Annotated in this window: 49 protein-coding genes, 1 tRNA gene and 1 pseudogene (1 of these 51 running past the window's edge); 22 read left to right on the forward strand and 29 right to left on the reverse strand. The window is 67.2% G+C overall.

Translation table 11 applies throughout. The features are described from left to right. Positions 1–591: 591 nt before the first annotated feature. From ACIHAO_RS32565 to ACIHAO_RS32580, 4 genes are all read right to left on the reverse strand, one after another. Positions 592–1,509, reverse strand: a complete 918-nt coding sequence (locus ACIHAO_RS32565; protein ID WP_396564342.1) for a helix-turn-helix domain-containing protein — start codon at positions 1,507–1,509, stop codon at positions 592–594. A gap of 218 nt (positions 1,510–1,727) precedes the next feature. Next, positions 1,728–3,497 (reverse strand): alpha/beta hydrolase, encoded by a 1,770-nt coding sequence (locus ACIHAO_RS32570; protein WP_396564344.1) that lies wholly within the window; start codon positions 3,495–3,497, stop codon positions 1,728–1,730. A 181-nt stretch (positions 3,498–3,678) separates the two neighbouring features. Next, positions 3,679–4,584, reverse strand: coding sequence for a serine hydrolase (locus tag ACIHAO_RS32575; RefSeq protein WP_396564346.1), 906 nt, complete (start codon positions 4,582–4,584; stop codon positions 3,679–3,681). Beyond that, on the reverse strand, positions 4,581–5,462 hold the full coding sequence (locus tag ACIHAO_RS32580) for a LysR family transcriptional regulator (protein WP_396564348.1): 882 nt from the start codon (positions 5,460–5,462) through the stop codon (positions 4,581–4,583). Before ACIHAO_RS32580 ends, ACIHAO_RS32575 begins: the two co-directional genes overlap by 4 nt. Positions 5,463–5,563: 101 nt before the next feature. Between ACIHAO_RS32580 and bla the strand changes: the two genes are divergently transcribed. Then, positions 5,564–6,454 (forward strand): class A beta-lactamase, encoded by an 891-nt coding sequence (bla, locus tag ACIHAO_RS32585; protein ID WP_396564350.1) that lies wholly within the window; start codon positions 5,564–5,566, stop codon positions 6,452–6,454. A 53-nt stretch (positions 6,455–6,507) separates the two neighbouring features. On the opposite strand, the gene ACIHAO_RS32590 is transcribed toward bla, so the two are convergent. The 3 genes from ACIHAO_RS32590 to ACIHAO_RS32600 form a co-directional block, all read right to left on the reverse strand. Further along, positions 6,508–8,382 (reverse strand): Calx-beta domain-containing protein, encoded by a 1,875-nt coding sequence (locus tag ACIHAO_RS32590; protein WP_396564352.1) that lies wholly within the window; start codon positions 8,380–8,382, stop codon positions 6,508–6,510. 360 nt (positions 8,383–8,742) lie between these two features. After that, positions 8,743–9,285, reverse strand: a complete 543-nt coding sequence (locus ACIHAO_RS32595) for a hypothetical protein (RefSeq protein ID WP_396564354.1) — start codon at positions 9,283–9,285, stop codon at positions 8,743–8,745. 107 nt (positions 9,286–9,392) lie between these two features. Then, positions 9,393–9,869, reverse strand: a complete 477-nt coding sequence (locus tag ACIHAO_RS32600) for a MarR family winged helix-turn-helix transcriptional regulator (RefSeq protein ID WP_396564356.1) — start codon at positions 9,867–9,869, stop codon at positions 9,393–9,395. A gap of 92 nt (positions 9,870–9,961) precedes the next feature. Between ACIHAO_RS32600 and ACIHAO_RS32605 the strand changes: the two genes are divergently transcribed. Both ACIHAO_RS32605 and ACIHAO_RS32610 read left to right on the forward strand, forming a co-directional pair. After that, positions 9,962–10,387: a RidA family protein gene (locus tag ACIHAO_RS32605; protein ID WP_396564358.1), complete on the forward strand. Its 426-nt coding sequence runs from the start codon at positions 9,962–9,964 to the stop codon at positions 10,385–10,387. A gap of 77 nt (positions 10,388–10,464) precedes the next feature. After that, entirely contained in the window at positions 10,465–10,860 is a 396-nt protein-coding gene (locus ACIHAO_RS32610; RefSeq protein WP_396564360.1) for an ATP-binding protein, read from the forward strand. 19 nt (positions 10,861–10,879) lie between these two features. On the opposite strand, the gene ACIHAO_RS32615 is transcribed toward ACIHAO_RS32610, so the two are convergent. Both ACIHAO_RS32615 and ACIHAO_RS32620 read right to left on the reverse strand, forming a co-directional pair. Then, positions 10,880–11,830, reverse strand: coding sequence for an alpha/beta hydrolase family protein (locus tag ACIHAO_RS32615; protein WP_396564362.1), 951 nt, complete (start codon positions 11,828–11,830; stop codon positions 10,880–10,882). A gap of 69 nt (positions 11,831–11,899) precedes the next feature. Then, positions 11,900–12,802 (reverse strand): NmrA family NAD(P)-binding protein, encoded by a 903-nt coding sequence (locus tag ACIHAO_RS32620; RefSeq protein ID WP_396564364.1) that lies wholly within the window; start codon positions 12,800–12,802, stop codon positions 11,900–11,902. Between the two features lie 97 nt (positions 12,803–12,899). On the opposite strand from ACIHAO_RS32620, the gene ACIHAO_RS32625 reads away from it, so the two are divergent. Continuing rightward, entirely contained in the window at positions 12,900–13,454 is a 555-nt protein-coding gene (locus tag ACIHAO_RS32625; RefSeq protein WP_396564366.1) for a TetR/AcrR family transcriptional regulator, read from the forward strand. A gap of 44 nt (positions 13,455–13,498) precedes the next feature. Here the strand turns inward: ACIHAO_RS32625 and ACIHAO_RS32630 are convergent, their stop codons facing one another. Further along, positions 13,499–17,194: a CARDB domain-containing protein gene (locus ACIHAO_RS32630; protein WP_396564368.1), complete on the reverse strand. Its 3,696-nt coding sequence runs from the start codon at positions 17,192–17,194 to the stop codon at positions 13,499–13,501. A 283-nt stretch (positions 17,195–17,477) separates the two neighbouring features. Here ACIHAO_RS32630 and ACIHAO_RS32635 point away from each other — a divergent pair, with 283 nt between their 5' ends. The 4 genes from ACIHAO_RS32635 (at position 17,478) to ACIHAO_RS32650 (ending at position 19,984) form a co-directional block, all read left to right on the forward strand. Next, a complete protein-coding gene (locus tag ACIHAO_RS32635; protein WP_396564370.1) occupies positions 17,478–17,822 on the forward strand; it encodes a hypothetical protein in 345 nt (114 codons plus the stop codon). Between the two features lie 289 nt (positions 17,823–18,111). Continuing rightward, a complete protein-coding gene (locus ACIHAO_RS32640) occupies positions 18,112–18,765 on the forward strand; it encodes a S1 family peptidase (protein ID WP_396564372.1) in 654 nt (217 codons plus the stop codon). Between the two features lie 2 nt (positions 18,766–18,767). After that, positions 18,768–19,742, forward strand: a complete 975-nt coding sequence (locus ACIHAO_RS32645) for a helix-turn-helix domain-containing protein (RefSeq protein WP_396564374.1) — start codon at positions 18,768–18,770, stop codon at positions 19,740–19,742. A gap of 98 nt (positions 19,743–19,840) precedes the next feature. Further along, a complete protein-coding gene (locus tag ACIHAO_RS32650; RefSeq protein WP_199749009.1) occupies positions 19,841–19,984 on the forward strand; it encodes a hypothetical protein in 144 nt (47 codons plus the stop codon). Here ACIHAO_RS32650 and ACIHAO_RS32655 read toward each other — a convergent pair. From ACIHAO_RS32655 to ACIHAO_RS32665, 3 genes are all read right to left on the reverse strand, one after another. Beyond that, on the reverse strand, positions 19,974–20,204 hold the full coding sequence (locus tag ACIHAO_RS32655) for a hypothetical protein (RefSeq protein WP_396564376.1): 231 nt from the start codon (positions 20,202–20,204) through the stop codon (positions 19,974–19,976). The two genes, ACIHAO_RS32650 and ACIHAO_RS32655, sit on opposite strands and share 11 nt — an antisense overlap. A 55-nt stretch (positions 20,205–20,259) precedes the next feature. Then, a complete protein-coding gene (locus tag ACIHAO_RS32660) occupies positions 20,260–21,012 on the reverse strand; it encodes a S1 family peptidase (RefSeq protein WP_396564378.1) in 753 nt (250 codons plus the stop codon). A 75-nt stretch (positions 21,013–21,087) separates the two neighbouring features. Beyond that, the gene (locus ACIHAO_RS32665; protein ID WP_396564380.1) at positions 21,088–22,059 is read right to left on the reverse strand and encodes a LysR substrate-binding domain-containing protein; all 972 of its coding nucleotides are present in this window, start codon (positions 22,057–22,059) and stop codon (positions 21,088–21,090) included. A 94-nt stretch (positions 22,060–22,153) separates the two neighbouring features. Here ACIHAO_RS32665 and ACIHAO_RS32670 point away from each other — a divergent pair, with 94 nt between their 5' ends. Next, complete coding sequence (locus ACIHAO_RS32670) at positions 22,154–23,116, forward strand: M64 family metallopeptidase (RefSeq protein ID WP_396564382.1); 963 nt, start codon at positions 22,154–22,156, stop codon at positions 23,114–23,116. Between the two features lie 7 nt (positions 23,117–23,123). Here ACIHAO_RS32670 and ACIHAO_RS32675 read toward each other — a convergent pair whose 3' ends face one another. The 3 genes from ACIHAO_RS32675 to ACIHAO_RS32685 all read right to left on the reverse strand — a co-directional run bounded on the left by ACIHAO_RS32675 (position 23,124) and on the right by ACIHAO_RS32685 (position 25,365). After that, positions 23,124–23,510: a hypothetical protein gene (locus tag ACIHAO_RS32675; RefSeq protein ID WP_396564384.1), complete on the reverse strand. Its 387-nt coding sequence runs from the start codon at positions 23,508–23,510 to the stop codon at positions 23,124–23,126. Positions 23,511–23,614: 104 nt separating this feature from the next. Next, positions 23,615–24,670 carry an LLM class flavin-dependent oxidoreductase gene (locus ACIHAO_RS32680; protein ID WP_396564386.1) on the reverse strand — a complete coding sequence of 352 codons (1,056 nt, stop codon included), beginning with the start codon at positions 24,668–24,670 and terminating at the stop codon, positions 23,615–23,617. A gap of 83 nt (positions 24,671–24,753) precedes the next feature. After that, positions 24,754–25,365, reverse strand: coding sequence for a SecDF P1 head subdomain-containing protein (locus ACIHAO_RS32685; RefSeq protein ID WP_396564388.1), 612 nt, complete (start codon positions 25,363–25,365; stop codon positions 24,754–24,756). Positions 25,366–25,588: 223 nt separating this feature from the next. On the opposite strand from ACIHAO_RS32685, the gene ACIHAO_RS32690 reads away from it, so the two are divergent. Continuing rightward, positions 25,589–28,258, forward strand: coding sequence for a beta-N-acetylglucosaminidase domain-containing protein (locus tag ACIHAO_RS32690; protein ID WP_396564390.1), 2,670 nt, complete (start codon positions 25,589–25,591; stop codon positions 28,256–28,258). A 487-nt stretch (positions 28,259–28,745) separates the two neighbouring features. Here ACIHAO_RS32690 and ACIHAO_RS32695 read toward each other — a convergent pair whose 3' ends face one another. From ACIHAO_RS32695 to ACIHAO_RS32705, 3 genes are all read right to left on the reverse strand, one after another. Continuing rightward, a complete protein-coding gene (locus tag ACIHAO_RS32695; RefSeq protein ID WP_396564540.1) occupies positions 28,746–29,114 on the reverse strand; it encodes an epoxide hydrolase in 369 nt (122 codons plus the stop codon). A 312-nt stretch (positions 29,115–29,426) separates the two neighbouring features. Beyond that, complete coding sequence (locus ACIHAO_RS32700) at positions 29,427–30,680, reverse strand: DUF222 domain-containing protein (protein WP_396564392.1); 1,254 nt, start codon at positions 30,678–30,680, stop codon at positions 29,427–29,429. A gap of 324 nt (positions 30,681–31,004) precedes the next feature. Further along, positions 31,005–31,613 (reverse strand): TetR/AcrR family transcriptional regulator, encoded by a 609-nt coding sequence (locus tag ACIHAO_RS32705; RefSeq protein WP_396564394.1) that lies wholly within the window; start codon positions 31,611–31,613, stop codon positions 31,005–31,007. Positions 31,614–31,732: 119 nt separating this feature from the next. Here ACIHAO_RS32705 and ACIHAO_RS32710 point away from each other — a divergent pair, with 119 nt between their 5' ends. Genes ACIHAO_RS32710 through ACIHAO_RS32720 form a run of 3 tightly spaced genes read left to right on the forward strand, consistent with a single transcriptional unit; the run spans position 31,733 to position 35,281 of the window. Next, positions 31,733–32,581 carry an SDR family NAD(P)-dependent oxidoreductase gene (locus ACIHAO_RS32710; RefSeq protein WP_396564396.1) on the forward strand — a complete coding sequence of 283 codons (849 nt, stop codon included), beginning with the start codon at positions 31,733–31,735 and terminating at the stop codon, positions 32,579–32,581. A 26-nt stretch (positions 32,582–32,607) separates the two neighbouring features. Continuing rightward, on the forward strand, positions 32,608–33,735 hold the full coding sequence (locus tag ACIHAO_RS32715; RefSeq protein WP_396564398.1) for a DUF5938 domain-containing protein: 1,128 nt from the start codon (positions 32,608–32,610) through the stop codon (positions 33,733–33,735). Between the two features lie 16 nt (positions 33,736–33,751). Further along, positions 33,752–35,281 carry an AMP-binding protein gene (locus ACIHAO_RS32720; protein ID WP_396564400.1) on the forward strand — a complete coding sequence of 510 codons (1,530 nt, stop codon included), beginning with the start codon at positions 33,752–33,754 and terminating at the stop codon, positions 35,279–35,281. On the opposite strand, the gene ACIHAO_RS32725 is transcribed toward ACIHAO_RS32720, so the two are convergent. Next, positions 35,278–36,183: an Lrp/AsnC family transcriptional regulator gene (locus ACIHAO_RS32725; RefSeq protein ID WP_396564402.1), complete on the reverse strand. Its 906-nt coding sequence runs from the start codon at positions 36,181–36,183 to the stop codon at positions 35,278–35,280. The genes ACIHAO_RS32720 and ACIHAO_RS32725 overlap by 4 nt on opposite strands. A gap of 209 nt (positions 36,184–36,392) precedes the next feature. Between ACIHAO_RS32725 and ACIHAO_RS32730 the strand changes: the two genes are divergently transcribed. Together ACIHAO_RS32730 and ACIHAO_RS32735 are read left to right on the forward strand one after the other, a co-directional pair. Continuing rightward, positions 36,393–38,054 carry an amidohydrolase gene (locus ACIHAO_RS32730; protein WP_396564404.1) on the forward strand — a complete coding sequence of 554 codons (1,662 nt, stop codon included), beginning with the start codon at positions 36,393–36,395 and terminating at the stop codon, positions 38,052–38,054. Further along, positions 38,051–39,334: an MFS transporter gene (locus ACIHAO_RS32735; protein WP_396564406.1), complete on the forward strand. Its 1,284-nt coding sequence runs from the start codon at positions 38,051–38,053 to the stop codon at positions 39,332–39,334. Before ACIHAO_RS32730 ends, ACIHAO_RS32735 begins: the two co-directional genes overlap by 4 nt. On the opposite strand, the gene ACIHAO_RS32740 is transcribed toward ACIHAO_RS32735, so the two are convergent. The 5 genes from ACIHAO_RS32740 to ACIHAO_RS32760 all read right to left on the reverse strand — a co-directional run bounded on the left by ACIHAO_RS32740 (position 39,331) and on the right by ACIHAO_RS32760 (position 45,885). Beyond that, entirely contained in the window at positions 39,331–40,905 is a 1,575-nt protein-coding gene (locus tag ACIHAO_RS32740; protein ID WP_396564408.1) for a succinic semialdehyde dehydrogenase, read from the reverse strand. The genes ACIHAO_RS32735 and ACIHAO_RS32740 overlap by 4 nt on opposite strands. Positions 40,906–40,930: 25 nt before the next feature. Further along, positions 40,931–42,559: a GMC family oxidoreductase gene (locus tag ACIHAO_RS32745; protein ID WP_396564410.1), complete on the reverse strand. Its 1,629-nt coding sequence runs from the start codon at positions 42,557–42,559 to the stop codon at positions 40,931–40,933. Between the two features lie 118 nt (positions 42,560–42,677). Continuing rightward, positions 42,678–43,517, reverse strand: coding sequence for an LLM class F420-dependent oxidoreductase (locus ACIHAO_RS32750; protein WP_396564412.1), 840 nt, complete (start codon positions 43,515–43,517; stop codon positions 42,678–42,680). A gap of 47 nt (positions 43,518–43,564) precedes the next feature. Next, a complete protein-coding gene (locus ACIHAO_RS32755; RefSeq protein WP_396564414.1) occupies positions 43,565–44,731 on the reverse strand; it encodes a CaiB/BaiF CoA transferase family protein in 1,167 nt (388 codons plus the stop codon). After that, positions 44,728–45,885: an acyl-CoA dehydrogenase family protein gene (locus ACIHAO_RS32760; protein ID WP_396564416.1), complete on the reverse strand. Its 1,158-nt coding sequence runs from the start codon at positions 45,883–45,885 to the stop codon at positions 44,728–44,730. Before ACIHAO_RS32760 ends, ACIHAO_RS32755 begins: the two co-directional genes overlap by 4 nt. Positions 45,886–45,986: 101 nt before the next feature. Here ACIHAO_RS32760 and ACIHAO_RS32765 point away from each other — a divergent pair, with 101 nt between their 5' ends. Next, positions 45,987–46,331 carry a hypothetical protein gene (locus tag ACIHAO_RS32765; protein WP_396564418.1) on the forward strand — a complete coding sequence of 115 codons (345 nt, stop codon included), beginning with the start codon at positions 45,987–45,989 and terminating at the stop codon, positions 46,329–46,331. Positions 46,332–46,390: 59 nt separating this feature from the next. Continuing rightward, the gene (locus ACIHAO_RS32770) at positions 46,391–47,773 is read left to right on the forward strand and encodes an alpha/beta hydrolase family protein (RefSeq protein WP_396564420.1); all 1,383 of its coding nucleotides are present in this window, start codon (positions 46,391–46,393) and stop codon (positions 47,771–47,773) included. Here ACIHAO_RS32770 and ACIHAO_RS32775 read toward each other — a convergent pair. From ACIHAO_RS32775 to ACIHAO_RS32785, 3 genes are all read right to left on the reverse strand, one after another. Further along, positions 47,770–48,429, reverse strand: a complete 660-nt coding sequence (locus ACIHAO_RS32775; RefSeq protein WP_396564422.1) for a S1 family peptidase — start codon at positions 48,427–48,429, stop codon at positions 47,770–47,772. The genes ACIHAO_RS32770 and ACIHAO_RS32775 overlap by 4 nt on opposite strands. A gap of 76 nt (positions 48,430–48,505) precedes the next feature. Further along, complete coding sequence (locus tag ACIHAO_RS32780) at positions 48,506–49,528, reverse strand: LLM class flavin-dependent oxidoreductase (RefSeq protein WP_396564424.1); 1,023 nt, start codon at positions 49,526–49,528, stop codon at positions 48,506–48,508. 123 nt (positions 49,529–49,651) lie between these two features. Next, positions 49,652–49,735, reverse strand: a tRNA-Leu gene (locus ACIHAO_RS32785). Positions 49,736–50,135: 400 nt separating this feature from the next. Here ACIHAO_RS32785 and ACIHAO_RS32790 point away from each other — a divergent pair. The 3 genes and pseudogenes from ACIHAO_RS32790 to ACIHAO_RS32800 all read left to right on the forward strand — a co-directional run bounded on the left by ACIHAO_RS32790 (position 50,136) and on the right by ACIHAO_RS32800 (position 54,165). Further along, positions 50,136–50,710, forward strand: a pseudogene (locus tag ACIHAO_RS32790) (Scr1 family TA system antitoxin-like transcriptional regulator). Between the two features lie 242 nt (positions 50,711–50,952). Further along, the gene (locus ACIHAO_RS32795; protein ID WP_396564426.1) at positions 50,953–52,791 is read left to right on the forward strand and encodes a pentapeptide repeat-containing protein; all 1,839 of its coding nucleotides are present in this window, start codon (positions 50,953–50,955) and stop codon (positions 52,789–52,791) included. 306 nt (positions 52,792–53,097) lie between these two features. Beyond that, complete coding sequence (locus tag ACIHAO_RS32800; RefSeq protein ID WP_396564428.1) at positions 53,098–54,165, forward strand: DUF3644 domain-containing protein; 1,068 nt, start codon at positions 53,098–53,100, stop codon at positions 54,163–54,165. A 999-nt stretch (positions 54,166–55,164) separates the two neighbouring features. On the opposite strand, the gene ACIHAO_RS32805 is transcribed toward ACIHAO_RS32800, so the two are convergent. Then, the gene (locus ACIHAO_RS32805; RefSeq protein WP_396564430.1) at positions 55,165–55,914 is read right to left on the reverse strand and encodes an IclR family transcriptional regulator; all 750 of its coding nucleotides are present in this window, start codon (positions 55,912–55,914) and stop codon (positions 55,165–55,167) included. A 115-nt stretch (positions 55,915–56,029) separates the two neighbouring features. Here ACIHAO_RS32805 and ACIHAO_RS32810 point away from each other — a divergent pair, with 115 nt between their 5' ends. Continuing rightward, a complete protein-coding gene (locus tag ACIHAO_RS32810) occupies positions 56,030–57,313 on the forward strand; it encodes an SLC13 family permease (protein WP_396564432.1) in 1,284 nt (427 codons plus the stop codon). A 30-nt stretch (positions 57,314–57,343) separates the two neighbouring features. Further along, positions 57,344–57,539: the beginning of an acyl-CoA synthetase gene (locus ACIHAO_RS32815; protein ID WP_396564434.1), read on the forward strand. 1,214 nt of this gene lie beyond the right edge of the window; 196 of the gene's 1,410 nt are visible here — the first part of the coding sequence; the start codon lies at positions 57,344–57,346; its stop codon lies beyond the right edge, outside the window.

Genomic DNA, 57,539 nt, shown 5'->3' on the forward strand with positions numbered 1-57,539 from the left:
TTGGAGGGCTCCCCGGGTGCGCGGGCGCCTGTGGTGGGTTTGGGGTTGGGGTTGTGTTTTATGTTTGTTACTAACCAAATTAACCCCCCACGACCCCCATCGAAAACCGCACATTTACCCACAAACCGGACATATCGCCGCCCGAAAGCGTCCCTTATGGACACTCAAGTCGGGGCCGGCCTCCCGTGACCGGTCCGGAACGTCGCCATGAAGGCCTCCTGGCTCCCTTGAAGTCAGCGAAATGCTCACAGCCTCAGCCGACAGCATCTTCACCGCACGAAACAAGAAACAAGATCCTTCGGCACCACACCGAATTACCACCCGAACTTCCGACTCGTGACACTAGGTACAGGAAGGGGTCCTTCATGTACTCCGAAGCGCCCACCCCCAGCCAGGAGTCCGTGAGGGCCTCCTTCCCTACCCTCAAGGTAGCGAAGGAGGCCCTCACTACCCGTCGATGTGGTCCCTGACTTTCAGCTCAATGGACGGCACGGTCGGCTCTAAGGACACTTACCACCCGCGAGACGCGACCCCATTCTCACGTGACAATTCCCGCCGCCGGCCTTGGTGCCCACGCCACAGAAACGCGATTCAGAGCCAGCCTTGGCGCGAAGCCTGTACTCCCAGCTGGAATCGCGTCTGCGCGCCCAGCAATTGCTGCAACCGGCTGATCCGCCGGAGCACCGTGCGTTCGCTGATGCCGAGCTCGCGTGCGATCGCCTCGTCCGTCAGGCCTCCGCTCAACAGCGCGAGCAGACGGCGAGTGGCGACCGTCGGTTCCTGGGTGGCTTCGGCGTCGTCCGGACCACCCGCCCGCACCGGCACACCCATCCGCCAGAACGATGCGAACAGCTCGATCAGCGCGCTCAGCATCATCGACGGATGGATCAGCAGGGCCAGCACGTCACCGGCGTCGGAGTTCGGGACGGCGATCAGCGCCCGCTTGCTGTCGGCGATCACCAGCTTCAAGGGCAGCCTAGGGAACACCCTGGCCTGCTCCCCCAGTGCGATACTCGACTGCACCTGGGCGAATCCGTCATCGTCCTGCAGCACGGACGAGTCGTAGACGACGCGGTACGCGATGCCCCGCGCCATCGAACCCGGCTGCACCGTGCTCACCTCGGCTTTCGGGCTCATGTACGACCCTGGGTCCAGGGCGACGACGTCCACGCTCGCCTGCGTCTGCATGGCCTCGAAGGTGGCGATCACCTCGTCGCGACTGCGCAGCACCTCGACGAAATCCGCGTCCCGGCCGGTGCGCAGGGAGTAGGCGGCGCCGAGTACTTCGGCCACTTCCCGCGCGCGGACGGCCGCGGCCTCGTGCTGCGCCGCGAACGCGGACAGTGCCGCACGCGGCGGACGCACCTCGACCCCGGACGCGCCCGCCCGGACCAGACCGAACCGCTCCAGCTCGGCCAGCTCGGCTCCGGGAGTGATCGGACGCCCGTCCAGCAGGGCCCGGTACAGCTGCTCGGCCTCCATCGACAGGCCCCGCGACTCGGCGAGCATGACGCCTCTCCTCCCCCACCCCAGGAACGACCGGCGTGACATCGATGTCACGCCGCGCGGTATCGCTGCTTTCGCTCACTTCTCTTGAGGGGGAAAGCGCCGGGATCGTGCGGCTGAACCGATAACGAAAGGATCACAGATCCCGCTGGAGGCACGCCGAAGAGGCTCCCGCGAACCGGATCGGGCTCGCGGAAGCCTCTGTTCAGCGCCTTCGGGGACTAGGCGTTGGCGGGCATCCCCTTCTCGTCGGCCGCCGGGGTCGCGGCGCCTTCGAGCAGCTCACGGACGATCTCGTTCGCCTTGCGCACCTGGGGCGTGATCATCTTGATCTTGATCTTCCCGTCGTGCCCGAGGTGACCGCCGACCTCGGCCGTCTTGTCCTCACCCGGCAGGGGCAGCCCCTGGCAGCCGGTGAACTTCTTCTTCGGCGTGAGGCCGGTCTGGAAGTAGGCGACGATCGGGTCGTCGACGCAGTCGGTGTTGTACGGGAAGATCCCGTGGCTGCCTTCGTTGTCGACGCTGATCATCTTGGCGCCCGGCAGGCCGTTCGCGGTGGCGAGCGCGCCTTCGTACGGCGTGGCCGCGTCGAGTTCGGTCTGCGCGATCAGCAGCTTCGGGAACGTCTTCGCCTCCGGCGCCGGCTTGGCGTTGGTGGTCGGCCAGAACGCGCACAGCGGCGCACCCGAGAGGGCCATGATCGGCGCGATGAACGGCGCGTTCACGGTCAGGTCGGCCTGCCAGTAGTTCCAGTAGTGCAGGTTCTGGTTCCACTGACCGTCCTGGCACCGGATCGCCTCGAACGCCGCGTCCCAGGTCTCGACCTCGGCCCCACCCTGGTAGGAAGCCTTGCGCTCCACTGAGTCCTTCTTCGCGATGGCCTCCAGAGCGTTGCCCTTCGCCTTGCTCAGGAACGCCTTGTTCGCGTCGGTCAGACCGGGCGTGGTCAGTGCCTTCGCGACGACCTGCTCCAGCTTCTCCGCGTCGGTCCCGGTGGGGGCCGGTCCCTTCGCGAGCGCGGCCACCATCGAGGCCGCGGACGGGTACTGGGAGGTGTCGTACATCGCCGGGATGATGAACCACGCGGCGTAGAGCATGCCCGCGAACTCCCGGGTGCCGCCCGCCTTCTCCCAGTCGCGGCGGATCTCGAGCGGGTCGGTGCCCGTCTTGTACTTGGCGTCGTTGCGCGCCATGTAGGGCAGCAGTGCTTCCTGGAACTGGCGGTCACGGCTGCGCGGCTGGAGGTCCCACGTCTTCTCCAGCGTCGAACGGCTCGCGTCGGTCGAGGAGTCGAGCAGGAACCGGTGCGCCTTGCTCGGGAACGTCGTGGCGTACCAAGTGCCCAGCCACGTGCCGTACGAGTAACCGATGTAGCTGGTCTTCTTCTCCCCGAGCAGCACCCGGACGAAGTCCATGTCGTACGCGGTCTGCTCGGTGGTGATGAACTTCGTCAGCGGGTTCTTCAGGCAGCCTTCGACCTTCGCCCGGCTGATCACGTTCTGATCCGTGCTGTCCGGGACGGTGTAGCTACAGGTCAGCGGAGTGCTCTGGCCGACACCGCGGGGATCGAAACCGACGAAGTCGTACTGCGAGGCCAGCACGGGACTGCGCATCGCCATCGCGGCGCCCCACGGCAGGCCCTCGCCACCGGGGCCGCCGGGGTTGACCAGCGCGATGCCCTGCCTGCCGGTGCCGGGGTAGGCGGTCGCGGTCTTGGAGACGCGGACGCCGATCGTGTTGCCGTCCTGCGGGTTGCGCCAGTCGCGGGGCACCTGGATGGTGGCGCAGGCGAGGCCCTTGACCTTCTTGAGTTCCGCTTCCGTAGCCGGCGCGACAGAGGGGAACGAGCACTCGCCCCAGGCCACGGTCTGCTTGGCCAGCGCGCCGGCGAGCGCCGCGGTGTCCGGGTCGGCCTTGGCCGCGGGAGCCGCACCCGCGGCGGGAGCCAGCACCAGGCCCGAGGCCAGGAACGCGCCGGCGACCACGGCCACCGTGCCTCTCCGCGTCTTTCTCGTACTACCGATCACCATGATCCCTTTCGACAGGAGCCCCCGACGTCCGTACGTGAAGTAAAGACGGGTGATCAGGTTTCCCACACGGCCGGGAGCTGGCGGATACCCGACATGGCAGGATCTCGACACCGCGCGGCTCCGGCGTAACTCGCGGCGTAACTCACGTGATTGAAGGGCGCTCACGGCGCAGGTGGTCCCGCAACGCCCGCGCCACCCGGGCCATCAGGACTTCGGCCTCCGGCTGGATCGCCGCGGGCACCCGGGACGCGGTCAGCGCGGCGATCGCGTACATCCCGCCGTCGGCGTGTTCGACCACCCCGACCTCGTGCCGCAGGTTCAGCACGGTGCCCGTCTTCGACGACCATTTCGTGGCGTCGGAGACGAAATCGGGGCTCAGCCGCTGACGCAGCAGGTTGAGTCCCATGAGCTCGCGCACCCGCGCCGCCACTTCTTCGTCCACTTTGGACGGTTTCCACAGCGCTTCGAGCAGGTTCACGAACGCGCGGGCCGAACCGGAGCTCGCGCGCGTGACGTCGAGCTGCGGAACGGGATGGCCTTGCCCGGCGGTGCCCGCGTTGATCGCGAGCGCGTGCGCGAGGTGGACGTCCGTGGGGTCGAACCGTTCGGCGGGGGTGTCGCTGAGGTCCGCGGCCGGATGCCGCGCGGTGATCCCGGAAACGCCCCATTCGCGCGTCATCCTGGTGACCTCGGCCGGCGGTGTCAGCGCGAAGAGCGTGTCCGCCGCGGTCTCGTCGCTGATGGCCATGCTCAGGTAGAGCAGGTCGTCGATCGCCACCCTTGCCGGATGCCGGAACCGGGTCAGCCCGGTCGGTCCCGGCGCGGTGGCCCGCCCCGGCTGGACGTCGATCCGCGCCGAACCGTCCAGTTCGCCCCGGCGGATCCGCTCCAGGGTCGCCGCGGCGAGCGGGATCTTCACCAGCGACGCGCTCGGGAACTCCAGGTCGGGGTCGATGCCGATCTCGTATCCGGTCCGCAAATCCCGCACCAGGAACGAACCGCGCAGGCCGCCGTCGGCCAGTTCGGCGCGCAGCGTTTCGATGTTCATGCCGTCTCCTCCGCGCCGAGACATCGGGCGATGTCCGGCCACAATCGTGCCCGGAGCCGCTGCGCGTCCTCGCCGAGCCCCGCCGTGATCTCGAATCCGCGCGCGAGCCGGATCTCACCGAGGGGCCGCCAGGCCAAGCCGAGTTCGGCAGCCTGGGAGGGCGAGCACAACAACAGATCGTCCGAACCGAACACGGCCGCCGCGGCCGCGGTGAGCGAATCGGCGACGGACACCTGCGCGGGCCGCAGCCCCACCGAGTCGCGGATCCGGAACAGGCGGTCGCGGATATGCGGCACGTCGTCCTCGGGCTGGATCCAGACCCGGCGTGGCGTACGGCCGGACCGGCCGACCCGCAGCGTTTCCAGATGCAGGGCGCCTGCCCGCGGCTTCCCTCCGCTCGCCAGGCCGAGCGGCACCTTCCACAAGCCCTCTTCGGCGGGGACGACCGTGAGCGCCGCGCGGACCTCTTGCGTACGCACGAGTTCCGCCCGCTCCCTCGGCGGGGCCTGCCGGAACTCCAGGAAGACGTCGAGCGCTCGCGCCGCCGCGTCGAGTTCGGCGAGCTCGCGGACGGTGCAGGTCTCCGGCATCGCCAGCCGCAGCGGCCGCAGTTTGGCGCGCTGCGCGTCGTACTCCATGGCGTCGGCCAGCGTGACCAGCCGTTTCGCCGACGGCAGCATGTCCCGGCCGAACGGGGTGAGCCGGGCGCGCCGGGTGGAGCGGTCGAACAGCCGCTCGCCGAAATGCCGCTCCAGCGCGGCGATCCGGCGGCTCGCCACCGGTTGGGGAATGCGGGCGATCGCGGCTCCCGCGGTGAAGGTTCCGGCCTCACTCACGCTCACGAACGCCCGGCAACTGCCGATCAGGTCCACGACCACATACTATGCGGATTACGCATGGAAGCGGTCATTAGTGTCTTGGACAGCATGACCGGCGCTGGACAGACTGCGGACATCGAACGATCTTGAAAGGAATCGCCGTGTCCGTCACTTCTCGCCGCTGGGCCGCCCTGCTGGCGCTCTCGGTCGTGTCACTCGCCTCGTGCTCCACTCCCGCTCCCGCGCAGCCGCCCGCCGCCACTCCGGCCGCTTCGGCCGACCGAGCCGGCTTCGAACAGCTCGAACGTGCTTTCGGCGCCCGTCTCGGGGTGTACGCGGTGGACACCGCGAACGGCCGCGAAGTCGCCTTCCGCGCCGACGAACGGTTCGCCTACGCCTCGACGCACAAGGTGTTCAGCGCCGGCGGTGTTCTGCGGCGGACGTCGATCGCCGACCTGGACCGCACGGTGACCTACGGCCAAAAGGACGTGGTCGTCAATTCGCCGGTCACGGAAAAGCACGCCGGCACGGGCTTGCCGCTGCGCGCCGTCATGGACGCGACCCTCCGGTACAGCGACAACACCGGCGGCAACCTGCTCTTCCGTGAACTCGGCGGCCCCGAAGGTCTCAACGCGGTGCTGCGCGGTATCGGCGACACCACGAGCCACGCCGACCGGATCGAACCCGAACTCAACGACACCGCGCCCGGCGACCCGCGGGACACCAGCACGCCCCGCGCTCTCGCCGTGAGCCTGCGCGCGTTCGTCCTCGGCGACGCCCTTCCCGAGGACAAGCGCAAGATCCTGGTCGACATGATGCGGGCCAGCACGACCGGCGACCAGAACATCCGCGCCGGGGTGCCTGGCTGGCCGGTCGCCGACAAGACCGGTACGGCGTCCTACGGGACGCGTAACGACATCGGGGTCGTGTGGCCGCCGAACCGAGCCCCGATCGTCATCTCGGTACTGACCGACCGGTCGGAGAAGGACGCCAAGATCGACAACAAGCTCCTGGCCGACGCCACCGCGGCCGCGGTGAAAGCCCTCCCCTGAGCGAAACCGCCGGGGCGGACGAGGATCCGTCCGCCCCGGCGGGACTCACCGGCTCAGCGACGGCAGGGGTTGCCCGCCGGATGCGCCGAGGTTCCGTGCACGTCGGCCTGGGACTCCGCGAGCACGATCTTCGCGAGCACGGTGTCCAGTGCGACGGCCTGCTGCTTCACGACACCGTTCGCCACGGTCTGGCCGTTGAGCTTCAGCGAGCCGATGACCAGCGGAATGGTCAGCGGCGCCGAGCCCACCGTGATCGACTCGCCGTTGATCTTCAGCGAGGCGACGTTCGAACTGCCCGCCAGGACCGGGGCGAGCCCGCCCGCCGACGGCTGGCAGGTCGCCGTGGCCTGCGACTGGATCACGCCGAGTTCGACGGTCAGCCCGAGCGTGCTGATCACCGTCTTGTCGATCTTGGCCGACGCCAGCGCGCGGTCGCCCGCGGCCGGAGCCGCCGACTGGTCGTCCGGTGTGAGGTCGGTCGACGCGGTCAGCACCTTGGTCTCCACCTTGATCAGGCCGGCGTTGAGCGTCGCGGCGGCGACGGTGCTGCTGTCGTCGGCACAAGGCAGATTCGCCGGGTTGGCCCGCGCCGCGGTCACACCGAGGACGTTCGCCCCGGTACCCGTGCAGGAGAAGACGCCGTCACGGTCGTCGTCGACGATCGTGCCGACCCCGGTCGCGTCGATGAGACCGGCGCCCGACGGGGCCGAGAGGTTCACCGTGAAGGTCTCGTTCGGTTCGTCGACGGTGTCCGGGTTGACCAGGACCGTCACGGGTCTGGTCGTCTGTCCCGGTGCGAACGTGACGGTCCCGTTCGCCGCCGCGTAGTCGGCAGGCGCCGTCGCGGTGCCGTTCGCCGTCGCGTACTGGACCGTCACCGGATTCGGGCTGGGACCGCCGAGCAGCGACACCGTGAACGTCGCCGGTACCTGCGCTCCCCCGGACCCCTCGTTGACCGTCACGTCGTCGATGGTCAACCCGAGCACGCGCACGGTCGTGGTCTCGATGTACCCACGCGACACGCCGTCGACCTGGTAGTCGACGACGCACTGGTAGGTGCCGGGAGCGGCGCCGGCCGACGCCGTGATCGTCTCGGTGAACGTGGCGACGTCGCCGCTGGCCACCTTGACGCTGCCGGGATCGTTGGTGACCGTGAGCTGCGGGTCGCAGCTGGTCACCTTCGGGGTCACGGTGACCTCGATGGACTTGATGCCGTCCAGGATGGCCTGGGAGACCTGACCGGCCGGGACGTTGTTCAGCAGTACACCGCCGGTGGCCGATGTGATGGCGGTGGCCTGTCCTGTGGCGTCGAGGTTGCCGACATTGACGGCGACCACGCGGATCTTCGCCGTCTGCAGCGCCGCGATGGTCTGGGCCAGCGTGTGCCCGCCGCTCGGATCGTGCGAGGGCGCGTCACCGAACCAGGCGATGATGCGGGTGCCGTCCGGCCGGAAGGCGACCGCGCCGGAGGCCAGCTGGTAGAGGGCGTTCAGGTTCGCCTCCGGCGTGTCCCCGCCGCCCGACGCCGTCCACTGGTTGATCCCCGCCTGCACCGCGGTCGTGTCCCCGGTGATGCCCTGGTTGACCTTGAACGGCACCGAATCGGTGAAGTCCTTGTACTCGGCGACGCCGAACTGCGCGGTCGGCTGGGCGGCGAGCACGTCGCCGGTGATGGCATCGGCGTTCGACCGTACGTTGCCGATCGGCCCGCCCATGCTGCCCGTGGTGTCCGCGAGCAGGACGAGGTCGGGATTCGGCGGCACCGCCGAGGTCGTCACGTTCTTGGTCACGGTCGTGCTCTGCCCCGCGTCGAAGGTGAGGTCGACCGTGGCCGGGTCTACTCCCGGCGGGGCCGCGGCGGCGACCGCGGTGGACGCGAGGATCGCCGTGACGGCGGTCAGAACGACGAAAAATGGTCTTCGCGACATGGACTTCCCTTTCGAGACCCGGCCGGAGCCGGAATTCCTGTGGGCTTCCTGGAAAGACGGAAAGATCCGTATTTCGTTAGCGCGCGACCCGAACGCTCCATGTCAAGGCGCTCAACGGGCTGTTACCACGAATCCGGACTACGCGGACCATGCCCGCGTTACGCCGTCCAGCCGAAGGCCTTCGGTACCTCTCACTCTTCCGCATGAGAGGTACCGAAGTGTTCTACATTTTCCGTGATCACCTCACCGAAGTGAAACCTGAATTCATCCGGTGCTCATCAGCGAATATTCACCGAATGTCGTAACGTCGCCCGCCGATCGATACCGCGGCGAGACATCAGGCCTCCTCGTGGCGCCCGGTCAGTAAACGCACTGGATGATCGCGTCGTCCAAGCGGATGTACTTCGCCGGTCCGCCGTTGTTGCCGTAGATCGGCTGGAGATAGACGGTACCCACGCCGTTCAGATTGAGATTGGCCAGAGTGATGAGCCGATAGCCCGCCCGGTCGTCGATCCACTTCACCGTGTGGGAGATTTTCCGCCAGCCGTTGGGATCCCAGATCTCGAGGCCGATGTTCGCTCCGCCGCCGACCGGGTCGGCATGGATCGCCGCGGCACAATTCGATCGATTCGACGGGAAACCGCCGAGCGACTTCGCGGTCCTCATCGCCGACCAGCCGTTGTCCGCGAAGAGCCAGCCGTTGTTGTTGCCGGTCCGCGCCACTCCCATGCCGATGTCGAACCAGGAATGCCCGTCACCGCCCTGGATTCCCCGCTCCCAGACGCCATGGGGATTCGATTCGTAACCGTCGGACCATTGCACGATCCCGGCGTGCGCGGTTCCCGTGACACCCAGCAGTGCCATCGAAAACACCGACAGGACCGCGAATATTTTCTTGAACACGAGAGTTCCCCCTCTTCGCGTGAAATGAACCCCGTCAGAGGACCAGAGTCCGGAACGCGAGCACAAGGTCCCTTCGCGCGCACAATCGACTGCCTCGAAGTACTGGCCTAGGCGAGATCGACCGGCCGTGTCCGCAGTTTGGCGGCGATGCGGGCCAGCGCCTGCTGATCCTCCGCGGTCAAGGGATCGAGAACGAGATCCCGCACCGAACGGACGTGTGTGGGCGCCGCCGCGACCACGACTTCGTAGCCGTCGTCAGTGAGCACGGCGAGGGTGTATCGGCCGTCGCTCGGGTCGGGTGTCCTCTCCACCCAGCCTCGCTGCTCGAAGCGTTTGACCACATTGGACAGGCGTGAGAGCGAGCCGTTCGCGAGGTAGGCCAGTTCACTCATCCGCAGTCGTCGCTCCGGGGCTTCGGAGATATGACTGAGGGTCAGATATTCGAACAACGTCAGCCCGGCGTCGTGCTGCAACGGCGACTCCAGCCGCCCGGGCAGCAGGAGGACCAAGGAGACCAGGCCGGTCCATGCCTCTTTTTCGGCAGGGGTCAGCCACAGTGCTTCGTCCGGATCCGGGGTGGCCATGGCGGAACCTTACCCAGAACCCGACGACTTCACGCTTGAAGTCATATCGTGCTACGTTGACTTCAAGCGTGAAGTCAACGAGAGGATCCACCATGTCCCAGCCGGAGTTCTTCGCCACTCCCGGATACGGCGACCGGCAACTCGCCGAGATGCGCTACAGCCAGGCGGTGCGCGTCGGTGATCGCATCGAAATCTCGGGACAAGGAGGCTGGGACGACGACTTGAACTTCCCCTCGGACTTGGAGGAGGAGATCGTCCGGGCCTTCGAGAACGTCGAGCGGACCCTCGCCACCGCCGGCGCGACCTGGCGCGATGTGATCGCCGTGAACTCGTACCACGTCCCGGAGACGCCGGGGTTCATCGGCGAGGTCCACAACCGCGTGATGGTCGAGCAGTTCCGTGCGCGCATGGGCGACCGCGCGCCGATCTGGACGGAGATCGGCGTCCCCGCCCTCGGCGCGCCGAAAATGCGGGTCGAGATCAGGGTCACCGCGATCGCCGGACGTTCCCGCGTGTGAACGTCACCCTCCTTGGGTACCCCGAAGACTGCACCCATGCTCTTGGCCAAGCTGGGAAACCCGCTAAGGAGACACGCGTGGGTATCACGGGAACACGGCAGGCTTACGAATTCCCCGCCGGTATCGCCCCGCCCTTGGGAAAGGTACGGGCCTGGCTGCGAGAGCAGCTCGGCGAGGTCGGCCGCGCCACCATCGCGGACACCGAACTGCTGACCACCGAACTGGTCACCAACGCGCACGAACACGCGAACGGCGTCTGCGAACTCAGGGTCTCCCTGCCCTCGAACAGGGACGTCGTCCGCGTGGAAGTCGACGACCACCGCCCGCTCCTGCGGCCGCGCCGCGTGGCCAAACGGGATCCGGCGAGCCCCCGTGGACGAGGGTTGGCGCTGGTCGAGGCGATCAGCACGCAGTGGGGCGTGAACACCGGCACCGGGTACAAAACGGTGTGGGCCGAGATCCCGATGCTCTGACGAACCGGATCACCTCCCCTCAATCCTTCGACTCGACCCGGCCGAGCGGATCCGGCGCCGCGGCCAGCTCCTCGCACGCCACCCGCCAGGCGCTGTCTCCCGGGTAAAGCTCGGAGCGAAGGTACGCCCAGGTGAGGCGCTGCACCGCGGCCACGCGCTCGGGGTTCTCGTCCGTCGTCTCGGCGACGTCGTAGCCGGACACCCCGCCGAGCCCATGCTCCGCGTCGACCAGGGTGAGGAGTGTCTTGCGGCCCGGCGAAAGGAAGTACGGGTCGGTGTGCCATTCCGGACCGCGAACCGTCAGATGGATGGAGGCGTCCTTCTCCCCCGCGACGACGAGCGCGGGCGTCGTCATCGCGGAGAAGTCGGTGCCGAGGAAGAAGGTGTAGTTCTCGGCCACGAATTCGGTGACGGCGTCTCCACCGCGGCCGGGCGCGGCGAGCAGGACACCGGCCGAGATCCGAGGCTCGGCGACGTCGACCTCCTCACCGCCACGGGGATCAGTGTACCGCGCACCCAGCAGAAGGCTCGCGGTGTGCCCGCCCATCGAGTGCCCGGCCACGGCGATCCTGGCCCGATCCAGCCGCCCTCTCAGAAACGGGACGACGTCCTCGATCTCGTCGAGCCGGTCGAGGATCCGGATCATGTCCTCGGCCCTGGATAGTTGGTACAGCGGCGCTTCCGGGTCGCCGGACGGCAGGTTCAGTGTCCGCGAGCTCAGATGCGTTGGCTGGATGACGACGAAGCCGTGCGCCGCCCAGTAGTTCACGAGCGGGGCGTAGCCGTTCAGCGACGACAGATGGTTCGACGGGCCTTGGCCGTGTGACAGCAGGATGACCGGGAGCTCGCTTCCGGTCATCGGCGCGGAGATCCGGAGCCGCAGGTCCACGGCCCGATCCGGTGCCGGAAGGACCACCGGGGCGATCGAGAGGACAGGCGTGGTGCTCATGGTCAGTCTTCCCCTTTGCATGACAGCGCCGCGATAAGCGGAGCACTGTTCCATAACATACGGAGCAGCGTTCCGCTTTGTCAAACACCTCTACGCTAGGTACTTCCGCGCCCAGACGGCGAAGCCGGTGAGTGGAATGCCGAGCTCTCGCGCGTATCGCGGCCGCCCCGGCTGACCGACCACGTTCAGCCACTCGTGCGAAGCGCCCATCGGCGGCATCCCGGCCGCGACCGCCTGCTCCACGGTCATGTCCGGGGCGGGCAGCCGCGTGCCCAGTACTTCGGAAAGGACCCCGGCGATCTCCGTCATGGTCAGGAAGTCGCTCGCGAGCTCGAGTTCCACGCCAGAGAACCGTTCCGGTTCGGCGATGGCCGCGGCGGCCGCAGTGCCGATGTCGTCGACGGCGGCCAGCGAAAGGGAAGTCGACGGCTTGATGACGCTCACCAGGCCGCCGTCGACCCCGCGCGGGAACAGGAACTTCATGTCGGGCAAGAAGTTCTCCATGAAGAAGCCCGGCTTGAGCAGGGTCCACTGTGGAAAGCCCGCCTCGCGGAGACGGTCCTGGATCGCCGCCTTGGCACCCAGCGTGGGCTCCATCGCACTCCAGCGCCCTTCGGCCCATCCGTCCGCGTCCACGTGCTGACCGGCTCCCGAAACCGAGGTGTGCACGAACTGCGGCACTCCGGCCGCTTTCGCGGCTTCGATGAGGTTGACGCCTTGGGTCACCTCTCCGGCGAAGTCGAACCCTTCCGCGCTCACGCCGGGCATCTGCACCGAGAAGACGGCGCGGGCACCCTTGGCCGCCCGGATCACGGAATCGATGTCGTGCAGATCGCCGACGACGAGTTCGGCGCCGAGTGTCTCGACGGCCTTCGCCCTGGTGGGGTCACGCACCAGCGCGCGGACGGGAACGCCGGCCGCAAGCAGGGCACGAGCGGTCGCACCGCCCTGCCTGCCGGTGGCGCCGGTGACCAAAACGGGTGCTGAGGACATGTTCGCTCCTTCGGACAGCTAAGTGGCGGGGCCCGCCACTTATCGTCCGCTACCATATGGCGGGGCCCGCCATTTAAGCAAACACCGAGGTGAAGACATGTCCGACGGCCAACGCGCCGACGCACGGCGCAATTACGCGCGCATCCTCGCGGTGGCCGAGGAGGAGGTGGCGGCCCACGGCTCCAGCGCCTCCTTGGAGCAGATCGCGCGCACCGCCAACGTCGGCTCGGCGACCGTGCGCCGCCACTTCCCCACCCGCCGGGCCCTGCTGGAAGCGGTCTCCGCGCAACGGATCGCGGCGCTGTGCGCCCGCGCCGCCGAACTGACCGGCGAGGACGACAGCCGGAAGGCGCTCCTGACCTGGCTCGACGAGGTCGTCACCTACTGTGTCTCCGCCCGTGGCCTGGCGGCCGCACTCGCCTACGACGGCCCGACCCACGAGAACTCCTGTTCCGCCGCCATCGAGGACGCCGGAAGCCCGCTGCTCCGGCAGGCCGCCCACGACGGCGTGGTGGCCCCGGAGATCACCGTCGCGGATCTGATCACGATGATCGTCGGCATCGTCCTGGCCACCGAGCACCACCCGGATCCGGCCGCACAGGCGAACCGGCTGTTCCGGCTGGCCGTGGCGGGTTTGAGCCCCCGGACATGAAAGAGGCCGGAGCGGTCGCCCGCTCCGGCCTCTGACGACTTTCTTTATCTCGTACCGCGGCGGCTCGATGAGACCACCGTCGGCACCGGTCCGCCGTTGATCACGAACTGCGATCCCGGTTCACGGACGACATCGCCGTCCGCCGAGTTCGTGATCGTCACGTTCGTCAAGGTCGCGCTGCCGCGGGCGCCGCTCATCGCGAGGATGCCCGCCCCGTTGTTCGACTTGTCGATCTTGACATTCGTGACAGCCGCGGTCACTACTCCGCCACCCGTCTTGAACTGGATGCCGTCGTAGGTCGAGTCGTGGATCTCCGCGTCCCGCACCACGACCCCGGGAATGTCCTTGCCCTGCGCGAAGAACGTGATCGCGCCGAACTCCTGCTGCTCACCCCAGAACACGCCGCCGCAGCGGTACAGGGCGTTGTTCGCGATGAGGGTCTGCCCGGAGAACGGCAGCGGATCGTGATCCGTCGCCAGCATGATGCCCGGATAGTTCATCGTGTCGTGGACGACGTTGTTCTCGATCTTGTTGCCGTAGCCGCCGTAGATCGCGATCCCATTGGCACGCCACGGAAGCTGGATCGTGTTGTTGGCGAACACGTTGTCGTGCGCGATGTCCTGCGACGGGTCCTTCACGTACTGGTTCGCCCACACCGCGAGCGAGTCGTCACCGGTGGTGCGGAACGACGAGTTGAACACCTTCGAGTTCCGGGTGCCGTTGGTGAAGTTGATGCCGTCGGCATAGGTGTTCCGGATCCGCATACCGCTGAACTCGAGGCCGTCGCCCGGGCCCCAGAGCGCCGGGAGGTTGGCGTAGTCCCGGCCGACCCACGCACCCACGTTGGCGTGTTCGATCCACACGTTCGAGATCTTCGTGCCGGTGCCGAACCGGCCGTTGAGACCGACGCCGCCTTCCGCGCCGCCGTCGCCACCGCGGATCCGGCCGGAACCGAAGATGGCGATGTCGGAGATCTGCGTGTTCTTGTCGATGTCGAACCCGAAATTGCCCTCGTGCGGATGGTTGATGCCGCCCGCGTTCTGCGGCTCCGTCAGCGAGTACAGCTGCGAATGCCACATCCCGGCGCCGCGGATCGTCACGTCGGAGATGCCGATCTGGTTGTACTGGCCGCCTCCGTTGGGCACGTTCGGGTCGTCGGTCAGGATCTTCTTCTCCTGCCGCCACTGCCCGGCCGGGATCCAGACGCAGCCGATCACGCCGTTCTGGTCGTCGGTCACCGCGCGCTGGATCGGCGTCGAATCGTCGTTCCCGTCGTTCGGCACGGCGCCGTACTCCGTGATCGACGTGCAGTTCGCGGGCTTCGCCGACGCCGGGGCGACCTGCTCCAGGTCGATGAGGTCGACGATGTAGAACGCCGCGTTGTCACCGCTGTCCCGTTGCAGTCTGAACTTCGTGCCCGGCGGATACGACTGCGACAGCAACGCGTGCGACTCGTCGAACAGCCGCCGCGCGTTGGCCTGCGGGGTGTTGGTCAGGCCTTCGGGATCGTCGGTGCTGCCGTAGAGCCAGCTGTGCTTGGACGACAGTGTCAGCTTCCGCGCGAACGTCCCGTTGACGTACAGGCTGATCGTCGCGTCCTGCCCGCCGCCGCCGGGGGCGTCGGGGATGGAGTTGCGCACGACGAGGGAGTTCGCCTGGTTCGCCGACGTGAACTCCACGTACTGCCCCTGATTCGCCAGCCGCACGGATTTCCGGCCGGAGGACTCGGTGGCGAAGTTCGTGTGGCCGAAGGTGCGCAGCGGATCCGCCACCAGCAGTTCTCCTTGGTACTGCGCGGTTTCCGCCTCGTACTCGACGTACGGGACCGCCGCACCGCGGCCCACCACGATCGCCCGTGAGAGGGCGTTGTTGGCCTCGTTGGTCTCCGTGACCGTGCCGGTCGCGTCGGCCGTCGCGGTCAGAGTCGCGCCTCCGTCGGCGGCGGTCCACGTGCCCGAGATCGCGACGTTCGCGGTGGCTCCCGCCTCGATCGCGCCGGTGGCGCCGGTCAGCGTGGTGCCGCCGACGGCCAGCCGGGTCACCGAGGTGCCCGCGCCGCTCGTGCCGCGGTTGTGCACCGCGACGGTGAACGACACCGCCGAACCGGCCGACGGGTTGGGCGGGTTCGAGGTGATGCCGGTGACCTCGAGGTCGGGACCCGGCGACTGCGCGACGACCAGCGGCGTCGGCGAGGTGTAGGTGTTGTCGGTTTCGTTCTGCTCGGGCACCGTACCTGCCGGATCGACGGTCGCGGCCACGGTATACGTGCCCTGTGGTCGCGTTCCCGCGTCGACGGTCACCGTGGTGGACGCGCCTGCCGCGAGGGCCCCGACCGCCGCTTCTCCGACGACGGTGCCACCGAGGGCGGCGTTCACCGTCGTCGCACCCGCGTTCGCGGTGCCGACGTTCTTCACCGTCGCCGACACGGCGACCTCGCTGGTCTCCGTCGGGTCGGCGGGCGTCCAGCTCGTACCCGTGACGACCAGGTTCGGATTCGGTGCCGGAGTGCCGATCACCTGGAATTCCGCGACCTGGCCGCCGGGGGCACCGGAGTTGGCGAAGAACTGCAAGCGCACGTCCGACACACGTCCGCTGACCGGGATGACCACCGAGTTCTGGTTGGTGGCCGGGTCGAAGCGGTGATCGGCCCGCGCCGACAGGGCGGTGAACGCGGTGGCCCCGTGCGTGCGGCCGAGAACCTCGAAGTTCTGCGTCCGCGCACCCCAGATCGCGTCCGGATCGAGTTTCACCACGACCGAGTCGACGTCCGCGTCGGTCCCGAGCTTCACCGTCAGCGAGTTCGGATGGCCCGCGGCGGATTCCCAGTACGTCGCGGTGTTGTTGTCGTTGGCGTTGGCGGGAACGAACGAGTGGACCGCCGAGGTGGCCTCGATCGGTTTGCCCGCCGCCAGGTTCGCGCCCGCGCTCGTCCCGGAGCGCACGACGTGGTTGCTGTCGCCGGATTCGTTGCCGGCCGCGTCTTTGGCGCGCACGAAATACTCGACCCTCTTCCCGGTGGGCCGCGCCTCGGTGAAGGTGGTGCCGGTGATCGTGGTGACCGGCGTGCCGTCGCGGTAGACGGTGTAGCCGGTGACCCCGACGTTGTCGGCCGACGCCGCCCAGCTCAGCCGGATCTGCCCGGCGGCGGGCTCGGTCAGCGCGAGGTTCGCGGGCGCGCTCGGCGCCTGCGTGTCACCGGTGTCCGGCCCGTACAGCTCGAACTCCGCGAGCTGCGCGGCCGGCCATCGCGTGTTCGCGGTGACCTGCAGCCGCACGTAGCGGGCCGACGCGGTCATCGGGATCGTGACCGTGTTCGAGCCGGGGGTGAACGTGTAGCCGGCCGGTGCGGCGAGGTCGGTGAAGGCCGCGCCGTCGGTGCTCCCGCGCACGGCCAGCGTCTGCGTCCGGGATTCCCAGCCCGACGGCAGCTTCAGCACGATCCGCGAGAGGGTTTTGGCCGTGCCGAGGTCGGCCTGGATCCACTGCGGGAACGCGTTGTTGGCGGATTCCCAGTAACTCTCCTGATTTCCGTCGACGGCGTTCGCGACGGGGTACCCGGGCAGCGCGCTGCTCGCCGAAACCGTGCGGGTCAACGGCACCTCGGCGAGCGCGGCGGGTCCTGGTGGGGCGGCGGGATCGGGAGGTGGTCCGCTCGCGGCGGAAGCGAGGGAGAGTCCGGCGACGGAAAGCCCCGTGACCAGAAAACCGGCGATGAGCCGGGACAGGCGCATACGTGTCATGGCGTCTTCTCTTCTTTGAGACGGCGGGGAGGGAGCCAGAGCCGTACGAGCATGCAACAAACCAGGGACAGAATGCAAGAAGTAGACATCTTTCAGAAATTTTGCGACTGCCTACCTCATGGCCGAGCCTGATCGGTCCGTCAGGTCCGTAGTTCAGCCCACGACCGTTCACCGGTTCTGGGCTTATTTGTTATGCGACAACGGAATGTGAACTGTGTATTCCGCAAAATGGGAGTACGGCTGTACACTCAAACCAGGCAAGCCGCGTGGAGGTCGATTCCTGATGGACGTGACGAAAACCCTGAAGTCCGCGCTCACCGGGACGACAACCGAGTCGAGGTCCGCCGTCCGGGAGCTGCGACGGGAGACCGAGGACCTCGTGGCCCGGCGCGCGGGCAGCACGGCGAACCGGCTGACCGAACTCGGTGAGCGCCTCGCCGATCTGGTCCTGGTCTCCGGGAGCAGGCTCGCGGGACTCGCCGATCGGCACAGCAAGCCCGTGGGCGAGGGCGTGCGCCGGGAAGCGGGCCGGATCGGCGATTCGGTCGAGCGGCTGTCCGTCACGCTTTCGGATCGGGCCATTCTTCTCGCCGAGGAACTACTCGACCCCAAGCCCCGTCGCCGCTGACGGCTCGTTCGGTGCGCCCAATGTGGCATTGGGGACGTTGAGCGTCCCCAATGCCACATTGGGCGCACCTGGCTCTTCCGTGACACATCGGTGCCATCGGCACTGTCGTGCCGATGGCCCAGGTCCGGTGCGGCCTTCTCCCGTCTTTAGTCGCTATCGACCGCCGTATCCGCCTGCCTAGCATGGGAAAACCGGTAACGGATCCGGCCGGGCGATCCCTGGTGATCCGCCGTGGCCGTGAACGGATGATCCGTCGCTTTCCCCGATTCCCCTGCATTGGAAGGCACCCATGCGCATCCGAGGTCTCCTCACCGCCCTGCTGTGCGCGGCCGGGCTCACGACGGTCGCTCCGGCCGCCGGCGCGGCCCCCATCATCGACGGCGAATACGCCCAATCCGGCCCGTGGGCGGCCATGATCGAACAGAACGGCCGTCAGTGGTGTTCCGGTTCGATCATCAGCGCCCGCTGGGTGCTCACCGCCGAGCACTGTGTCGACGAGCCCGGCGCCGATTACTCGGTGCGGGTGGGCGATGTCGACCACCAGGCCGGGACGTACGCCGTGGTGACCGACATCTACACGCCCTCCAGCGGCGCCGACATCGCACTGCTGCGGCTCGACCGCTCGGTGAGCACGACCTATGCGTCCCTTGGTACCTCCGTCGCCGTCGGCGACACAGAATACGTTTATGGCTGGGGTTACAACGAAGACGGCGACCTGCAGCGCTACCTCAAGGTCGCCCGGATGACGGTGACCAGTGTCGGGAATGGACTGATCAAGGCACGCCGGGGCAACGGACTGACCAACGGCGGCGACTCCGGCGGGCCGGTTTTCGTCGGCGGCAAGCAGGTCGGCGTGCACATCGCCGGCAACAAGGTGGACAGCTCGACGCACACCGCGATCTCGGCGAACCGCACCTGGATCCGCAACACTTCGGGCATCTAAGCGTGTCCTCGGACGGGCTCGCCGAGCAGCTGAGCAGACTCGGCGTCGGCGAGACCGCCGCCCGGATCTATCTCCGGATGCTCGAGTCCGCGCCCGTCACCGCCGAGGGCCTGGACGACGCGGAGACGGTCCGGCCGGCGCTGAAAGAGCTGGCCGACGCCGGACTCGCGGTGCCGTCCGGAGTGGACGGCACCGAGTTTCTCCCCGCGAACCCCAGCGAAGCGCTGACGGCGCTGACCACGCGGCGGCAGGCAGAGCTGCACGACGCGCGGCTCGCGGTCCAGACCGCGTATCGTGCTTTCCGCCGGGCGCATTCGGGGATGCCGAACGCGCAGGACCTGCTCGAAGTGGTCACCGGCGACGCCATCATCCCCCGGCTGCGGCGGCTCGCGACCACGGTGCGACATCAGGTGCGCCGTCTCGATTCCCCGCCCTACTTCACCGGTGGCCGCCGGAATCCGCTGGAGGAGGAGCAACTTCGGCGCGGGATCACCTACCGCTGTGTCTACAGTGGAGCGTCGTTCGGCGATCCCGGTTATCTCGCCGAGAACATCCTGCCGTGCCTGCGAGCGGGCGAACAGGCACGGCTCCTGCCCGAACTCCCGGTGAAACTGACGCTCTTCGACGACCGTGCGGCCACCATCGCCCTGACCATCCGCGAGGCCGATCGCAACCAGTCCATCGTCGTCGTGCGCCCGTGCAGCCTCTTCTCCGCGCTGGAGGGACTGTTCGAAACGTCCTGGGCCGCGGCGCTCCCGCTCGACCGGCGAGGACGGACGGCCGACCAGCCGATCCGGCCGGTCGAACGGCAACTGCTGATCCTGCTCGCCGCCGGGCTCAAGGACGACGAGATCGCCGCCTCGCTCGGCGTCAGCAGACGCACCCTGTTCCGCTATCTCGAAACCCTGATGGACCGCGCGGGCGTCTCCAGCAGGTTCCAGCTGGGGGTGTTCGCCGCCCACAACGGCTGGCTCTGACGGGCCGCCCTCACCCGGATGGGGTCACCCGGGTAGCCCGTCCCCGCTGCGGAGAACGCGCGGACGACGGAAGGTGATCTTGAAAGGAGGGCGGCACCATGGGCAATCACCGACAGCACCACCGTCAGCACGACGGCACCGCGTCGCTCCGGATCGCCACCGCCGGTCTGCGGGTGTTCGCGGTCGTCGTCGCGGTCGCGGCCTGCGCCTGGCTCGCGCTCTGGCTCGCGTTCACCCTCTGAGCCCGGCCGGTCCCGGCTCGGTCTCCGGCGGGCTCCCTGGCTCCGGCAACGGGCGGTCCGGTCCCGGTTCGGGGAGCCGTTCGGGCACCCCGGGATCCGGAACCGGCTCAGGTTCACCCGGGTCCGGCACCGGTTCGGGGATCCCGGGATCAGGGATCCCGGGATCCGGCGGCATGGGGTCCGGCGGCGCCGGAGGCGCGGTCATTCGAGCACTCGTCATCGCATTACCTCCTGCTCACGCCACTACCCGATCCGCCACCGGCCGAAACGGCCCGCTAGCCCGTATGGGTGGCGATCCAGTCCGCGATGACGTCCGTGCGGGAGGTCGTCTCGATCCCGGCGTGCGGGCAATTCGGCCCGGTGGCCTCCAGCGAGACCAGGACGCCGCTCTTGCCTCCCGGGACGAAGTACGGCGCGCCCGAGTCGTAGGTGCAGGCGCTGGTCGTGATCGACGGCGCGGCACCGCGGACACCGATCGTCGCCGGGGCCACCGTCGCCACCTGGACGGTGCCTTGCTGCATCCGGGTCACGGGAACGGGATTCGTGGCGGTCAAACTGCCCCAGCCCGCCAACGTCAACTGCTGGCCGATCTTCGGCAGTACCCGGTTCACCGTCAGCGGGGCCACGGTGGTCACCGGGGTGTCCAGTTTGACGAGAGCGACGTCGTTTTCCTTCGCCTGCAGCACTTCGGTCGCCTTGCGAGCCACGCCTGATTCGGTCGCTTCGTCGACAAGGCCCAGCGTCACCATCGTCGGATACGGCACCTTGCCCGCGACCCGCTTGCGGTGCGCGTCGTGGAAACAGTGCCCGGTGGTGACGACCCAGCCGGGTGCGATCAGCGCACCCGTGCAGTAACTGTTGTAGGTCGAGCCGTCCGGACGGGGGATCTTCGTCATCGCGATCTTCGCGACGAACCCGAACTGCCCGAGTGGGACATCGGTGCCGTGGGCGATGTCCGGCGCGGCGAGCGCGGCCGGAGCGGTGGTGATGGTCAGGACAGCAGCGGCCAGCAGGGCGCGCAGACGCAATTTCTTACCCTTCGTCGATGAGGTGATCCGAGGCTAGGACCCACTGCCCGACAAGGGGAATTCCCCGACCAGGTGTCACCCGATGGCACGCCGTGCGACCGGCTCACCGCGGCGGGCGAGCCAGTGGCGATAGGTGAGGCTGCTTTCGGTGTCGGACCGGTAAGCCGCCTCGGCCGCGGCGATCAAGGCATCGCTGTTCCCGCCGAAGGCACCTTCGGCGCTCCAGGCGATCAGATACCGCATCCACAACGGATCTCCCGTCAGCGCGCGGATCGCGATTCCCGGCGAGGCGGGAAAGGTGACCTGGCAAGGGGAAATCGCCCGGCCCGCCGCGATCAGGCGTTGCAGTGGCCGCAGTTCCGTGCTCCGGTGCGCGACCTTCGGCCGGAATCCGGCCCGCGCACAGGCTTCCTCGAAGCACTCCGGCCAGCCTGCCCCGTCGGACGGTCCGAGCACCCAGCGTTCCCCGGCGAGATCGGCGAGGTCGATCTCGCCGTGGCGGGCGGCCGGATGGTCCGCCGCGATCGCCACGAACACCGGTTGCGTGGCCAGCGGCCGCGAAACCACACCCGGCGCGGACGACAGGACGTGACCGGGATAGTCGGCGACGACGGCGGCGTCGAGCTGTCCGCAGGCCACGAGATCCAGCAGCCGCGACGGCGAGAACTCGGTGGTCACCGAAACCGCTTGCCCCCGCCCGGAATCGCCGAGCCGGTCCGCCAGTTCGACGACCATCGAACCGCCGATCCCGCCCAGTGCGACCGGGCGTTCTTCGCCTTCCGCGAGCCAGCGTGCCGCGTCCCGGTGCATCGTGTCCGCCGCGGCGAGGACGGCCCGCGCGCGGCCGAGCACGCATTCGCCGAACGCCGTCGGGAAGACGCCGCCCCGCCCGCGGACGAACAGGGTTCCGCCGAACGCGCGCTCGATCCGTTGCACGGCGGCGGTCAGCGCGGGCTGGGTGCTCCCGATCGCGATCGCCGCGCGCGTGATGCTGCCCGCGTCGGCGACGGCGCACACCACGCGCAGGTGACGTAACTCGACGTCCATCACGCGGACCTTATGGCCACTTGGGATGTGCCGGAAGCCGTCGAAAGTCGGGATCGTTTTTCGTACTCCCCCACCCTCCCCGCAAGGAGTACGCATGCGACGCGCCTGTCTCGTGTTCGCGCTGACCGCCACCCTCGCCGCCGCACTCGTTCCCGCGACGGCGTCGGCGGCTCCCCGGTTCACGACGTCGATGGAGGCCTTCGAACCAGGAGGAACCATCACCCGGGTGGACGTCACCCGGCCCGCTTCGGACAGAACCGCCGCGCCGCAGCAGATCGCGAGCGCCGCCGCGGTGACCCCGATCGAAACCAACGGCCCGAGCGAGACCACCTTCGACCTGGTCTTCGTCGGTGACGGCTACACCTCGACCCAGCTGGGCACGTACTCGCAGCACGTCCGCTCCAGCATCGCGGCACTGTTCGCCATCGAGCCGTACAAGAGCTACCGCAAACAGTTCAACCTCTGGCAGGTCGACGTGGTGTCACCCCAGTCCGGCATCACCAACGACCCGACCCAGGGGATCCGGCGCAACACCGCGCTGGGCTCGTACTTCTGGTGCGGCGGCATCGAACGGCTGTTGTGCGTCAACGAAACCAAGGCGAACCAGTACGCCGCGGCCGCGCCGGACGTCGATCAGGTCATCATGCTGGCGAACACCACGAAGTACGGCGGCGCCGGCGGCGGGGTCGCTACCTCCTCGGGCGGCAACATCCAGGCCAGCCAGATCGTCGCCCACGAACTCGGGCACTCCATCGGCGGGCTCGCCGACGAATACGACTACGGCACCTGCGATGCGCGCGAACCCCGGGAGCCCAACGCTTCCGCGCTCACGGCCGCGCAGATGCGGGACCGCCGCGCCAAGTGGTACACCTGGCTCGGCAAGCCCTCGCCCGACGGCGGCACGGTCGGCGCCTTCGAAGGATCCCGTTACTGCAAGACCGGGATGTACCGCCCCAGCGTGAACTCGCTGATGCGCACGCTCGGGCAGCCCTTCAACCCGCCGAGCACCGAAGCGATGATCGCGGGCTTCCACCGCGAAACCGCTCATCGGCACTGATCACTCGTCATGGCCTCCTGGCCGGGCCGCCGGCGTGATCGGCGAGCCCGGCCGCCATGCCCCGCATGAAGCGGCGGAGGTACCACCGGAAGATCCGCGCGCTCCCCTTGCCCACGCGATACGTTCCGTGCCAATGGATCCGCGTTCCTCCTCCGGGCATTTCGCTCAACTCGACCGAGGCCTGATAATCGACCATCACCGGGACCGGCATCGAGCAACAGTGCCCACACCGCGGCGGGCGATGCCGGCACGCAGCAGCCTTCGCGATGCGGAGCCCGCCGAGAAAACGATGCGGTGTCTCGCCGGTCTTCTCTTTGAAGACCCGGATGAAGTGGTAGACGCTCACCGGCCCCCAGTGGTGGCGAGTCCATCGGCCTTCGCCGCGGGTCTCCATCACCGCCCGCCCCGAAAGCGGCAGGACCAGATGCAGATCCGCGACGGCGGGCAGCCGCAGGTCGAAGGTCGAATCGCTCGGAATCGAACACCGCGGTTTCGAGGCTAGCCGAGCAGCTCCTTCACGCGCGGGATGACCTGCTCGCCGTAAAGCCGGATCGAGTTCAGGCGTTGCTCGTGCGGAAGCGCGCCGACGCTGTACTTGAGCTGGAAGCGCGAAAGGCCGAGGGTCCGCACCGCCCAGGCGATCTTCTGCGCGACGGTTTCGGGAGAGCCGACGAAGAGCGCGCCGCGTGACCCGGCCATGGCGTCGTAGTCGGCACGGGACATCGGGCCCCAGCCCCGTTCGGCGCCGATCTTGGCGAAGGCGGCCTGGTGATGCGCGAAATGCTGGGCGACGGCCAGTTCGTCGGTCTCGGCGACGTGTCCCGGGCTGTGCATCGAGATCGGCAGCTCCTGGTGACCCGCCTCCTTCACCGCACGCCGGTAGAGGTCCGCGAGCGGGGCGAACTGCTCCGGCGACCCGCCGATCACGGCCATCACCAGCGGCAGGCCGTACGCGGCCGCGCGGACCACCGACTGCGGGGTCCCGCCGACGCCGACCCAGGCGGGCAGACTGCCCGCTTCGGTGACCGGGAACGCCTGCGCGCCTTCCAGCGCGGGGCGGACGGTCCCGGACCAGTCGACCGGCTTCTCCCCCTGCAGCTGGGTGAACAGGTCCAGCTTCTCGGCGCAGAGCACCTCGTAGTCGTCCAGCGAATACCCGAACAGCGGGAACGACTCGGTGAACGAACCCCGGCCGAGCGTGACTTCGGCGCGGCCACGGGAAACGGCGTCCAGCGTGGCGAACCGCTCGTACACGCGCACCGGGTCGTCCGAGCTGAGCACCGTGACGGCAGTGCCCAGCCGGAGCCGTTCGGTCTGCCCCGCGATCGCGGCCAGCACGACGTCCGGCGAGGACACCGCCATCTCCGCGCGGTGATGTTCGCCGACACCGAAGTAGTCCACGCCCACCTGGTCGGCGAGGACGCCCTCGGCCACGACCTGACGGATGGCTTCGGCCTGGCTCACCGGCTGGCCGTCCGCACCGTTCTCGACGTCGCCGAACGTGTCCAGGCCGAAAGTCGGCTCTTGCCGGGTGCCCAGGATCTCGTAACCCATGTCCAACTCCTCAAGTAGTTGAACGCTCAAACGTCGGGTCGGGTGATCGTATTCCGCGCCGGTCCGAGGACGGTCCAGGTGGCTCAGGCGCCGGCGATGTCGCGTGCCAGCTGACGGGCTTCGGTCATGGTGAACTTGCCGGTGATCTGGGTTTCGCCGCCGGTGATGGCGGACTGGATCATCGGCGCGGTCAGCACGCGGCTCTTCAGCACCATCGCGACCTGCTTGCCGACGTTCCCCGCGGTCCAGTCGGCCCACGTCCGCGCACCCGCGTCGGTGAAGCTGAGCCCGACGATCGGGCCTCCCGACTCCGTGGCGAGCCGGGCGTTCGCCCGGCTGAGGTCGGCTCCGGTGAGGAACGCCGGGCCGAGCAGGTATTTGGTGCCCTCCACGCGGTCGCAGCTGACCAGCGGGAGCGCCGGGTCATCCCGGCCGTCGAGCGGATCCGGGCCCGCCGAACAGTCCAGCGCCGCCGCGGCGGCCTGTTGCCCGGCGGGATCGGTGCTCTGCCGGTCGGTCGCCGAACCGGTCGGCTGCCCCGGCGGGAACTCGGCCAGCACCGGCCGGAACCGCAGCCGCGAGCCGTCCTTGATCGTGAAGCTGTCGCCCTCGGGCTCGGCTTGGCCGGAGACCCCGCCCTGGCAACCGGCGAGACCGAACAGGACGAGCGCCACTACGACGCGAAGTATTCGCACCGGGTCATTCTGGCGGGTTCGGCGCCCGCGCGGGGGTGTTTCCCCGACGCCGACGCGCTCACCCGGCATCTCACCCTCACCGCGGCCGCGCTGTCGGAAAATCACCCAGACCGACCTAGCCTTCGTCATCACATTGGGTGTTTGCTTGCTCGCAGAACGTCGTTGATCGACGATTTGGGGGCGGCCGATGTCCTTCGGATGGGTACTACGACTCATTCCGGTCATGCTTCTCGTGACCACGGTGGCGGTGGCGGTCCCCGCACCGGCGAGCGCGGCCCCAGCCGCCGAACCACCGCTGGCACGGGTGTGGCCGACACCCCAGCAGCTGACGCCGCGACAGGGGCAGGTGACCATCCCGCGCACCGTCGTCGAAGTCGTCGGAGCAGGTACCGATCCGTCCGCGCTCGCCGTCGTGGACCAGGTGCTCCGTTCCGCGGGTGCGAGCACGATCGTCAAGATCACCGACAACGACCGGGCGGGCGTCGAGCGGGAACGCGGTAACGGTGGGCTAGTCGTCTTCGTCGGCGGCCCCACCGAAAGCAGGGCGACGGCCCTCGCGCTCGCCGCGCTCCGCGTCGACGGACCGGAAGGCCTGTCCCCCGGCGGATACGTCCTCGCCGCCGACCGTGGCGTGATCGCGTTGTCCGGTGTGAACACTTCGGGGACGTTCTACGCCGCGCAGTCGTTCCGGCAGCTCTTCACGTCCGGCAAGAGCCGCGCGTTCGGCATGCGCGACTGGCCGGCGGCCCCGCTGCGAGGCGTGATCGAAGGGTTCTACGGCGCGCCGTGGTCGCACGCCGATCGGTTGGCGCAGCTGGACTTCTACGGCCGCACCAAGCAGAACATGTACGTCTACTCCCCCAAGGACGACCCGTTCCTGCGTGCCCGCTGGCGCGACCAGTACCCGCCGGAACAGCTCGCGCTGCTCTCGCAACTGGTGGCCCGCTCCGCCGCGAACCACGTCGAGTTCACCTACGCCCTCTCCCCCGGCCTTTCCGTGTGCTACTCCTCGGACGCCGACAAGACCGCGCTGGTCACGAAGTTCCAATCCCTGTGGGACATCGGCGTGCGGTCGTTCGCGATCCCGCTCGACGACATCTCCTACACCCGCTGGAACTGCGACGCCGACGCCGCGAAGTTCGGCACCGGTGGCGCGGCGGCGGGCGCGGCGCAGTCGTTCCTGCTCAACCGGGTCCAGCAGGACTTCATCGCCACGCATCCCGGTGTCGAGCGGCTCCAGACCGTCCCGACCGAGTACTACGACCTCGCCGACTCCCCGTACAAGACCGCGCTGCGCACTCAACTCGACAAGGCGGTGATCGTCGAGTGGACCGGTGTCGGCGTGATCGCCGGGCAGATCACCGAGAAGCAGGCCCGGCAGGCGAAAGAGGTCTTCGGGCACGACATCCTGATCTGGGACAACTACCCGGTCAACGACTACATCACCGAACGGCTGCTGCTCGGCCCGTACATCGGCCGCGAGCCCGGGGTCGCGAAGTACCTGTCCGGGATCACCGCGAACCCGATGGTGCAGGCGGAGGCGTCCAAGATCGCCGAATTCACCTCGGGTGACTTCCTGTGGAACCCGGATCGCTACGATCCGGACGAATCGTGGCTCGCCGCCATCGCCGACCTCGGCGGCCCCGCCGCGCCGGCGCTGAAGGTGTTCGCGGAGAACAACTATTCGAGTCTGCTCGTCCGCCTCGAAACCGGGAAGCCGGATCTGGATTCACCGGTGTTGCGTCCCCTGCTCGCCGCTTTCTGGTCCGCGCTGGAGAAGAAGGACCCGTGGGACGCGGCGGTGAAACTGGATCGCTATCTCACCGCGATGGCGTCGGATCCCGGCGAGCTGCGACGCGGGATGGCGTCGAACCCGAAGTTCCTCGCCGAGGTCGGACCGTGGCTCGACCAGGTCGGCCTCTACGGCCAGGCGGGCGGTCACGCGGTGAAGATGCTGCTGGCACAGTTCGACGGCGATGGCGCGAAGGCGTGGGCGGAGCGAGGGGAACTCGTCTCCGCGCTCAAGCAGGCGCAGGCGATCCGCGTCCCGACCTCGCGCGGGCCGCGTAACCCGAGCACTTGCACGGCGGTCTGCGTCCCGTTCCTCAACAGCGCGCTGGCCACGGCAGACCGCTGGTTCGGCCTGCCGGGGGTCCGGCCGCAGCCGACGACGTCGCTGGGGACCTACACCGACAACGTGCCGGCCCGGATGGTCGACGGGGACCCCGAGACCTATTACTGGAGCGACTGGGCGCCCCGCGTCGGCGCCACCATCGGCGTCGACCTCGGCTCATCGCAACGGGTGTCCCATGTGGACATCCTGATGGGCAAACCGACCAGCCCGGACGACTTCGTCCGCGACGGCGTCCTCGAGTACTCCGCCGACGGCACGCGATGGACGACCGTGAAGACGGTCACCGAACCGGTGATCTCGGCCGACCTCCCGGACGGCGCCGAGGCCAGATTCGTCCGTCTGCGCACGACCGGACCGCAATCGTTCTGGGTCGTGGTCCGGGAATTCACCGTGTCCACACCGGACAGTCCGAAGTACACGGTCACCGGCACCCCGGCGGGGTCGAACCTGGCCGCCGCCGCGGACAACAACGCCGATTCGGTGTACACGGCGGCGTCGGCGCCGATGCCCGGCGACGCGCTCGTGGTCACCTCCGCCACGCCGAAACCGTTGGACAAGGTCGTCGTCCTGGCGGCGGAAGCCGGCGCGGGCGCCGACGTCCAGATCGAGGACCCGGCCGGAGGCTGGCGCACGATCGGCAGGATGTCGGGCGGCTACACGGAACTGCCCGCCGAGGGCGTCGTGACCGGCCAAGTCCGGCTCCTCTGGGCCCCGGGAGGCGCGGCGCCGAGGATCGCTGAGGTCGTTCCGAAGTTCTGACGCGTCAAGCGTTTCGCCGGAGGCTCCGGAACCCGTCCCTGATCTCGGACACCAGCAGATCCGGTTGCTCCAGCCCCGGGAAGTGGCCGCCGCGGTCGACTTCGTTCCACTGGTGCAAGTGGCGGTGGGGCATTCTCCTCCGCGGCGCTGCGCGGCACCCACCGCATCGCCTCCCAGTACCAACGGGCGCTCGAAGCACCGGTTCCGGTCAGCCAGTACAACGCGACGTTGTCGACCTGCTCCCCCAAGCTCACCCTCCCGGTCTCCGGCCGGGCGTCGGCGTACGCGGCGAACTTCTCGCCGAGCCAGGCGGCCAGTCCCGCCGGTGAATCGAGCAGGGAGTAGCCGAGGGTCTGCGGGCGCGTCCCCATGAGCATCCCGAAGCCGTATCCGTCGGCCAAATGCAGGTCGCGCCGGTCCAGCTTGCGGCGTTCGTCCGGGCTCGGTGCCGTCCAGTCCTCCGGAAGCGGCGACGCCGAGGGCATCGTCAAATGCAGGCCCGCGACGCGTTCGGGCGAGAGGCGCGCCACTCGCACTCGAGGGGCCGTTCGCTGAAACCGAAGCCCGGTAACGAAGGCGTGACCACGTGGAAGGCGTCGCTCGCGGAACCGCCGTGGGCCACCGGATCGCTGAGCGCCCCGATCACCTTTTCGAACTCGAGGATCAAGCCGGGCCGGCCGTGGGTCAGGATCAGGGGAAGCGCCGTGCGTTCGGGTGAGCGGACGTGCCAGAACGCGATGTCCAGACCGTCGAGCCGGAGGCGGTAGTGCGGCAGCGTGTTCCAGTGGATTTCCCTCGCTCGCCAGTCATGTTCCCGCCACGCCTGGAGCAACGCCGTCAGCCGGCTCAGCTCGATTCCTTGTCGGACACAGCGCCGAAACTACGGGCGGGTCACGCGGTTTCCCATGCGCGGAATTGGGGTCTGGCGGTCAGGGGTTGCGTAGTTCCCGCGTCGACGGCGTGATCCCGAGCCCGGTTTCGAGGATTCCGCCGCACCGAACCGGGACACCGGCGGCCGGGCCGACGTTGTCCGATGTGGAGGCAAGTTTCCTTGGCTCAGCCGAGGGAAGTCCTTCACGCGCCGTGCACTACGCATCTGAACCAGTGCTGCCAGCCTGTAGGCATGCCGAAGGGCCCGTCGTCGGCGTGACCGACGGGCTCCTCGGGGTCAGACGTGGTGCAGGGTGTTGCGGCGGGGTTGTCGGAGCGGGTCCCGGTATTGAGGTGGGATGAACTCCGGTAGCCCCTCGGCCGCCATGCGAACTTCCCAATCACCATGGTGGATCAGCCGGTGATGGAAACCGCACAGCAGCACCAAGTTCCGGAGATCCGTAGGACCGCCGTCTGCCCAATGATGAATATGGTGAGCGTGACAGTTCTTCGGCCGCCGATGACACCCGGGGAACGCGCAACCCCCATCCCGGATGTTCAACGCACGCCGCTGGCCGGGGGTGACGAACCGCCGCAGCCGCCCCACGTCGAGGGGCTCACCAGCGGCGCTCATCACCACGGGAAGCATCAGGCAGTCGCAGGCGGCGAGCCGCGCCTCGCGGGCGGTCATCGTCCCGACATAGTCGAGACAGGCGGTCCCGAGGCCGGACTTCAACTCGTCGAGGCCGATCGTGACATGCAGCAGAGTGCGGTAGCCGCTGGTGCCGGGCTGGTCCGGGCAGGCGACGGCGAGGTCGAGGATGTCGACCCACGCGTCACCCATGCGTTCGCATTTCATCCGCAGATCGGCTTGACCGAACTCGTCCACCGGCCGCGGCGCCGCATACGCCTCCAGGGCGGCGGCGGTACGGGCACCGGTCTCATCGTCGAGCAAGCCGGTGAGTTTCCAGAAGCCGTCCTTGCGACGCTCCAGGGTGATCTCCCGGCGCGGCTCCTTCGGTTCAGGCTCTTTCGGTTCATTCCCGTCGGGATCCAGCAACGCGAGCAGGTTCACCTCAGCTTCCGCGAGCTGCCGGGGACCGGCACTCGGAGCGAGGTTGGCCAGGATCTTCTCCGCACCGGCCCGATCCTCAACCGAGGTATCAGCGGGAAGTTTCTTCAAGAACTCCAGGATCTGGTCGATCCGCTCATTCCCGACCAGACCTTCGGCAGCCACCGCAGCGGTAGCGGGCGCGACCGCGGGAACCTCGGTGCCATCCAAAGCGCGCGTCGGGTTCAACGCGATAGCCCGGTTCACCACCGGACTTGCTTCACCGCGCGACAACCCCGCCACATCCGCGAACCACGCGGCCGTGGACCCATACCCGTACAAGTCTTTAGCGCCCCGAGACTCGATCTCCGCCAAATACCGCCCCAGTCCGGCGGCCGCCATCCTGATTACCTGCAAAGACTGCTGCACACCATGGGCAAGCTCCAGCTTGCCGGCGCGCCACAACTCCTGCGGCAACTCGGGAAGGAAAGTCTCGGACACCCCACAACAATACCGCAAACAATCGAACAAGCGTTCGTAATTTTAAGCAACAATGAACCAGCACATTTACCACTGAAGGGTGATTCATGCAGGCCACGCCAAGACTGAGCCCATTACCCTCCGAGCACCCGCACGACAGGAGGCCGGCGCCGGAATCTTCTAGCACAACCCCAAGCCTGCCAAAGAGTAAGCACTCACTGCCGAAGCGATACCGATCACCGGAATTCAGGAAACGCTCCGATGCGCCCCACCACGACCCTCGATGACAAAGCCGCCCGATGCGACCCGCCCGAAGTCTGCGCGATCCGACACCAAGGCCCAGACCTACAAAACCAACTGTCCCATCAACGACCCCGCATCCTCGGCAAGACTGGTCTCCTCACCGGCAAGATGATGCAGCAGCGCCTGCTGGAACAAGCCGTCGAAAGCCGCATACGCGACCGCTCGCGTCACGACCGGCGAAGCCTCGGCGAGTTCGGCATAGCGTTCCACGACGCGCCAGATCATCGCTTGCCGCTGCGTGTCGATCTCGAGCACGTCGGGGCGGAACGCGGCCTCGAACAGGCTCTGGTTCCGCAGGTCGTACCAGAGCCGGTGCATCGCGGCGTCGGCCCGCAGCGTGCCCGCCATCGCGGCGCCGAAGCCCTGCTTGAGTTCTTCGGCCGACCGCGCCGCGGCCACGGCCTCGTCGTAGCGGGTGACGCACACTTCTTCGAACTTGCGGACCGCGTAGGTCAGCAGTTCCACCTTGTCGGTGAAGTAGTAGTGCAGCACCCCGTGCGAGAAGTTCGATTTCTGGGCGATCTCCCGCAGGCTCGTCCTGGCGTACCCCAGTTCGGACAGCGCTTGCAGCGTCGAGTCCGCCAGTTCCGCCCGGCGCTGGGCGAACTTGTCCACGCTCCGGCGTGCGATCCGCTCGCTCGTCTCGGTCACCACGAGTTCCTGTCCGGTCCGGGAGCCCGCGCCTGCCGCGGGTCCCTCAGTCTAGCGTCGCGGAATTCTTGACGACTGTCCAAGAAAATCTTGACGACTGTCCAAAACAAGCTCAGGATGTGACCCACACCGCAACCGCGGACCGTCTCAAGGAGGAGAAGTCCATGGGTTCGTACGACCTTTCGGGCCGGAAAGCCCTGGTCACGGGTGGAGCGCAGGGCCTGGGAGCCGGAATGGCCGAAGCGCTCGCCCTGGCGGGCGCCTCGGTGGTCATCGGCGATGTCCAGGAGGATCTCGGGCGCGCCACCGCCGATCAGATCAAGCAGAAAGGCGCCAACGCGGGCTTCGTCCGGCTGGACGTCACCGACGAACAGAGCTGGGAGCGGGCGGTCGCCGCGGTCATCGGCGAACTCGGCGGGCTGGACATCTTGGTGAACAACGCCGGTGTCGAGATCACCGGGCTCGTCGCCGATCTGGACCCGGCCGACGTGCGCAAGATGCTCGACGTCAACGTGCTGGGCACCGCGCTCGGCGTGAAGCACGCTTTCCGCGCGATGCGGCCCGGCGGGCCCGCGGGCACCGGCGGCGCCGTCGTGAACATCTCCTCGGTCGCCGCGACCATCGCCTTCCCCGGGATCGCGGGCTATTCGGCGACGAAATCGGCGGTCGACCGGCTGACCAGGGTCGCCGCGATGGAGGCCGGGAAACTCGGCTACGGCGTGCGCGTCAACTGCGTCTACCCCGGCCTCGTGCCCACCCAGATGGGTAACCGGCTCGCGCAGGACGTCGTCGAGGTCGGCCTGTTCCCCAGCGTCGAAGAGGCCATCGGCGCCGTGATCGGGCAGACCCCGGCCGGACGGCTCGGCGAGGTCGCCGACATGGCCGACGCCGTCGTGTTCCTCGCCTCCGACGCGGCACGTTTCATCACCGGGGCCGGGCTTCCGGTCGACGGCGGAATGGGCATGTGAACCAGCATTCACCGAAGGGAATCACCATGAGCAGCCCCAAGCCCGTCGTGGTCTACGGCGCCTCCGGCTACACCGGACGGCTGATCTGCGAGTACCTGCGCGAGTACAACGTCCCGTTCATCGCCGCCGGCCGGGACAAGGCCCGCATCCAGGAGGCGCTCGACCACGTTCCCGGTCTCGACACCATCGACCACGAGGTCGTCGAGGTCTCGCACGAGGTCGAAGCGCTCACCGAACTGTTCCGCGACGCCAAGGTCGTCTGCAACACCGTCGGCCCGTTCAGCGAGTACGGCCACGAAGTCGTCGAAGCCTGCCTGCGCACTGGAACGCATTATCTCGACACCACCGGCGAACAGGACTGGCTGATCTCTGCCGAAGACCGCTTTGGCGAGCAGATGGCGGAGAAGGGCCTCCTGCTCTCCCCTGGCATCGCGCAGATGTACACCACCGGCGAGATCGCGGCGAACCTCTGTCTGGAGACCCCGGGACTGGACACTTTGGACATCCTGGTCTTCTGGAAGGGTTATCCCACGGTCGCTTCGACGAAGACCATCCTCGTCAACGCCGCGCTGTCCGCCGCGTATTACCTCGAGCAGAACGAGTACCTGCCCTGGCCCGCGGACGGCGGCCTGCAGGACGTCACCGTGCCCGGCCATCACGAGACCGGCTTGGCCCTGCCCTGGGGCGGCACGTCGCATCCGGTCTGGTTCAAGAACGACGCCCGCGTGGCGAACGTCAAGGCCGTCGGCGGCGTTTTCGACCGCGCGCTCATGCAGGGGGTGCCGCAGATCGTCGCGGCCGTCCTGGAACAGGTGAAAGACCTGCCGCTGGACGAAAAGATGCGCGTACTGGCGGAGCAGGCCGCGGCGGTGCGCGACGAGATGCCACCGAGGGAGAACCAGCGGCTCAACACGTCGCTCGATTCGGTGCACGCGTCGGGGCCACTGGGCCGCGCGCACTGCGTCATCCATGGCACGTGCAACTACAAGCAGACCGGGTTGATGCAGGCATACGGCGCGTACTCGCTCCTCCAACAGCCACCGAAGCGGGTCGGTTTCGCGTCCGGCTGCCAGGCTTTCGGCCACCGTGAACTGCTCGGCGTGCTACGAAGCTTCGGGCTGGTTTCGAAGCCGGTCTTGACCGTCCACGACTGACCGGGAGGACGAGCGCGTGCGACTGACCGACTACCTCGACAAGGGCACTTCCCTCGATCCGGCGGCCCCTTGCCTCACCATGAGCGACACGTCCCTCAGCTACGGCGAAGTGCGGGAACTGTCGTGGCGGGTGGGGCGAGCGCTGGCCCGGTCGGGCGTCAAGCCCGGCGACAAGGTGGCGATCCTGTCCGGGAACGATCCCCTGTCGTTCGGTTGCGTTTTCGGCATCAGCCGGGCCGGCGCCGTATGGTGCCCGGTCAACCCGCGCAACGAGGCCGCCGAGAACAGGGAACTGCTCGACCTGTTCGACTCCACCTGCCTGCTGGTGCAGGAGTCTTTCGCACCGCTCGTCTCCCGGATGCTTCCCGACCTGCCGAAACTGTCCACTGTGGTCTGTCTCGACGGCTCGATGCCCGGCGCCGTCTCGTTTTCCGACTGGCTCGATGAGGCCGAGCCGTGGGAAGAGACCCCGCCGGACGACATGGTCCTGCTCGTCGGCACCGGCGGTACCACCGGCCATCCCAAGGCGGTGATGCTCAGCGGTACCAACGTCGAGACGATGTCGGCGCTCACGCTGATGAGCTACCCGTTCACCGGGCGGCCGCGCTATCTGGCGCTCGCCCCGCTGACGCACGCGGCGGGCGTGCTCTGCTTCCCGGTCCTGACGCTCGGCGGCGAGATCGTCGTGATGCCGTCGCCGGACCTCGGCGAGTTCCTCGCACTGGTCGAAAGCCGCCGGATCACGCACACCTTCCTGCCGCCGACCCTGATCTACCTCCTGCTCGACAATCCGGCGCTGGACGGTGCCGATCTTTCGTCGCTGCAATGCCTTTGGTACGGCGCCGCGCCGATGTCGGCCACGAAACTCGCCGAGGCGATCACCCGGATCGGCCCCGTCTTCGGGCAGCTGTTCGGCCAGAGCGAAGCGCCGATGATGATCTCCACCCTCTCCCCCGCCGACCACGTCCATCCCGACGGCTCGCTCGCCCTCGAACGGTTCACCTCGGCGGGCAGGCCCACTCCGCTCACCCAGGTCGCGATCATGTCCGAGACGGGCGCGCTGCTGCCGCCCGGCGAACGCGGCGAGATCGTCGTCCGCGGTTCGCTGGTGATGCTCGGCTACTACAAGAATCCGGCCGCGACGGCGGAAGCGAGCACGCACGGCTGGCATCACACGGGCGACATCGGGTACCTCGACGACGATCACTATCTCTACATCGTCGACCGCGCCAAGGACATGATCATCACCGGCGGCTTCAACGTCTATTCGGCCGAGGTCGAGCAGGCGCTCATGGCCTGCGAAGCGGTGCAGGACTGCGCTGTGATCGGGCTGCCGCACGAGAAATGGGGTGAACAGATCACGGCCGTGGTCCAGCTCCACACCGGGAAGACAGCGGCAGTGCAAGAACTCCGCGCCACCGTCAAGGAACGGCTGGGCAGTATCAAGACTCCCAAGGAGATCCTGATCTGGCCGGATCTCCCCCGGTCCAAGATCGGCAAGGTGCTCAAGACCGAGATCAGGAAAACCTTGCTGGACAACGACTAACGCCGTGCGAGTTCCTCCGCGGTCGGCAGCGGCCACTCGTAGCGTTCCTTGGCGATGCGGAGGTGGACCCACGTTTCCGCCGTCACGACGTCGGGCCTGCCGCTGATCTCTTCGAGCGCCCGGTCGAGGTCGCGGGCGGACTGCGCCGCGATGGTGGCGACGACGTCGAACCGGCCGATGGTCCTGGCGAGGAACTCGGTGTCGTCGCGCGCGGCGAGCGCCGCCGTCACGGAGTCCCCCGCGCCCCGCACGTTCAGGCCGATCCCGCAGACCAGGCCGGCGTCCGGGCGGGCCCGGCTGAGTACCGGCGCGATCCGGATGACGTCGTGCTCCACGAGGAAACGCACGCGGGTGCGGGTGGCCGACGGCGACAGTCCGACGTGTTCGGCGATGCGCGCGTAGCTTTCGCGCCCGTCTGCCTGTAACCGCAGCATGATCGCGAGGTCGCGGTCGTCGAGCCGTAGCCAGGGCGGCAGTGGACGGCCGGGCATGAACAGGCCCTTGACCACGTCCACGTAGACGAGGGTGTTGACCTGTTCCACTTCCGGCAGGCCGCGGATGTCCGCCACCGTGCGGTACAGCTCCGGGGAATCGGGCAGCCGCAATTCGGCGACGGTCTGGTACTCCCCGCTGACCGCGGAGACGAACGCCGCGGCCGGCAGCGCCGCGATGGCGTCCGTCGTCGCCCGCGAACGGCCCGACGTGCGGATCGCGAGATGGGCGTACGCGGTCAGGCCGAGGAACTCGGGGTGGACCGCCGCGACGACGTTGAGTGAGCCGTCGGCCTTCAGCTGCTCCAGCCGCGCCGACACGGCCGCCCGTGACGCCCCGACGCGGTGAGCCAGATCGGCCACGCTCATCCGGCCGTCCGCGCGCAAAGCCGCGACCAACGTGTCGTCCACGGCGGTTCTCCTCTGCTGAATTTCCGGCGGCAGGCGGCACCATATCACCGGCCGACCAGCTCGAAAGACAGCCGAGATTGCGCGTTCTGTCCGTGATCGCCGACAGATCGATCGTGAATACCGTCCGTACACGACCGATCTGATTGCGCTCCTGGTTTTCGTCGCTTACCTTCGCCCCACTTAACCGTCGAATCCCTGGAGTCCGCGCGATGCGTCTGTTGCCCCTCGATCGTTCAGTCCTCGACGCGAGAGCGACGATCCTGCTTCCCGACGAGCTGGTGACCGTCGATGACGCCACCGAAGGCGCCGAAGCGGTGCTCGTGTTCGGCGAGGAGATCGCCACGGTCGGCTCCGTGGACGAGTGCCGCGCCCGCGCGGCGAGCCTCGGCCGCCCCGAGCCGGAAGTGCGACGGCTGCCGGGCACGCTGCTGCCCGGCTTCATCGATCCGCACGCGCATCCCTTGATGTACGGGCAGATGATGACCTGGGTGGACTGCGGCCCCGAGCGCGCGTCGACCATTCCCGAGATCGTCGCGCTGCTGCGCGAGGCGGCCGAGAACACCCCGGCGGGCAGGCCCGTCCGCGGTTACGGCTACGAGCACCGCAACCTCGCCGAGAAACGGCATCCCCGCAAGGAGGAGCTCGACGCGGTCGCCGAAGACCGCGAGGTCTACCTCATGAACGCCAGCGGGCACGGCGGCGTGGTCAACAGCTTCACGTTGCGGCGCAACGGCGTCACCCGTGACACCCCGGATCCCGACGGCGGGGTGTTCTTCCGTGACGAGCACGGTGAACTCACCGGCGAGCTGTCGGACGCGGCGTGCAACATCCTCACCGGCGTCACCGGGGTGAAGGTCGGTCGGCACGGGCCGAACTTCCACCTCGAGGACGAGCCGGAGGAGCACGCGCGGCAGCTGGCCGCCGCGCAGGAGAAGTTCCTCGCCGCGGGCGTGACCGCGATCGGCGACGCCCAGGTGACGCGTCGCGAATTCGACATGTACCTGCGGCTGGACGAAGCCGGCCTGCTCAAGACGCGGGTCCACATGTACCTGCTGTCGCATCTGCTCGACCAGGCGCTGGAGATGGGGCTGCACGGCGCTTTCGGCACCGCTCGCCTCGCGTTCGCGGGGATCAAGTTCTACGCCGACGGCACGCTCGGCGGCTGGACCGCGTACTTCCCGGACGGCTACGTCGGCGATCCCTGCCGCACCGGGCAGCTTTACCACGACCCGAAGGACTACTCCGCGCTCATCGGCAAGGCGCACGAGGCCGGGCTCCAGACCGCGACCCACGCCCAGTCCCCCGACGCGATCGCGATGGTGCTCGACGCCATCGAGGACGCGCAGCGGCGAAATCCCCGGCCCGACGCCCGTCACCGCATCGAGCATTGCGGGCTGCCGTCCCCGGAGCAGATCAAGCAGATGGCCGCGCTCGGCGTACACCCGGTCAACCAGCCGCAGCATTACTACAACTGGGGCGAAGGCGTCACCGACGCGGTCGGCACCCCCGGCGAGCGCTTCAACCCCCTCGGCGAGTTCCAGGCGGCCGGCGTCCCGGTCACGCTGAGCTCGGACGCCCCGGTCGCGGAGCCGAACCCGCTCGAAGCCATCCAGACCGCGGTGACCAGGACGACCCGGCGCGGTCACCGGCTCGGCGGCGACGAGCTGCTGATCGACGTCCGGTCGGCCGTCGCCGCGCACACGATCGCCGGGGCCCGGGTGCTCGGCCGCGAGCGCGACCTCGGCTCGATCACCCCCGGTAAACGCGCCGATTTCGTGCTGCTCGGCGAGAATCCCCTCACCTGCGAACCGGACCGGATCGCCGGTATCCGCGTGCTCGAAACCTGGATCGACGGCGAGGTGGCCCGATGACCGTCAAAACCGACACCCACTCGCTCCGTCGAGCCCGCCGGGCCGGGCTCGCGGCCTTCGTCGGCACCACGATCGAGTGGTATGACTTCTACATCTACGCCACGGCGGCGAGCCTGGTCTTCGGCACCGTGTTCTTCCCCGCGACCGGCGACCGGCTGACCGGGGTCGCGGCGGCCTTCGCGACCTACGCGGTCGGGTTCTTCGCCCGGCCGCTCGGCGGCATCGTGTTCGGGCACGTCGGTGACCGGGTCGGCCGCAAGACGGCGCTCGTGGTGACCCTGACCATGATGGGCGCGGCGACCTTCCTCGTCGGCTGTCTGCCCGGCTACGCGCAGATCGGCACGTGGGCGCCCATCCTGCTCGTGGTGCTCAGGTTCGTGCAGGGGCTCGCCGTCGGCGGCGAGTGGGGCGGCGCCGTGCTGATGGCCGTCGAACACGCGCCGCCGGACAAGAAGACCTTCTACGGCGCCTTCGCGCAGGCGGGAAACCCGGCGGGCGCGCTCCTGGCCACCGGTCTGTTCAGTCTCCTGAGCATCGGCGGCACCGAATGGCTCACCACGTGGGGCTGGCGGATCCCCTTCTTCGCGTCCGTGCTGCTCATCGGCGTCGGCCTCATCGTGCGCCTGAAGGTCGAGGAGTCGCCGGTCTTCGAAGAAGCCGCCGCCGAGGAATCCGGCGCGCCGATCCTGTACGCCGTCCGGACGAACTGGAAACCGATCCTGCTGGGCATCTGCGTGCTGCCCGTCGCGGTCGGCGGCTACTACCTCGTCACCACGTTCGCGACGGCGTACGCGACCGATCCGGCCGTCGGCGTCTCCGAATCGCTGGTGCTCAACGCGCTCACCATCGCCGCGTTCGTCGAACTGGTCGTCAGCTTCGGCGCGGCCTGGCTCGGTGATCGCTTCGGCCGGGTGCGAGTGGTCGTGATCGGCCTTGTCGGCGTCGCCGTGCTCGCGGCTCCGCAGTTCCTGGTGCTTTCGACCAAGAACGCGGCGCTGATCATCGCGGCGTTCGTGGCGATGCGCCTCGCGATGACGGCGACCTACAGCCCGATCGCCGCCATCCTGTCGCAGATGTTCCGCCCCCGGGCGCGGTACACCAGCATCTCGCTGTCGTATCAGCTGGCGGGCGCGCTCTTCGGCGGCCTCTCGCCGTTGGTGTCGACCCTGTTGTTCCAGGCGACGGGCAGTGTCTGGCCGGCGATCGGCCTGCTGATCGGCATGTGCGTGCTGAGCATCGCCTGTGTGCTGGCGGCACCTCAGCACACGGACGACGTTTAGCGGATGCGCAGGCGCCGCATGAGTTTCAGCCCGGACAGCATCCCCTCGACGTACTTCTCGTAGGTCTGGCCGCCGCGGGGACCCATGACCTGTTTCTTGAGCACCGCCACGTTCTTCACGTCGGTGTACTTGAGCAGGCCCTGGTCCCCGTGGCGGGCGCCGACGCCGGAGTTCTTGACTCCGCCGGACGGCGTGCCCTTCGAGGCGTACGCGGTGGCCAGGATGTCGTTGATGTTGACGTTGCCGGACTCGATCCGCGCGGCCACGGCGCGGGCGGCGTCGACATTCCCGCCCCAGACCGAGGCGTTGAGGCCGTACTCGGTGTCGTTGGCGAACGCGACGGCCTCGTCGACCGTGCGGTACTTGTGCAGTGCGACAACGGGCCCGAAGGTTTCGGTGACACCGCAGAGCATGTCCTTCGTGACACCTTCGAGGATCGTCGGTTCGAAGAACGCCGGGCCGAGATCGGGCCGCGGCTGCCCTCCACAAAGGACGGTCGCACCCTTCGCGACGGCATCGTCGACATGGGACTTGACCCGGTTCATGTGGTCGACGGAGACCAGCGAGCCCATGTCCGGCCCGAAGTCGTAGGCGGCGCGGACGTCGAGCGCCTTGGCCTTGGCCACGTACGCGTTCTTGAACTCGTCGTAGCGGGATTCCGGCAGGTAGATCCGCTCGATGTGCATGCAGATCTGCCCGGTGTTGCCGAAAGCGCCGAAGATCGCGCCCTGCACGGTCTCGGCCAGGTCGGCGTCTTCGAGCACGATCATCGGGTTCTTGCCGCCGAGTTCGAGACAGCAGCCGATGAGGTTGCGGCCCGCCCGCTCGCCGATCAGCCGGCCGGTCGCCGTCGAACCGGTGAACATCACGTAGTTCGCTTGGTCGATCAGGGTGGGGCCGACGTCCGGGCCCTCGCCGCACACCACCTGGAACAGGCCCTTCGGCAGCCCGGCATTCTCCAGCAGCTCGACGCCGCAGAGCGGGGAGAGCGCGGTCTTGTTGTCGGGTTTCAGCACCACCGCGTTCCCCGCCATCAACGCCGGGATGGCGTCGGAAATGCCGGTGGCGAACGGGAAGTTCCACGGCGCGATGATCCCGACCACGCCTTTGGGCTGCCGGACTTCGGTCGACGTCGTCAAGAACGGGACCGGTCCGCCGCGTTTGGTCGGCGCCAGCAGTTTGGCGGCCCGCGTGAGGTAATGGCTCATCACCATCGCCGGATCGCAGGTCTCCTCGATCGCCATCCGCCGGTTCTTGCCGCTCTCGATCTGGATGAGGTCGGTGACGGCCGGAGCGTTGTCGACGAAGAGCGTGTGCGCCCGTTTGAACACCTCCAGCCGCTGCTTGAGCGGCGTCGCGGCCCACTTCTCCTGCGCGGCGCGAGCGGTGGTGAACGCCTGCTCGATGTCGGCGGGTGTCGACTGGGGCAGCTCGACGAGCACGTCACCGGTGTAGACCTCGGTGAGCTTCCAGGTCGCGCCGGACGAGCCCGGCACTCGGGCGACGAGGCGTCGCAGGAACGCGTCGGTCACCGACGCCGGACGGGTGAGCGCGAGCGGTGTGACGGTCATGGCCCTCTTTCCGTCAGTTGTGCTGTCAGTTGTCCGACAGGACGAGCTGCGCGCCCATCTCGCCGATCATGATGGCGGGCGCGTTGGTGTTGCCGCCGGTGATCGACGGCATGATCGACGCGTCGCAGACCCGCAGGCCGTCGACACCGCGGACCTTGAGATCAGGACTCACAACCGCGAGCTCGTCGACGCCCATCCGGCAGGTGCCGACGCCGTGGTAGACCGAGGTCGCGCGGTTCAGGATCGCGTCGCGCAACTCCTGGCCCCGCAGCCCCTTGCCCGGGTGGAGTTCTTCCTTGATCGAGCCGTTGAACGCCCCCGAGGCGAAGATTTCGCGGACCATCTCCGAGCCCTCGCCGAGCACTTCGAGATCGGCCGGATCGGACAGGTACTGGGGGTCGATGAGCGGTGGCGCCGCCGGATCGGCCGAAGCGAGGCGCAGGGTGCCGCGGCTCTTCGGGTAGATCAGCGTGGTCAGCACGGTGAGCGCGGGCCGTTTGTCGACGTCGTGCCGGATCGGCGCGTCCTGGTTGGGCGTCACGTACGCCCAGGGCAGAAGGTGCAACTGGAGGTCGGGCACCTCGGTGGCCTGGGAGGTCTTGAGGAAGGCGACTGCCTCGAAGACCGAGTTCGCCAGGAACGTCGTGCCGGGCCGCATCAGTTCACTGACGAGGCCACGCGCGAAGTACGGCGGCGTGCCCCTGTTCTTGCTCGACGACGCGCGGAACGTCAGCGCGTGGAACATGTGGTCGTGCAGGTTGTCGCCGACCGGCAGATCCGCGAGCACGTCGATGCCGTGCTCCTTGAGGTGCTCGGCGTGGCCGATCCCGGACAGCATCAGCAACTGCGCGGAGCCGACGAAGCCTCCCGCGAGGATGACCTCTTTGCCCGCGCGCAGTGTGCGCTGTCCCCCGTTCGCGTCGACGACCTCGACGCCCACCGCACGGCCGTTCTCGATGAGCACCTTCTTCGCCAGCACGCCGGACTGGACCTGCAGCGTCGCGGGTGCGAGATGGTGGATGTAGCCGCGCGAGGCGCTGTACCGCAGGCCGTCGGCGGCGTTCTGCTGCATCCGGCTGACGCCCTCTTGGGACTCGGCGTTGTAGTCGTCGAGGATCTCGCAGCCGATCGCCTCCGCGGTCGCCTGAAGGAACTGGAGCGTGCCCTCCTGCGGGGTCTTGTTGCGGGTGATCCGGATCGGCCCGCCCGCGCCCCGGAACTCGGTCTCGCCGTCCTCGAAGTCCTCCATCCGCTTGTACGCGGCGTTGACGCTGTCGGCGTCCCAGCCCTTGTTGCCCTCGGCGGCCCAGGAGTCGAAGTTGGCGCGGTTTCCGCGGACGTAGACCATGCCGTTGATGGAGCTGGAGCCGCCGACCACCTTGCCGCGCGGCACCGGCATGCGCCGATCGAGAACGTGTTTCTGTGGCACCGAGTAGTAGCCCCAGTCGAACGGCTTCTTCAGCTGGGGCACCGCGTGCATCGGGCCGACCAGCCCCGGCTTCTTGACGAGCATCTTCTCGTCGCTCTTACCCGCCTCGAGCACGATCACGCTGGCACCGGACTCCGCCAGCCTGCCCGCGATCGCGGCACCCGAGCTGCCCGATCCGACGACCACGTAGTCGGCCTCGTCGCCGCGCGCAGCCCTGTTCGCCATGTCCGCTCCTCGGTCCGCCCACCGTGCAGAACTGTAACCTGTTCTAGTTCTGTCACCGTATAGCGAGACCGGCCGGTTCCGCAACGGGCCATCGCTCCCCGGCCGGCCTCCGGGGCTCTCAGCGCAGCGGCTCGAGCGCCTTCGCGAGCGGCTCCAGCACGGCGGGGGTGTGCGGCGGCGGCAGATAGATGATCGCCAGGTCGAGGCCCACTTCACCGAGTGCTTCGACGTCCGCGGCGACCTGGGCGTAGTCACCGTCCGTGCCGAGCCGGACGTGCGAGGACAAGGTGATCTCGCTCGGATCCCGGCCGATGTCCGCGCAGTGCCGGTGCAGCACCGCGCGCTTGTGCGCGAACTCCTCCGGCGTGCCGCCGACGAAGTTCCAGTGCTGGGCGTACTTCGCGGCCGTGCGCAGGGTCCGCTTCTCGCCGCTGCCGCCGATGCAGATCGGCGGATGCGGCTTCTGCACACCCTTCGGCTCGCAGCGGGCGTCGGTCAGCTGATAGTGCTCACCCTGGAACGTGGTGGTCTCCTGGGTCAGCAGGCCGACGAGCACCTCGCAGGCCTCCTCGAACCGGTCACTGCGTTCCTTGATGGTGCCGAGTTCCATGCCGTACGCGCCGGATTCCTCCTCGTTCCAGCCCGCTCCGACGCCGATCTCCAGCCTGCCGCCGGAAACGATGTCGAGTGTCGCGGCCATGTTCGCGAGCAGCGCGGGGTGCCGGTAGTGGATCCCGCTGACCAAGGTGCCCAGCCGGAGCCGTTTCGTGGCCTGCGCGAGCGCGGTGAGGGTCACCCACCCTTCCAGGCACGGACCGGTCGAATCCGAGAAAATGGGATAGAAGTGATCGAAGGTCCAGCCCGATTCGAAGAGTTCGATCTCGTCGGCGGCCTGCCAGACGGCGAGCATGTCGGACCAAACGGTGTCCTGCGGCGAAGTCTTGATGGCGAATCGCATGATCTTGATCGTAAACCTGGAGTTCCTCCAGTCGCGGGGAATTGATTTCAGCCGGCGATACCGCGGCGAAGGTAGTCGTCGGCGTCCACTCCGGACTCGACGAGCAAGGCTCGCGTGTGTTCTCCCAGCGCCGGGACGTCGCCCATGCACGCCTCGAAATCGTCGAAGGTCACCGGCGGCAGCAAAGCGTCGATCCGGGCGAATTCGGTGCCGATCTCGCGCCAGCGATCACGGGCCCGTAGCTGGGGATGCTCGGCCACCTGGCCGACGTCCTTGAGCTGGGCGGCGGGAACCCCGGCCGCGGCGAGCCGTTCGTCGAGTTCACTGTTGGACCACCGCGAAGTCCGGGCGGCGACGGCGGCGTCGCATTCCGCGCGGTGAGCCACGCGTTGCACGTTCGTGGTGAAGCGGGGATCGTCGGCGAGTTCGGGCGCGTCGAGGACGTCGGTGACGAGGGTGCGCCAGCCGGTGTCGTTCTGGACGCCGATCAGCATCTGGCCGTCACGCGTGGGAAAAGCGTCGTACGGCGCGATTGAGCTGTGGCTCAGGCCCATCCGTTCGGGCTCGGTTCCGGCGTACATCCGGGTGTTGAGCGCGTAGCCCATCCATTCGACGGTGGCCTCCAGCATGGAGACCTCGATCGTCGCGCCCTCACCGGTGCGCCAGCGGCGCAGCAACGCCGCCAGCACCGCCTGCGCGCAGTACATGCCGGACGCGATGTCCGCGGTCGGGATCCCGGTCTTCGCCGGAGCGTCCGGGGTGCCGGTGATCGCGATGAGCCCGGCCTCGGCCTGGACCAGCATGTCGTAGGCCTTGCGCTGCTCCATCGGCCCGCCAGAGCCGAATCCGGACAGGTTCACCACGACCAGCTCCGGATGATCCGCCCGCGGATCGCCGAACCCGAGCCGCTCGGCCGCGCCGGGCGCCAGATTCTGCACGAACACGTCGGCCTTCGCGACCAGCCGCCGGACGACGTCACGGCCTTCGGCGGTCTTGAGGTCGACGGCGAGCGATTCCTTGCCTCGGTTGAGCCAGACGAAATGCGCGCCAGTGCCGTGGACGGCGTGGTCGTAGGCACGCGCGAAATCCCCGCCGTCGACGCGCTCGACCTTGATCACGCGCGCGCCGAGATCGGCGAGGTTGCGGGTGGCCAGCGGAGCGGCGACAGCCTGTTCGATGGAGACGACGGTGACCCCTTCGAGTGGCAGGGTCATGCTTTCTTCTTCTCGGCCCGCACCAGCCCGCCGCCGATGATCAACCGCTGGATCTCACTGGTCCCCTCGTACAACCGCATCAACCGGACGTCCCGGTAGATGCGCTCGACCGGGACCTCGCGCATGTAGCCGCTTCCGCCGTGAACCTGCACCGCCAGATCCGCGGCCTTCCCCGCCATCTCGGTGCAGAACAGCTTCGCCGCGGACGGCGCGATCCGCCGGTCTTCCCCCGTCACATACGACCGCGCCGCCTCACGCGCGAGCGCCCGGCCGGCGAGCACACCGGTCTGCTGATCGGCGAGCATCGCCTGCACCAGCTGGAAATCCCCGATCGGCGTCCCACCCTGGGTCGCCGTCGCGGCATACGAGACCGACTCGTCGAGCGCCCGCTGCGCCGCACCCACGGCCAAGCCCGCCATGTGGATCCGGCCACGGGCCAGCGACGTCATCGCCGCCTTGTATCCGACATCCCCGTCCCCGCCGACCAGTGCTTCCGGCCCGACACGCACCTGCGAGAAGGTGACATCCGCGGTGCGCGAGCCTTCCTGCCCCATCTTCGCGTCCTTCGCCCCGACCGTGATGCCCGGCGCGTCCGCGGGCACCAAGAACACCGCGATGCCGGTGCCCAGCCGCGCGAAAACCACGAAAAGTCCGGCCTCGGTGGCGTTGGTGATGAACTGCTTGCCACCGTCGATGATCCAGCCGTCGCCGTCCGGCTTCGCGCTGGTCCGCAGCCCGGCCGGATTCGATCCGGCGCCCGGCTCGGTCAGCGCGAACGACGCGACGACCTCACCCGACGCGATCCCGGGCAGCCACCGCGCCCGCTGTTCCTCCGTACCGAACCCCACCAGCACCTGTCCGGCGATCCCGTTGTTCGTCCCGAACATCGACCGCAACGCCAAGGACGTGTAACCGAGCGTCATCGCCACCTCGACGTCCTGCACCAGATCGAGGCCGAGTCCACCCCACTCCTGCGGGATCGCATACCCGAACAACCCCATCGCCTTGGCCTGCGCCCGCAGATCGGCCGGGATGGCGTCCGTGCTCATGATCTCCAGCTCACGAGGCATCACGCGGGTGCGGACGAAGTCGTCGATCTGCGCGAGAACGTCCGCGAACACGTCGTCGGGGACGTCGGGGTTGCCGGTGTACATGCCCTCACTATCGATCACCGGCCGGACGTCGGTCCACTCCCCCGAGTGGACCTGGCCGCGAGACCTACCGCAAGTCTTGATCATCGACCTAACGTCGTTCCATGCGAACACGTACCGCTTTCCTCGCCATGGCCAGTGCCGTCGCCCTGTGTTTCACGATCCCCGCGGTGGCTTCCGCGGCCGAAGGAGAATTCACCTACCGCTACTACGACGAACACGAAGAGCTCCAGATCGGCACCCTGGTGGACCCGCCGAGCGGCGAATGCATAGAGATTCCGGAAATAGCCGACTGGGACGTCGACGCGTTCCGTCCACGCAACGACACCGGCTCGACGGCGGTGGTGTTCAAGGACGACGACTGCGAGAGCGAAGACTACTTCTCGCTCCGCCCCTTCGGTGGCCGCGGTTCGGACAGACTTCTCCTGCGTTCAGTGGTGTTCAGTTAGTCCAAGCGGATCTGGACAATTCACCCCGCGCTGGAAAGATGACTCCCGGGGTGATGGTCATGGCGCGGCGTGGTCTGACTTTGCTGGCCCTGTTCACCGTCTTGCTGGGGCTGGTGGTTCCCCGCGCCTCGGCCGCCGGCCCGGTGACCAGATACGAAGGCGAACTCGAAGGCGCACGCTATTTGGTGCTGGTGCCGGAAAACTGGAACGGCACGCTCATGCTGTGGAGTCACGGGATGTACTCCCTGGCGTTTCCGGAACCGGACCGGATCGCGCTGACCTCGCAGCCCACAACGGAGTCCTATCTGCTGGAGCAGGGGTACGCGCTGGCCGCGTCCCAGTACCGGACCGTGCGTGGCTGGTCGATCGAAGAGGCGCAGACCGACCAGATCCGATTGCACGACTGGTTCGCCCGCACGGTCGGCCCGCCACGACGGACCATCGCGGCGGGCGAATCGATCGGGGCGATCACCGCGACCCTGCTCGCCGAGCGGAACCCGCGCCGGTTCGCCGGATTGATGACCTTCTGCGGCAACCTCGCGGGCGGGGCCGCGCACTGGAATTCCGGTCTGGATCTCGGATACGCGCTGAACACGCTGCTCGACGCGCGGCTGGAACTCGTGCGGATCACCGACCCCGCGGCCAACGTGAGCCGGTTCACCGGCGTGGTGCAGGCCGCCACCGCGAACCCGCAAGGCCAGGCCCGGCTCGCGCTGGCGAACGCGCTGGCCGAGATCCCCGGCTGGTTCGACGCCACCCGGCCCCGGCCGCCGGACGTCGCGGACCAGGTTTTCTGGCAGGGCGTCTGGGATCGCTTTTACCGTGCCGGCGCGTTCGGCGTCGACAGGGTCGCGTTGGAAGAGCGCGCGGGCGGCAACCCGAGCTGGAACGTGGGCGTCGACTACCGGCGGATCCTGGCGAAGGCAGGCGAGCGGCCGCTGGTGGAACGGGCCTACGCGGAAGCGGGCCTCGATCTCGACACCGACCTCGACAAGCTGGCGAAGGCGCCGCGAGTCGCGCCTGATCCGGCCGCCGCCGGCTATCTGGCGCGGTTCGGGCTTCCGCTGGGACGCACGCCGTTCCCGGTGCTGACCATGCACACCGTCGCGGACGGCACCGCGCCGGCGGCGCACGAACGCGCCTACGCCGAACGGGTCGCGCTGGCCGGAGACCCGGGGAACCTTCGTCAGCTGTTCGTGAACCGGGCCGGTCACTGTGTGTTCACCGCGTCCGAGGAGATCACCGCCCTGCGCAAGCTGGAGCGGCGGCTGGACCGCGGACACTGGCCGTCGAGCGGGCCTGCCGCGCTGAACGCTGAAGCCGCCGGGCTCGCCCCTGAACACCAGACGATCTTCGACGCCGTCGGGGAAACCCGGGTCACGACCACGCCCGCGTTCGCGCGGCACTCCCCTCCCCCGTATCCGCGGACGCTGCCGTTCTAGGTTCCGGTGAGGATCGTCAGCCCGTAGGCCGACAGGACGCGGTTGACCGGGAAGAAGTAGGTGGTGCCGCCGCTGGAGCAGTTCCCGCTGCCGCCGACCAGCACGCCTTGTGCCTGCGTCCCGCTGACGAACGGCCCGCCGTTGTCACCCGGCTCGGCGCAGACGGAAGTGCGGGTCAAGCCGGTCAGCGTTCCTTCAGGGAAGGTGATCGACACGTTCTTCGCCTGAATGATCCCGCAGCGCCAGCCGGTGGTCGCGCCGTACCTGCACACCGACGAGCCGACCGGCGCTTCGACCGAACCGGTGATCGTCACCCGGCTGTCGGTGGGCGGGATCGAGCCCACCAGCCGCCAGTCGGTCGTGTTGGTGACCCGGATGACGATCGCACCCGTCGGCGGGACCTGGGCCGCCGCGACCACCCCGACGACGCGGCCCGCGCTGCGGACGGTGTCACCAGGCCTGCCGCAAGCGGAACTCGCGATCAGGTAGCCGGTCTTGCCGGAGACGGCGGCGAATCCCGCCGTGCACCGGGACGAGACGCCGGTCTGCAACACGCTGCCGCCGCCGAGCGGGGCCGGCGCGCTCGCCTCCGCGGCCGGCGCCAGTGCCAGGCCGAAGGCCAGTACCAGACAGGACAGGGATCGGGGCAGTCTCACGGGACCCTCCGATGGCCGGGGATCCCCCGATCGTAACGAGCGAGGCGCCCCGGCCCATCCGCCGAATCGCGCATTCTCAGCGCCAGCCGAGCTCCGGCGCCACGTGCGTGAGGATGCTCTCCAGGACGTGCGCGTTGTACTCGACACCGAGCTGGTTCGGGATGGTCAGCAACAAGGTGTCCGCGGCCTCGATCGCCTCGTCCTCCTTGAGCGCCCGCACCAGCTCATCCGGCTCCGCGGCATACGACCGCCCGAAGATCGCCCTGGTCGTCTCGTCGATCATGCCCACCTGGTCGCGCGAGCTCCGATCGCGGCCGAAGTACGCACGGTCCAGGTCGTTGGTCAACGCGAAGATACTGCGGCTGACCGACACCCGCGGCTCCCACGCGTGACCGGCCTCCTTCCAGGCTTCGCGGTAGGCCTCGATCTGCTTGCGCTGCTGAACATGCAGCGGCTCGCCCGTCTCGTCATCCTTGAGCGTGGAACTCTGCAGGTTCATCCCCTGCTCCGCCGCCCACACCGCCGTCGCGTTCGAGCTGGAACCCCACCAGATCCGCTCGCGCAGCCCCTCCGAGTACGGCTCGAGCCGCAGCAACCCCGGCGGATTGGGGAACATCGGCCGCGGATTCGGCTGCGCGAACCCCTCGCCGTCGAGCAGCTTGAGGAAGACCTCGATGCGCTGCCGGGCCATGTCCGCGGCGGTCTCCCCCTCCGCGGGCCCGTAACCGAAGTACCGCCACCCGTCGATCACCTGCTCCGGGGACCCCCGGCTGACCCCGAGCTGGAGCCTGCCCCTCGAGATGAGGTCGGCGGCCCCCGCCTCCTCGGCCATGTACATCGGGTTCTCGTAGCGCATGTCGATCACGCCCGTCCCGATCTCGACCCTCGAGGTCCGCGCGCCGATCGCCGACAGCAACGGAAACGGACTGCCCGCCTGCCGCGCGAAGTGATGCACACGGAAGTAGGCACCATCAACACCGAGCTCCTCGGCCGCGACCGCCAAGTCGATCGACTGATGCAGGAAGTCCGCGGCGGACCGGGTCTCGGAGTGCGCGCTCGCCGACCAGTGGCCGAAGGAGAGGAAACCAATCTTCTTCACAGCACGTGTAAGCGCTCTGTGACCGGGTTTGATTCCCCGCCCGGTCGACCTGGAGAAGTCCTCTCAACGCAAAAGAGCGGACGGTCGCTGTGACCATCCGCCCACCCCGTAGGGTACTGCGTGTGTCCGAGGGGGGACTTGAACCCCCACGTCCGTTAAGGACACTAGCACCTCAAGCTAGCGCGTCTGCCATTCCGCCACTCGGACTTGCTGATGTGAGAAGAGTATACGTCCCCCGAGAGGCCTCAATCAGGGGGGTACATATCGTCACCGACACTCACATTGAGATAATGTCAGGTTACCGTCTGGCAGCGATCAAGCCTCTCAGCGATCCACTTTCACGCATAAGCCGCAGGTCAGAGACCACAAACGCAGACCGTGACGACTTCTAACTCTAGGTGTTCGTCGCCCCGGTCACAGTCACTTCTTATCGGGCCAGCTACCCATTGCACCGCCAGACCCCCTTGGGAGCGCACGCCTACCGCACCCTCGCGTCTTCCATTACGCGTCGCGACGGTCCGCATGCGCCCTAGCTACCTCGCAACCGACATGAGCCGCATGCTCGGCTGGCCCGCCTCCACCATCTCGCGCCTGGAAAGCGGCCTCCGTGCTCGACACAGGCAGCCAATCCATCACGACCTACAACCCTGTCGACATCCCACGGCAACTCCAGGTCGAGCCCTACATACGCGAAGCGTTCGCCAGGTTCGGGCACGAGGGCGGGACCGCCCTCGATACGACAGTCCACGCTCGACTCGCTAGCCAACCCACCTCCCTGAGGATGCGGGGTCCTTTCACCTTCTACGTGCACCAAACGCCCTTGACCTACCCGGCCAGGGCCTCTGGCTCGCACACGAGCAGGTGTTGCATCTCTTGCTCGTGTCTTCGCTACCGAACTTTCACATTCACCTTGTGCCTGCCGAATCAGTGGTCGCTGACATCCGCGCCGGGTTCACGCTCTACGAACATGACCAACACCGCCCCGTGCTCCACCTCCAACAGCTGACGACAAGCCTCTTCCTGGAAAACGATCGTGACATCACGTTCTACTCCGGGTTGGTAGAACGCATCGCTGATCGGTCTCTCACCCGTCACCAGACTCGTGCCTGGCTCACTGAGCGCATAGGTAACCTCGAACTGAATAACGATCCGGCCCTAGCTTTCGACGAGGAAGCTAGGTAACAAGTTGGTCTCGTGATAAGGCGACCCACGATTCGTTGCTGAGATTGCGGCCGCCGCGCTGCACGGCGTCTCATGCTCCCGTACCCGCTACGTGGGAGGCGAGTCAGCAGGAGCAGCCAACCTGCCTGCCCATCCGGGGTCAGATCCGCGCGTCCTCAAACGCATCGCACGCTCTCGATCCTTACAGTCGGCTCACGATCGAAAGAAGTAGCAGTTGAGCGGGTTTGAACGATAGCCTCCACGTGAGCGAAATCGACAACGACGCTAGAGCGCAAGCAGCAAACCTGGTGAAGCAGCCGAAGGCGGGGGCAGGTTTGCCAGGGGGTCGGCCATCACTTACACCCATCCCGAAATGGGTGATTGCAGTAGGTGTACCAGCCATGCTGGTCGTGTCAGGCGTGGTGGGATGGTACTTACTTACCACGGGAACAACCAGGGATCAGCTTGATGCAATTCGTACCGCAGGAACGCTCGGCGTTGGCTTCGGAGGAGCCGTTGCATTATGGCTTGCGGTCAGGCGGCAGCGTTCCACCGAACTAGACCTCATACAAAAATATATCGCACACGAATTAGCTGAACGGATTGCTACACAAAACGAAATGTCAGCAAATCGCGTGGCAGAACATGCCGAATATGATGCGCGTGAGCGACGACTGACAGATCTCTACCTCAAAGCAGTTGAACAGCTAGGCTCGGATGCGTCGCCAGTCAGACATGGCGGACTCTACGCACTCGAACGAGTAGCTCAAAACAACCCTGCACAGCGTCAAATTATTGTAAACGTTCTATGCTCATATCTTCGCGCCCCATACTCTGCCCCAGGAGAAACTCCGCTCCCTTCCAAGAGTGGAATTCGTAGACCTCTCACACGCAAGACGAGCCGAAATTCAGCAAAAATGCTAAAAGACTTCAGCGAACCACAAAGGCGCAACCCTCTTGACGATCGCGCACGCCAGGAACGAGAAGTAAGATTGACGGCTCAACATATCCTAACGGAGCACCTTAGGCCGGGCGATAACCCAGAAAAATTTGCGGAGACTTTCTGGCAGGATATCGACCTCGATCTGACCGGCGCATATCTTATCGACATTAATCTGAGTCGTGCAGCGGTAAAGAAAGCAGTCTTTACTGGCGCCAAGTTTTCCGGCTTTGCAAATTTCGAATCGGCAAACTTTGAAGAAGCGGCACATTTTCAGGGATCCGAATTTCATGGCCGCGCAAGATTCATAGCGGCACAGTTTTATCAGCACGCAAACTTTTCCGAGAGTAACTTTCACGACAGGACAATATTTGCCGGCACAAAATTTCACAATGCCGCGATCTTTGAGGACGCGAGTTTCAGTGGAGCTACAGTCTTCGATCAAGTGGAGCTTGGCGGTCAGTCAACGTTCAGGCGATCGGAGTTCCACGGCAGCCTAGCCTTTGAGAATGCACATTTTACCGGCGAAGTCAGCTTTGAAGGAGTTAGCTTCTGCGGCGACTTGCACTTCTACGATGCTACCTTTGCCGATGTGGCAGAATTCAACGAGGCAACCTTTAAGAAATCAGCAGAATTTGCTAGCGTTAATTTCAAAAAAGATGCCAGCTTTGCCGACGCAGTATTCAATGGATCGACAGTCTTTGGCTCCGCACTTTTCGGCGAATTTGCAGAATTTGACAACGCATCATTTAAGCGGGATGCCCAGTTCAATGGATCGATTTTTCAAGGCGATGCAAGATTTGGCGAAGTGACTTTCTCCGGGAATGTTGAGTTTGATAACGTAACTTTTCGATCAGATTCATGGTTTGCGGGCGTCAATTTTCATCAAGCGGCGAGATTTGATGCGTCGGAGTTCGGCGAAATTGCAGACTTTAGCAATGCAGCGTTCTCATGGGTTGCCGGATTCAACCTGGTAAAATTCATAGGGCGCGCAGACTTTTCTGGAGCGTATTTCGCAGACGATACTTCCTTCGAAGGAGCCACTTTTGCGAGTAGCGTGGACTTGACCGACGCCAGCTTTGCAAGTGGGCTGCCAACCGAACTTACAGATCATACCTTCGACGAATCAACCGATATGCAGTCCCATGATAATACGTGTTAAATCAGTCAATTCTCGCAGGATAGCGAATACGGTGTGCAATGCGCTGAGACACAAACTGAATAAGCGACCAGGGCTTTCGGCGAGAGATAGGTGCATCCCGCGGCCCGGGGCCAGGTCCACTTGACAATCCAGTCAGAAATTACCCACCCATGCCTGAGGCTCTACAAAGGCACCGGTTGACCTGAGACAGCAGCGCGAGTGTCCTAGCCAGATGACGGCCGAACGGGTGAACCATGCTTCGGGGCGAAACGTACTCCCGTCCGCAGTCGAATGAATTGGCACGGTCGACGCAAACGAGGAGTGGCTATGAAGAGGGAGGCTCGCCTACTCAAGGGCAAGTCACTGGCGTCCCTGATGCTGAGTGTCGAGCATTTCAATCGGCCATGGGATATCGGTCGCACGGACGCGGTACTTATGCTGCTCGACCACGCTTTTGAGATGTTGCTTAAAGCAGCAATCTTGCATCGTGGTGGCCGCATTCGAGATCCAGGAGAGAAGAACACCATTGGCTTTGATCAGTGTGTGCGCCGCAGCTTATCTACGAATAGTATCCGGTTTCTCAGCGAGGAACAGGCTCTGACTCTGCAGGCGATTAACGGTCTTCGGGATGCCGCCCAGCACCATCTTGTCGACATCAGCGAGGCGCACCTCTACCTGCAGGCTCAGTCTGGTATTACGCTGTACCGCGACTTAGCGCGCCATGTGTTCGGCGACGACCTTCATGAGGCGCTGCCGAAGCGGGTGTTGCCGATTGCAACCGTCGCACCAAGGGATCCACTGGCACTTTTCTCCGACGAGATCGCCGAGGTCGCCCGATTGCTTCGGCCGGGCACCCGCCGTGGTGCAGAGGCTGCCGCACGGTTACGAGCGTTGGCGATCGTGGACGGAGCGATGCGTGGCGAGAAGCTCCAGCCCGGCGAGTCGACCTTACGAAAGCTAGGAGCCCAGATTAGTGCTGGCGTCACTGACCTCGACGTGCTTTTCCCTGGTATCGCCGCCGTAGAATTCGTCACCGACGGATCCGGGCCCGCGATTAGCTTGCGAATCGCGAAAAAAGAGGGAATTCCGGTTACTTTGGTGGCAGATGGCGACGCGGACTCAAGCGTTGTCGCAGTCCGCCGCGTATCCGAACTCGATTTCTATAACCTGCGCTTCAGTGGGCTCGTGGATAAGCTGGAGGTGACAACAAATCAGACTACGGCGTTGATTACGTTACTCAAGATTAAAGAAAACGAGGAATATGCTAAGTCGTTCTTCAACACTTGGTGCTACTCTCAGAAGGCACTCATAAGACTCCGAGAGGCGCTGCAGGCGCAGAAACCAGAGGACTGGTGGCGGGAGTACAAAGCACATATGGCAAAAAAGGCGGCTTGACGGCTCCAAGGACTGCCTAGTTTAGGCCGCCGTCGGCTTGTCCAGATATCTGAGTCTATCTACAGACCGACCCTGGCGTGTCGTTGCCTCGTCCGCGCTGTCTCGGCAAAACACTGGGTTTTCAATGCCGCGGGTCTGAGACTGGCGAGATGGCAACTCCTGAACAGTGGTCCGGCATATGCGTTTGGTCTGGAGACGTTACAAGAGCGCAACGGACACCACGAGTTCGAGGCTGTCGCGCACCGAAGAATCGCAAGCAACCTGCTTCCCACCATGAGGCCAGTCAGCGGCGGCGATGACCAGGAACGCGATGCTGTCACGGGTCCAGTTGCAGGCACACGCGCCGCCAGCCATCCGACCTCGCCTCACCTGGACAGCTGGAGCCGTGTGGATAGTGAGCAACTCGCCCCTCGGACACACTTGCACGGGAAATCTCCCGCACCGCAGAGTAACAACCCGGTCGCTCCAGATCTTTGGAGTGTTCCGGGTTTCTCACACCTGCAATTCGACTACACCGGCGGCCTCGACCTGTTCCCCGGCGCGCAAGGCTTCATCGGCGCCGACGAACTCCGCTACGCACGCACACCACGCCCCTCGACGCCGCCATGTACCGGGAACAAGACCTGGCCGCCGCCGGCCGGATCGACTGGCTCGAGGTACCCCGCGGCTATGACCACGACATCTTCGGCGGCGGCAGCGTGACGTTCCTGTCCCTTCCTGGGCACACCCCCGGCACGCTCGGACTGCGAATACGGTTGCCCGACGGCCGTCGAAGAGATCAGCCTCCGGAAACCGATCTGCTCGCGCAGCCGCCCGGACATGACGGTCTGGGTCGACCACGATCCCGGACGCCAGAGTGTTTGCCCCTTGGCGGCCTGCGGCTGACCAAGCCACCGGACGCTGAGGCGACTTGTCCGTGAACCGCCGCAACGTGATCCGGACGGGAAGCCCTCCTGTCCGAGGTCTGAGACGGCGAAGCAGGTGACCTCCCGTCGCGGATCACAGGGCCGCGCCGAGTCCCTGGGTGATCCGGTGTGCCGCCTCCGCGACGGCGCGGCCGTGTTCGTCGAACACCGCCTCGGTCATCCGCACGGTCGGGCCGGACACGGACACGGCACCGATCGGGTGGCCGTCCGCGTCCAGGATCGCCGCGCCGACGGCGACGATGCCGTCACTGAGGCCTTCCTGGTTGAGCGACCAGCCACGGGCCCGAATTTCCGCCAGCCGGGCACGCAGCGCGTCCGGATCGACGATGGTGCGCCGGGTACGTTCTTCCAGGGCGCCACCCTTGAGGTAGGCGTCGACCTCGAGGTCGGTGCATGCCGCCAGATACGCCTGCCCAGTGGCGGAGGCGTTGAGCGGGATGCGATAGCCCAGCGGCAGGAACGCGCGCAGGGGATGTGCGGTGTCGAGCCGCTCGAGAAGCACCAGTTCCCGGCCATCGGCAGCGGCCAGGTGGATGGTCTCTCCGGTGCCGAGCTGAAGCTCGTGCAGGATCGGCAACGCGCGTTCCCTCAGCCCCCCGGCGTCACGCGCCTGGTTCCCGACCGCGAACGCCCGATACGTCAGCTGCCAGCGGGCGGCGTCGTCGGTGCGGCACCACCCGACCTCCTCGAGCGTCCGCAGAGTCCGCTGCACCGTGCTCTTCGGGAGTCCGACGGTGCGAGCCAGTTCGGAGAGGCCGACGGGCTGCGACTCGCCCACCGCCTCCAGCACTTTGATCGCCGAGAGAACGCTGTTCGTCGTCATCCGCTTGACCCTCCTTGCGTGTCCGTCCTACGGTAGCCGCCAGCGGTCCACATAGCGCACCATTGTGCCACACAGTGGACCGATCGGGTGGTGGTACACCAACGGAGGTGCGCACATGACCGTGCAGATCGTGGCGTTGACGATATTCGCGGCCGTGTTCGTGATCGCCGAGATCCGCCGCACGCATATCGGCATCGCGATGTTCGCCGCCGCCGCGGCGATGGGGCTGCTCGCAGGTGTGCCACTCGACGACATCGTCGGCGGCTATCCCATCGACATCCTGATCCTGCTGGTCGGGGTGACGTTCTTCTTCGGGATCGCCAAGTCCAACGGCACGATCGAACAACTCGTCGACCGGGCACTGGTCTTCGCCCGAGGCCGGACCGGAGCGCTGCCCGTGGCCTTCTTCGTCCTCACCGGGCTGATCTCGGCGATGGGTTCCCCGCTCGGCGGCTTGGTGATGGCCCCGATCGGCATGTCGGTGGCACACCGGCGCGGGATCGACCCGATGTTGATGGCGCTCGCGATCGGCACGGGGTTGTCGGCCGGCGGGTTCGCTCCGACTTCCCTGTTCGGCATCGTCACCTGGGGCACCGCCGATTCGGCAGGTATCGAACTCGACCCGCTCGTCCTGTTCGCCGTCGCGATCGGCGTGAACCTGCTCCTGCTCGGGGCGGCCTACCTGATGTTCGCCGTCCGAGGCGAACGGCGCCCCCTGCCCTCGGACGGCAACGAGGCCATCGACATGGCCGAGACCGGTGACCCGGGCAGGATCGCGCCGCTGCGGACAATCCACGTCATCACCGCCTTTGCCGTGCTGGGTCTGCTCGCCGTGGTCGTCGTACTCGCGGTGCGGGACAGCCGGCCCGACGTCGGCGTGCTCGCCTTCGGGTTCGGCGCGGTCCTCGCGCTGATCGACCCTGAGAGCGGCAGGACGGCGCTCAAGGAGATCGACTGGTCGACCGTGCTGCTGGTGGGCGGAATCATCACCTACGTCGGTGTCCTGCAGAAGATCGGCGCCATCGACCTCCTCGGCGACCTCGCCGCCGGTCCGAGCGCGCCGATCTTCGCCGCACTCGTGATCTGCGCGGTAAGCGGTCTGGTGTCGGCCTTCGCCTCCACGACCGGCATCCTCGCCGCCCTGGTCCCGCTCGCCATCCCCCTTGTTCAGCACGGGGATCTGCCGGGCTGGGCGCTGATCTGCGCGCTGGCCCTCTGTTCCTCCATTGTGGACATTTCCCCCTTCTCGACGGTGGGTGCGGCGCTGGTCGCGACCACCGTCGATCCCGAAGCACGGCCCCGCATGACCGCATTGCTGACCAGATACGGCCTCACCATGGTCGTGGTCGGGCCGGTCGTCCTCGTCGGCGTGCTCGTGTTGCCCGCGATGGCGCTCTGACCACCCCAAGAAAAGAAGCCGGAGATCCCGTTGTTACTCACCTCGCTTGTTTCAGGACAGGACCTTGAGCGCGCCGTCGTCGTCGGGGACGAAGCACTGTCGAGGTCCGAGCTGGTCGATCGGGCCGGCCGGTTCGCGGCCGCGATCCCCGGCACTGGGCCGATCGCGGTCCTGGCGACGCCGACGATGGACACAGTCGTCGCCGTGACCGGCTGTCTACTCGCCG

The organism is Amycolatopsis sp. NPDC052450 (assembly GCF_044547565.1).
Lineage (GTDB): Bacteria > Actinomycetota > Actinomycetes > Mycobacteriales > Pseudonocardiaceae > Amycolatopsis.

What these genes read in the sequence shown, in the direction of transcription:
- ACIHAO_RS32565 (WP_396564342.1), bottom strand. Translation starts at nt 1,509, where the DNA reads ATGCTCGCCGAGTCGCGGGGCCTGTCGATGGAGGCCGAGCAGCTGTAC.
- ACIHAO_RS32575 (WP_396564346.1), bottom strand. Translation starts at nt 4,584, where the DNA reads ATGAACATCGAAACGCTGCGCGCCGAACTGGCCGACGGCGGCCTGCGC.
- ACIHAO_RS32590 (WP_396564352.1), bottom strand. Translation starts at nt 8,382, where the DNA reads ATGTCGCGAAGACCATTTTTCGTCGTTCTGACCGCCGTCACGGCGATC.
- ACIHAO_RS32600 (WP_396564356.1), bottom strand. Translation starts at nt 9,869, where the DNA reads ATGGCCACCCCGGATCCGGACGAAGCACTGTGGCTGACCCCTGCCGAA.
- ACIHAO_RS32605 (WP_396564358.1), top strand. Translation starts at nt 9,962, where the DNA reads ATGTCCCAGCCGGAGTTCTTCGCCACTCCCGGATACGGCGACCGGCAA.
- ACIHAO_RS32615 (WP_396564362.1), bottom strand. Translation starts at nt 11,830, where the DNA reads ATGCAAAGGGGAAGACTGACCATGAGCACCACGCCTGTCCTCTCGATC.
- ACIHAO_RS32620 (WP_396564364.1), bottom strand. Translation starts at nt 12,802, where the DNA reads ATGTCCTCAGCACCCGTTTTGGTCACCGGCGCCACCGGCAGGCAGGGC.
- ACIHAO_RS32625 (WP_396564366.1), top strand. Translation starts at nt 12,900, where the DNA reads ATGTCCGACGGCCAACGCGCCGACGCACGGCGCAATTACGCGCGCATC.
- ACIHAO_RS32630 (WP_396564368.1), bottom strand. Translation starts at nt 17,194, where the DNA reads ATGACACGTATGCGCCTGTCCCGGCTCATCGCCGGTTTTCTGGTCACG.
- ACIHAO_RS32635 (WP_396564370.1), top strand. Translation starts at nt 17,478, where the DNA reads ATGGACGTGACGAAAACCCTGAAGTCCGCGCTCACCGGGACGACAACC.
- ACIHAO_RS32640 (WP_396564372.1), top strand. Translation starts at nt 18,112, where the DNA reads ATGCGCATCCGAGGTCTCCTCACCGCCCTGCTGTGCGCGGCCGGGCTC.
- ACIHAO_RS32650 (WP_199749009.1), top strand. Translation starts at nt 19,841, where the DNA reads ATGGGCAATCACCGACAGCACCACCGTCAGCACGACGGCACCGCGTCG.
- ACIHAO_RS32655 (WP_396564376.1), bottom strand. Translation starts at nt 20,204, where the DNA reads ATGACGAGTGCTCGAATGACCGCGCCTCCGGCGCCGCCGGACCCCATG.
- ACIHAO_RS32665 (WP_396564380.1), bottom strand. Translation starts at nt 22,059, where the DNA reads ATGGACGTCGAGTTACGTCACCTGCGCGTGGTGTGCGCCGTCGCCGAC.
- ACIHAO_RS32670 (WP_396564382.1), top strand. Translation starts at nt 22,154, where the DNA reads ATGCGACGCGCCTGTCTCGTGTTCGCGCTGACCGCCACCCTCGCCGCC.
- ACIHAO_RS32675 (WP_396564384.1), bottom strand. Translation starts at nt 23,510, where the DNA reads ATGGAGACCCGCGGCGAAGGCCGATGGACTCGCCACCACTGGGGGCCG.
- ACIHAO_RS32680 (WP_396564386.1), bottom strand. Translation starts at nt 24,670, where the DNA reads ATGGGTTACGAGATCCTGGGCACCCGGCAAGAGCCGACTTTCGGCCTG.
- ACIHAO_RS32690 (WP_396564390.1), top strand. Translation starts at nt 25,589, where the DNA reads ATGCTTCTCGTGACCACGGTGGCGGTGGCGGTCCCCGCACCGGCGAGC.
- ACIHAO_RS32715 (WP_396564398.1), top strand. Translation starts at nt 32,608, where the DNA reads ATGAGCAGCCCCAAGCCCGTCGTGGTCTACGGCGCCTCCGGCTACACC.
- ACIHAO_RS32730 (WP_396564404.1), top strand. Translation starts at nt 36,393, where the DNA reads ATGCGTCTGTTGCCCCTCGATCGTTCAGTCCTCGACGCGAGAGCGACG.
- ACIHAO_RS32735 (WP_396564406.1), top strand. Translation starts at nt 38,051, where the DNA reads ATGACCGTCAAAACCGACACCCACTCGCTCCGTCGAGCCCGCCGGGCC.
- ACIHAO_RS32740 (WP_396564408.1), bottom strand. Translation starts at nt 40,905, where the DNA reads ATGACCGTCACACCGCTCGCGCTCACCCGTCCGGCGTCGGTGACCGAC.
- ACIHAO_RS32745 (WP_396564410.1), bottom strand. Translation starts at nt 42,559, where the DNA reads ATGGCGAACAGGGCTGCGCGCGGCGACGAGGCCGACTACGTGGTCGTC.
- ACIHAO_RS32750 (WP_396564412.1), bottom strand. Translation starts at nt 43,517, where the DNA reads ATGCGATTCGCCATCAAGACTTCGCCGCAGGACACCGTTTGGTCCGAC.
- ACIHAO_RS32755 (WP_396564414.1), bottom strand. Translation starts at nt 44,731, where the DNA reads ATGACCCTGCCACTCGAAGGGGTCACCGTCGTCTCCATCGAACAGGCT.
- ACIHAO_RS32760 (WP_396564416.1), bottom strand. Translation starts at nt 45,885, where the DNA reads ATGTACACCGGCAACCCCGACGTCCCCGACGACGTGTTCGCGGACGTT.
- ACIHAO_RS32765 (WP_396564418.1), top strand. Translation starts at nt 45,987, where the DNA reads ATGCGAACACGTACCGCTTTCCTCGCCATGGCCAGTGCCGTCGCCCTG.
- ACIHAO_RS32770 (WP_396564420.1), top strand. Translation starts at nt 46,391, where the DNA reads ATGGCGCGGCGTGGTCTGACTTTGCTGGCCCTGTTCACCGTCTTGCTG.
- ACIHAO_RS32800 (WP_396564428.1), top strand. Translation starts at nt 53,098, where the DNA reads ATGAAGAGGGAGGCTCGCCTACTCAAGGGCAAGTCACTGGCGTCCCTG.
- ACIHAO_RS32805 (WP_396564430.1), bottom strand. Translation starts at nt 55,914, where the DNA reads ATGACGACGAACAGCGTTCTCTCGGCGATCAAAGTGCTGGAGGCGGTG.
- ACIHAO_RS32810 (WP_396564432.1), top strand. Translation starts at nt 56,030, where the DNA reads ATGACCGTGCAGATCGTGGCGTTGACGATATTCGCGGCCGTGTTCGTG.